General features: G+C 59.3%; 43 protein-coding genes. 21 read left to right on the top strand and 22 right to left on the bottom strand.

The features are described 5' to 3' along the window. The 6 genes from ACIP66_RS19750 to ACIP66_RS19725 form a co-directional block, all read left to right on the top strand. On the top strand, nucleotides 1-184 hold a 184-nt coding region (locus ACIP66_RS19750; RefSeq protein WP_400650177.1), incomplete at its 5' end, for an amino acid--tRNA ligase-related protein. A 105-nt stretch (nucleotides 185-289) separates the two neighbouring features. Beyond that, nucleotides 290-1,003: a TetR/AcrR family transcriptional regulator gene (locus ACIP66_RS19745; RefSeq protein ID WP_159813794.1), complete on the top strand. Its 714-nt coding sequence runs from the start codon at nucleotides 290-292 to the stop codon at nucleotides 1,001-1,003. A gap of 161 nt (nucleotides 1,004-1,164) precedes the next feature. Beyond that, the gene (locus tag ACIP66_RS19740) at nucleotides 1,165-1,719 is read left to right on the top strand and encodes a hypothetical protein (protein ID WP_400650174.1); all 555 of its coding nucleotides are present in this window, start codon (nucleotides 1,165-1,167) and stop codon (nucleotides 1,717-1,719) included. Between the two features lie 60 nt (nucleotides 1,720-1,779). Further along, nucleotides 1,780-3,030: a flavohemoglobin expression-modulating QEGLA motif protein gene (locus ACIP66_RS19735; RefSeq protein WP_177323295.1), complete on the top strand. Its 1,251-nt coding sequence runs from the start codon at nucleotides 1,780-1,782 to the stop codon at nucleotides 3,028-3,030. A gap of 162 nt (nucleotides 3,031-3,192) precedes the next feature. Beyond that, nucleotides 3,193-4,098: an alpha/beta hydrolase gene (locus ACIP66_RS19730; RefSeq protein ID WP_053117543.1), complete on the top strand. Its 906-nt coding sequence runs from the start codon at nucleotides 3,193-3,195 to the stop codon at nucleotides 4,096-4,098. Then, complete coding sequence (locus ACIP66_RS19725; protein WP_053117545.1) at nucleotides 4,095-4,424, top strand: hypothetical protein; 330 nt, start codon at nucleotides 4,095-4,097, stop codon at nucleotides 4,422-4,424. The genes ACIP66_RS19730 and ACIP66_RS19725 overlap by 4 nt, the downstream gene beginning before the upstream one ends. Nucleotides 4,425-4,562: 138 nt before the next feature. Here the strand turns inward: ACIP66_RS19725 and ACIP66_RS19720 are convergent, their stop codons facing one another. From ACIP66_RS19720 to ACIP66_RS19710, 3 genes are all read right to left on the bottom strand, one after another. Then, nucleotides 4,563-5,351: an OmpA family protein gene (locus ACIP66_RS19720; RefSeq protein WP_053117547.1), complete on the bottom strand. Its 789-nt coding sequence runs from the start codon at nucleotides 5,349-5,351 to the stop codon at nucleotides 4,563-4,565. Nucleotides 5,352-5,406: 55 nt separating this feature from the next. Further along, a complete protein-coding gene (locus ACIP66_RS19715; protein ID WP_034154861.1) occupies nucleotides 5,407-5,811 on the bottom strand; it encodes a DUF4398 domain-containing protein in 405 nt (134 codons plus the stop codon). A gap of 376 nt (nucleotides 5,812-6,187) precedes the next feature. Beyond that, on the bottom strand, nucleotides 6,188-6,532 hold the full coding sequence (locus tag ACIP66_RS19710; RefSeq protein WP_008078374.1) for a hypothetical protein: 345 nt from the start codon (nucleotides 6,530-6,532) through the stop codon (nucleotides 6,188-6,190). A 213-nt stretch (nucleotides 6,533-6,745) separates the two neighbouring features. On the opposite strand from ACIP66_RS19710, the gene ppc reads away from it, so the two are divergent. The 7 genes from ppc to ACIP66_RS19675 all read left to right on the top strand — a co-directional run bounded on the left by ppc (nucleotide 6,746) and on the right by ACIP66_RS19675 (nucleotide 14,054). Continuing rightward, a complete protein-coding gene (ppc, locus tag ACIP66_RS19705) occupies nucleotides 6,746-9,376 on the top strand; it encodes a phosphoenolpyruvate carboxylase (RefSeq protein ID WP_400650169.1) in 2,631 nt (876 codons plus the stop codon). A 300-nt stretch (nucleotides 9,377-9,676) separates the two neighbouring features. Then, nucleotides 9,677-10,327, top strand: coding sequence for an adenylate kinase (gene adk, locus ACIP66_RS19700; protein WP_400650166.1), 651 nt, complete (start codon nucleotides 9,677-9,679; stop codon nucleotides 10,325-10,327). 93 nt (nucleotides 10,328-10,420) lie between these two features. After that, on the top strand, nucleotides 10,421-11,095 hold the full coding sequence (gene tsaB / locus ACIP66_RS19695; RefSeq protein ID WP_212543967.1) for a tRNA (adenosine(37)-N6)-threonylcarbamoyltransferase complex dimerization subunit type 1 TsaB: 675 nt from the start codon (nucleotides 10,421-10,423) through the stop codon (nucleotides 11,093-11,095). Nucleotides 11,096-11,317: 222 nt separating this feature from the next. Then, the gene (locus ACIP66_RS19690; RefSeq protein WP_159813042.1) at nucleotides 11,318-11,629 is read left to right on the top strand and encodes a hypothetical protein; all 312 of its coding nucleotides are present in this window, start codon (nucleotides 11,318-11,320) and stop codon (nucleotides 11,627-11,629) included. Then, on the top strand, nucleotides 11,629-12,489 hold the full coding sequence (locus ACIP66_RS19685) for a DUF72 domain-containing protein (RefSeq protein WP_400650161.1): 861 nt from the start codon (nucleotides 11,629-11,631) through the stop codon (nucleotides 12,487-12,489). Before ACIP66_RS19690 ends, ACIP66_RS19685 begins: the two co-directional genes overlap by 1 nt. A 33-nt stretch (nucleotides 12,490-12,522) precedes the next feature. After that, a complete protein-coding gene (locus ACIP66_RS19680; RefSeq protein WP_400650158.1) occupies nucleotides 12,523-13,359 on the top strand; it encodes an isocitrate lyase/phosphoenolpyruvate mutase family protein in 837 nt (278 codons plus the stop codon). 2 nt (nucleotides 13,360-13,361) lie between these two features. Next, complete coding sequence (locus tag ACIP66_RS19675; protein WP_400650156.1) at nucleotides 13,362-14,054, top strand: extensin family protein; 693 nt, start codon at nucleotides 13,362-13,364, stop codon at nucleotides 14,052-14,054. Nucleotides 14,055-14,057: 3 nt separating this feature from the next. Here ACIP66_RS19675 and ACIP66_RS19670 read toward each other — a convergent pair whose 3' ends face one another. Next, nucleotides 14,058-14,678 carry an energy transducer TonB gene (locus ACIP66_RS19670; RefSeq protein WP_212543963.1) on the bottom strand — a complete coding sequence of 207 codons (621 nt, stop codon included), beginning with the start codon at nucleotides 14,676-14,678 and terminating at the stop codon, nucleotides 14,058-14,060. 92 nt (nucleotides 14,679-14,770) lie between these two features. Between ACIP66_RS19670 and ACIP66_RS19665 the strand changes: the two genes are divergently transcribed. Next, the gene (locus ACIP66_RS19665; protein WP_400650153.1) at nucleotides 14,771-15,553 is read left to right on the top strand and encodes a class I SAM-dependent methyltransferase; all 783 of its coding nucleotides are present in this window, start codon (nucleotides 14,771-14,773) and stop codon (nucleotides 15,551-15,553) included. Between the two features lie 105 nt (nucleotides 15,554-15,658). On the opposite strand, the gene ACIP66_RS19660 is transcribed toward ACIP66_RS19665, so the two are convergent. Beyond that, nucleotides 15,659-16,294, bottom strand: coding sequence for a TetR/AcrR family transcriptional regulator (locus tag ACIP66_RS19660; RefSeq protein WP_400650150.1), 636 nt, complete (start codon nucleotides 16,292-16,294; stop codon nucleotides 15,659-15,661). Nucleotides 16,295-16,388: 94 nt separating this feature from the next. On the opposite strand from ACIP66_RS19660, the gene ACIP66_RS19655 reads away from it, so the two are divergent. The 3 genes from ACIP66_RS19655 to ACIP66_RS19645 all read left to right on the top strand — a co-directional run bounded on the left by ACIP66_RS19655 (nucleotide 16,389) and on the right by ACIP66_RS19645 (nucleotide 22,526). Further along, complete coding sequence (locus ACIP66_RS19655; RefSeq protein ID WP_212549617.1) at nucleotides 16,389-17,489, top strand: efflux RND transporter periplasmic adaptor subunit; 1,101 nt, start codon at nucleotides 16,389-16,391, stop codon at nucleotides 17,487-17,489. A 6-nt stretch (nucleotides 17,490-17,495) separates the two neighbouring features. Beyond that, nucleotides 17,496-20,564, top strand: a complete 3,069-nt coding sequence (locus ACIP66_RS19650; RefSeq protein WP_400650147.1) for an efflux RND transporter permease subunit — start codon at nucleotides 17,496-17,498, stop codon at nucleotides 20,562-20,564. An 852-nt stretch (nucleotides 20,565-21,416) separates the two neighbouring features. Further along, nucleotides 21,417-22,526, top strand: a complete 1,110-nt coding sequence (locus ACIP66_RS19645; protein ID WP_400650144.1) for a Fic family protein — start codon at nucleotides 21,417-21,419, stop codon at nucleotides 22,524-22,526. 109 nt (nucleotides 22,527-22,635) lie between these two features. On the opposite strand, the gene ACIP66_RS19640 is transcribed toward ACIP66_RS19645, so the two are convergent. The 4 genes from ACIP66_RS19640 to plsB form a co-directional block, all read right to left on the bottom strand. Then, complete coding sequence (locus tag ACIP66_RS19640) at nucleotides 22,636-23,325, bottom strand: DUF4197 domain-containing protein (RefSeq protein ID WP_053117582.1); 690 nt, start codon at nucleotides 23,323-23,325, stop codon at nucleotides 22,636-22,638. A 40-nt stretch (nucleotides 23,326-23,365) separates the two neighbouring features. Further along, complete coding sequence (locus tag ACIP66_RS19635) at nucleotides 23,366-23,764, bottom strand: YbaY family lipoprotein (RefSeq protein WP_053117584.1); 399 nt, start codon at nucleotides 23,762-23,764, stop codon at nucleotides 23,366-23,368. 51 nt (nucleotides 23,765-23,815) lie between these two features. Beyond that, nucleotides 23,816-24,502 (bottom strand): hypothetical protein, encoded by a 687-nt coding sequence (locus ACIP66_RS19630; protein ID WP_400650140.1) that lies wholly within the window; start codon nucleotides 24,500-24,502, stop codon nucleotides 23,816-23,818. A 97-nt stretch (nucleotides 24,503-24,599) separates the two neighbouring features. Next, nucleotides 24,600-27,098, bottom strand: a complete 2,499-nt coding sequence (plsB, locus tag ACIP66_RS19625) for a glycerol-3-phosphate 1-O-acyltransferase PlsB (RefSeq protein WP_400650137.1) — start codon at nucleotides 27,096-27,098, stop codon at nucleotides 24,600-24,602. Between the two features lie 238 nt (nucleotides 27,099-27,336). Here plsB and ACIP66_RS19620 point away from each other — a divergent pair, with 238 nt between their 5' ends. Further along, entirely contained in the window at nucleotides 27,337-27,546 is a 210-nt protein-coding gene (locus ACIP66_RS19620; protein WP_053117589.1) for a cold-shock protein, read from the top strand. A gap of 91 nt (nucleotides 27,547-27,637) precedes the next feature. On the opposite strand, the gene ACIP66_RS19615 is transcribed toward ACIP66_RS19620, so the two are convergent. From ACIP66_RS19615 to ACIP66_RS19600, 4 genes are all read right to left on the bottom strand, one after another. Then, the gene (locus ACIP66_RS19615; RefSeq protein ID WP_282358434.1) at nucleotides 27,638-28,015 is read right to left on the bottom strand and encodes a hypothetical protein; all 378 of its coding nucleotides are present in this window, start codon (nucleotides 28,013-28,015) and stop codon (nucleotides 27,638-27,640) included. 75 nt (nucleotides 28,016-28,090) lie between these two features. Beyond that, nucleotides 28,091-28,900 (bottom strand): putative RNA methyltransferase, encoded by an 810-nt coding sequence (locus ACIP66_RS19610; RefSeq protein ID WP_400650134.1) that lies wholly within the window; start codon nucleotides 28,898-28,900, stop codon nucleotides 28,091-28,093. Further along, nucleotides 28,900-30,051 (bottom strand): succinyl-diaminopimelate desuccinylase, encoded by a 1,152-nt coding sequence (gene dapE / locus ACIP66_RS19605; protein WP_400650131.1) that lies wholly within the window; start codon nucleotides 30,049-30,051, stop codon nucleotides 28,900-28,902. Before dapE ends, ACIP66_RS19610 begins: the two co-directional genes overlap by 1 nt. A 238-nt stretch (nucleotides 30,052-30,289) precedes the next feature. Then, a complete protein-coding gene (locus ACIP66_RS19600; protein WP_400650128.1) occupies nucleotides 30,290-32,881 on the bottom strand; it encodes a glycosyltransferase in 2,592 nt (863 codons plus the stop codon). A gap of 226 nt (nucleotides 32,882-33,107) precedes the next feature. Between ACIP66_RS19600 and tcdA the strand changes: the two genes are divergently transcribed. Then, the gene (gene tcdA, locus ACIP66_RS19595; RefSeq protein ID WP_008078446.1) at nucleotides 33,108-33,926 is read left to right on the top strand and encodes a tRNA cyclic N6-threonylcarbamoyladenosine(37) synthase TcdA; all 819 of its coding nucleotides are present in this window, start codon (nucleotides 33,108-33,110) and stop codon (nucleotides 33,924-33,926) included. 141 nt (nucleotides 33,927-34,067) lie between these two features. Here tcdA and ACIP66_RS19590 read toward each other — a convergent pair whose 3' ends face one another. From ACIP66_RS19590 to ACIP66_RS19575, 4 genes are all read right to left on the bottom strand, one after another. Further along, complete coding sequence (locus ACIP66_RS19590; protein WP_400650125.1) at nucleotides 34,068-34,478, bottom strand: SufE family protein; 411 nt, start codon at nucleotides 34,476-34,478, stop codon at nucleotides 34,068-34,070. Next, nucleotides 34,475-35,680 (bottom strand): aminotransferase class V-fold PLP-dependent enzyme, encoded by a 1,206-nt coding sequence (locus tag ACIP66_RS19585; protein WP_400650122.1) that lies wholly within the window; start codon nucleotides 35,678-35,680, stop codon nucleotides 34,475-34,477. Before ACIP66_RS19585 ends, ACIP66_RS19590 begins: the two co-directional genes overlap by 4 nt. A gap of 133 nt (nucleotides 35,681-35,813) precedes the next feature. Then, nucleotides 35,814-36,848: a 2,3,4,5-tetrahydropyridine-2,6-dicarboxylate N-succinyltransferase gene (gene dapD / locus ACIP66_RS19580; protein WP_053117606.1), complete on the bottom strand. Its 1,035-nt coding sequence runs from the start codon at nucleotides 36,846-36,848 to the stop codon at nucleotides 35,814-35,816. 33 nt (nucleotides 36,849-36,881) lie between these two features. Then, nucleotides 36,882-37,244 carry an ArsC family reductase gene (locus ACIP66_RS19575; RefSeq protein WP_016985102.1) on the bottom strand — a complete coding sequence of 121 codons (363 nt, stop codon included), beginning with the start codon at nucleotides 37,242-37,244 and terminating at the stop codon, nucleotides 36,882-36,884. A 279-nt stretch (nucleotides 37,245-37,523) separates the two neighbouring features. On the opposite strand from ACIP66_RS19575, the gene ACIP66_RS19570 reads away from it, so the two are divergent. Beyond that, complete coding sequence (locus ACIP66_RS19570) at nucleotides 37,524-39,155, top strand: Na+/H+ antiporter (RefSeq protein ID WP_400650118.1); 1,632 nt, start codon at nucleotides 37,524-37,526, stop codon at nucleotides 39,153-39,155. Nucleotides 39,156-39,170: 15 nt separating this feature from the next. On the opposite strand, the gene ACIP66_RS19565 is transcribed toward ACIP66_RS19570, so the two are convergent. The 5 genes from ACIP66_RS19565 to map form a co-directional block, all read right to left on the bottom strand. Then, nucleotides 39,171-39,938 carry a M12 family metallopeptidase gene (locus ACIP66_RS19565; RefSeq protein WP_400650117.1) on the bottom strand — a complete coding sequence of 256 codons (768 nt, stop codon included), beginning with the start codon at nucleotides 39,936-39,938 and terminating at the stop codon, nucleotides 39,171-39,173. A gap of 120 nt (nucleotides 39,939-40,058) precedes the next feature. Beyond that, nucleotides 40,059-40,700, bottom strand: a complete 642-nt coding sequence (locus tag ACIP66_RS19560; protein WP_400650115.1) for a hypothetical protein — start codon at nucleotides 40,698-40,700, stop codon at nucleotides 40,059-40,061. 161 nt (nucleotides 40,701-40,861) lie between these two features. After that, nucleotides 40,862-42,061 (bottom strand): succinyldiaminopimelate transaminase, encoded by a 1,200-nt coding sequence (dapC, locus tag ACIP66_RS19555; protein WP_400650112.1) that lies wholly within the window; start codon nucleotides 42,059-42,061, stop codon nucleotides 40,862-40,864. 181 nt (nucleotides 42,062-42,242) lie between these two features. Further along, entirely contained in the window at nucleotides 42,243-44,945 is a 2,703-nt protein-coding gene (locus ACIP66_RS19550; RefSeq protein WP_053117617.1) for a [protein-PII] uridylyltransferase, read from the bottom strand. Nucleotides 44,946-44,986: 41 nt separating this feature from the next. Then, nucleotides 44,987-45,769 (bottom strand): type I methionyl aminopeptidase, encoded by a 783-nt coding sequence (gene map / locus ACIP66_RS19545; protein ID WP_105707334.1) that lies wholly within the window; start codon nucleotides 45,767-45,769, stop codon nucleotides 44,987-44,989. Between the two features lie 373 nt (nucleotides 45,770-46,142). Here map and rpsB point away from each other — a divergent pair. Next, the coding region (rpsB, locus tag ACIP66_RS19540; RefSeq protein WP_400650108.1) for a 30S ribosomal protein S2 at nucleotides 46,143-46,328 on the top strand (186 nt) is incomplete at its 3' end.

Genomic DNA, 46,328 nt, shown 5'->3' with positions numbered 1-46,328 from the left:
CCACAATGACCCCCGCGCCGACTACTCCTTTCAGCCACACGGCGTCGACGTTCGCGCGCTGGAGTACGGCATGCCGCCAACGGCGGGTGAAGGCATCGGCATCGACCGTCTGGTGATGTTGCTGACCAACTCACCGTCGATCCGCGATGTGATCCTGTTCCCGCACATGCGACCGCAAGCGTAAACGTTTCAGTTAAAAAGCCGCCTAAAACAGGCGGCTTTTTATTGCCTGTCTGGTACAAATGTATCAATTGGTTACTTTGGAATTAGCAGAGGAAGTCCGGTCGTGATGGGTGCAATAGCTCAAGAAGGTGCAGCGGGTATCGCCACTGCGGTCGCTGAAAGTGTTCAGTACCAGGGTCGCAAGGCCAGCCGACAGGGCAGTGAGCAGCGTCGCCAGGACATTCTCGACGCGGCGATGCGCATTGTCGTGCGTGATGGCGTGCGCGCCGTGCGTCATCGTGCGGTGGCGGCCGAGGCCGGTGTGCCGCTGTCGGCGACCACGTATTACTTCAAGGACATCGATGACCTGCTCACCGATACCTTCGCGCAATACGTCGAGCGCAGCGCGGAATACATGGCCAAGTTGTGGAACAACAACGAAGGCCTGTTGCGTGAGATGGTCGTCAGCGGTGATGGCAGCCCGGAGTCGCGTTCGCAACTGGCGGACGATATTGCGCGGTTGATGGCCGACTATGTGCACCGGCAGTTGGTCAACCGTCGCGAGCATTTGATGGCCGAGCAGGCGTTCCGACAGGAAGCGTTGCTTAACCCGGGGCTGGCGATTCTGGTGCGCTCGCATCAGCAGATTCTGTTGCAGGGCACCTGCCAGTTGTTTCAGGTGCTGGGCTCGCGCGAACCGCAACAGGATGCCAAGGTGTTGACGGCGATTATCGGACGGATGGAATATCAGGGCCTGCTCAACGAAGCCGAGCCTTTGGCCGAAGAAGACATGCTCGGCATTCTGACGCGCTACATGCACCTGGTGCTCGCGTCGGTCTGATCCTCTGGGGAAACACCGAACCCTGTGGGAGCGAGCTTGCTCGCGAAGACGGACTGACATTCAACGTTAATGTTGGCTGTGCTGACGCTTTCGCGAGCAAGCTCGCTCCCACAGTTTCGGTGGCGTATTCAAGGGCGGCGAATGTTCATAGGGAGTATTGAATGAAAGCCTGGCGTAGCGTGCTGATCGCCTTGTCGTTCCTGCTGCTCAGTGGTTGTCTGGTGACGTTCAAGGAACCGCTGGCCGCCAGTGAACCGGCGCCCAAAGGCTTGCTCGGCAAATGGTCGAGCACCAATGCCTGGGGTGAGCCGATGAACCTTGAGCTGACGCGCCTGGGCAATGACCGCTATCAGGCCGTCACGTATTTCAAAGCCAAACCCCGCGAGCGCGAAGCCTATCCGTTCACCGTCTCGCGCCACGGCAGCCGCTGGTACCTGTCGGCGAAAGTCCCGGCGCAGTATGGCGGCCACTTCACCATCGCCGGTTTCGAACTCACCGATAAACACGAATTGGTGGTTTACAACCTCGATCTCGAACAGATCAATCAGGCGATCAAGCAAAAAGCCCTCGACGGTCAGGCCTTCCAGACCGACGATGGCGACGGTGTGCAAGTCGACAGCAACCTCGACAAGGTCTTTGCTTACCTCGACGATCCGGCCAATTCCGATGTTTTCGTCGAAGCCGTGCGCTACCAGCGCCAGGCCCGCGCCCAATAATTCATTACGTCAGGTTTTCTACAGGAGTTTCGGGTGGACGATTACCAGCAGACGATACGCATGTTGTCCGACCGCATTGTGCTGGCGCAGACGCCGATCCGTGTCCTCGACGCGGTCAAGTGGGACGAGAACATCCGCAAGGGTTTTCTCAAGGCCAAAGGCAAGGAAATGCCGGCGATCGACCGCGATTACTACCTCAATCGACCACTGAGTTTCGATTCGAGCAAGGTCAAACTGGAATTCCAGAACATCGAGCGCGACATCACCCGCCAGCTCGGTCAGTTCAACCCGGTCGGGCAGATCATGCGGCGCATGTGCAAGGAGTACCGCATGGTCGTGCGCATGCTCGAAGCGCGCGGCACCGAGGATTTCGGCCTGATCTCGCAAGAGTTGTACGGCGCCGCGTCCGATGCGTTTCACGCCGGCGACCCGACCCTGGCCGACCTCGGCCTGATGATGTCCGACTACCTCAACAACATCGATGGCCGTGGCGACTTGAAGGATGAGCCGAAAACCCTCACCGCCAAAGACGCCGTGCACCTGTTGCAGACGCGTCTGAACAAGGTTTTTGGCGAGGCCGAGGAAACCATTCGCGTGTTCGAGTCCGACGGCATCGTTGCCGACGCGGCGGCGGGCGCCGACTACATCAAGATCCGCACCGACGCGATGTTCAACGATCGCGACGTGCGCGCGCTGGAAGTTCACGAAGGGCTGGTGCACGTCGGCACCACGCTCAACGGTTTGAACCAGCCGATTTGCACCTTCCTCTCCAAAGGCCCGCCGTCGTCGACGGTCACCCAGGAAGGCCTGGCGATCCTGATGGAGATCATCACCTTCGCTTCCTACCCGAGCCGCCTGCGCAAACTGACTAACCGCACCCGCGCCATTCACATGGTCGAGGAGGGCGCCGATTTCTTGCAGATTTTCGAGTTCTTCCGCGAGCAGGGCTTTGAAATGGCGGAAAGCTACGGCAACGCCAGTCGAGTGTTCCGTGGATCGACGCCGACGGGGCTGCCATTCACCAAAGACTTGTCCTATCTCAAGGGCTTTATCATGGTTTACAACTACATTCAGTTGGCCGTGCGTAAGGGCAAGCTTGAGCAGATCCCGCTGTTGTTCTGCGGCAAAACCACGCTGGAAGACATGCGTACCTTGCGCCAGTTGGTGGATGAAGGATTGGTGGTGGCACCGAAATATCTGCCGGATCAGTTCCGCGATTTGAATGCGTTGTCGGCGTGGATGTGCTTCTCCAACTTCCTCAATCACTTGAGCCTGGACCGGATCGAAGCCGACTACTCCAACATCCTTTGAGCAACTGATATTCCCTGTGGGAGCTGGCTTGCCAGCGATTGCAATCTGTCAGTCAATATTGATGCTGGCTGATCCGCCGCCATCGCTGGCAAGCCAGCTCCCACAGGGTTATTCGTTGTTCCCTGAATCGTTTTGCCAATTTCCTTTGCGAGGTTTCACCGGATGAGAATCCTCGGCATTTTCTGCCTGCTCCTGACCCTCAGCGGTTGCAGCTCGTTATTGTTCTACCCCGAACCGGGCCAGATCTTCACCCCGGAAAAAGCCAAACTCGAATACCGCACCGTCACGCTGGTCACCGCCGATGGCTTGAAGCTCAACGCCTGGTGGCTGCCGGCCAAACCCGGTGTCGAGGTCAAAGGCACCGTCCTGCACCTGCACGGCAACGGCGGCAATTTGCCGATGCATTTGGGCGGCAGTTGGTGGTTGCCGAAGAACGGCTATCAAGTGCTGCTGGTCGACTATCGCGGTTATGGCTTGTCCGAGGGCGAGCCGAGCCTGCCGGCGATCTATCAGGACATCGACGCCGCGTTCGCCTGGCTGGACAAGGCACCCGAGGTCAAAGGCAAGCCGTTGGTGCTGCTCGGCCAGAGCCTTGGCGGATCGATGGCCGTGCATTGGCTGGTGCAGCATCCGGAGCGGCAGAAGCAGCTGAAGGCGCTGGTGCTTGATGGCGTGCCCGCCAGTTACCGCAGCGTCGGCCAATACGCGCTGAGCACGTCGTGGCTGACCTGGCCATTCCAGGTACCGCTGTCGTGGCTGGTGCCGGATGGCGACAGTGCGATCAACTCGATGCCGCAGCTGAATGGCGTGCCGAAACTGATCTTTCACAGCATCGACGATCCGCTGGTACCGCTTTCCAACGGCATCCGTCTGTATCAAGCTGCGCCGCCACCGCGCGTGCTGCAACTGACTCGCGGCGGCCATGTGCAGACCTTTGGCGACCCGGTGTGGCGCCAGGTGATGCTGCGCTATCTGGAAGATCCCGAGCATTTCAACGGCCTGCGCCGCCTCGGTGAAATCCCCAATTACCCGACACCCCCGAATTCTGAAGATGAGAGTCCGCAATGACTGAAGAACGCAACGCCATCCCGCTGATCATCACCGGTATCTGCAGCATCCTCGGCACCGTCGGGGCGCTGTGGTACTACGGTTACCTGCACTTCGCCAAACCCGAAGATGCGTTGCTGCTCAACGAATTCACCATGCTCAAAACGGTGCCGGGGGAGGATTACAAAGTCTCGCTGGAGCCGGCAGCGCAAGTGGCGCAGTGCATTGATGGCGTGCTGGTGTTGTTTGATACCGAGCAGAAAGGCCTGACCGGTGTGCTGATCAATGCGCAGAAAAAAGCCGTGCGCTGCATGGGCGAAGAGACCCCGCAAAAACTCCAGCCTTAAAAGCCAAAGATCGCAGCCTTCGGCAGCTCCTACATTGGAATGCGTTCCCTGTAGGAGCTGCCGAAGGCTGCGATCTTTTGATCTGAAAAAAGCCCCGCCTGATCACTCAGGCGGGGCTTTTACGTTACAGCCTACAGCTTAGTTCGAGCTAACAGCCGAACGTGGCACAACCGGCTGGTTGTCGTTGGAAATGGTCACTTCCACACGACGGTTTTGCGCACGGCCCGAAGCGTTGCTGTTCTCGGCAACCGGATATTCCTTGCCGTAGCCCTGAGCGACGATGCGCGCTGGATCAACGCCCATTTTCACCAGTGCGGTACGCACGGAGTTGGCGCGACGCTCAGACAGGGTCTGGTTGTGGCTGGCAGTACCGGTGCTGTCGGTGTAACCCTCGACGATCACTTTGCGATCCGGGTTTTCCTGAAGGAACTGCGCCAGTTTGTTGATGTTGACCAGACCGCTGGATTTCAGGTCAGCACGATCGGTAGCGAACAGCACGTCACCGAAAGTCACCAGCGTACCGCGATCGGTCTGCTTGGCGTTCAGGCTGTCCTGCAGCTGTTTGATCTGCTGATCACGGGCATCCAGACGCGCTTGAGCACGTTGGGCGGCGGCGTTTTTCAGGTTGTTTTCAGCGGTGCGCAGGGCGATGGTCTGCTTGGCCACTTCTACGCGCTGATTGGTCAGGTAAGCCAGTTGGTCAACCTTGGCCGCGTCTTGCTTGTCCAGATAAGCCTTGTCGGCTTTGTCCAGGTAATCGCTGGCGTCTTTGGTTTCCAGCGCTGCGACTTTGCTCGCCTGCGGGTTGGCTTGCAGGCCGGCGTAGTTGGTGCGCGCGTTTTCCAGATTCGGGTTAGGCGGAGTGGAGCAGGCAGCCAGGGCAACGCTTGCGGCCAGAAGAGCTGGGATCATCAGTTGCTTACGCATAATTTGTCGTCCTTTCTATCGATAAAAGTTTCAGCTTTGCGGTCGGGATGCGCGCTTATTGCACGGTGCGCTGACTTTCCTGACGCAGTTCCTGAACACCTTTCTGGGAATCCTTCACGGCTTGTTCAGCCTTGGCTGCCTGAGCTTTGCGTTCGGCTACGCGAGCGTCCCACTCGGCTTGCTCGGACAGGGTGCGCGCCTCGTCATACTTCTTGTCGTGCATGGCGATTTCGGCTTGTTTCAGTTTGTCCTGCGCTTGCTTCATCTCGACCGCTGCGAACTCGGTACCGCCAGCGCTGACGGCGCTGTTCACGGCCGATTGCGTCACGGCGTATTGCTCGGTCGGTGGATTACCGGCGCAACCGGCCAGAACGAAGCTGGTGCCGATCGCCAGAGCAGCCAGTTTCAGACCGCGCAGGTGGGTAAACGAGGTTTGGTTTTTCATGGTCTTCAACTCCATTAGGCATCTCCTGAAAACATCTAAATCCATCCTGGTCGAGGAGCCGAAAAGCGTCGTGTGAAAGGCGTTTTTGAAACGCTCGTTCCAGGCGTGGTTACAGGTTCCGACCGGAGTGATTTTTCAAAAGTTCAGAAAAGATGGCTAATCGCCAAAATAATTTTTGACTGAATGGACAAGGCTCTAAAGCGGGAACTTTGGCGGGATAGAGCGGTACGCGCGGGGTTCTAAAAGCCAGAAAACACACGATTTTCAAATTGAAATACGATCCCTGTAGGAGTGAGCCTGCTCGCGAAAGCGGTGTGCCAGTCACCATCAATTTTGACTGATACACCGCTTTCGCGAGCAGGCTCACTCCTACAGTTTGATCTGTGTTGTGTCAGTGTTTTTGTTTGCCGGCAGCGGCCGAGAGGTCATGCAGGTGCCTTCTCGACAGCGCCAGAAAACGCGGCGTAGGTCCGACGTCCTCGTACAGCGGATCACCTTCCTCATCCGTCGCCACTACCGTCGAACCTTTCACATACGGCAGGCTCGCTTCGAACTCTTCAAGCGCGGCGCCAATCAGTTCGCCGAGCAATTCTTCTGCATGCCGTTTGGGGTACATCTCGGCAATCGCGGCCAGTCGCGCAGCCGCTTCAACGTCCAGATGAATCGTGTAGCCAGTGTCAGTCAGGCGACCTTTGGCGTTTTCTTCCCAATGCTGGGCGAGTTCACGAATTTTCATGATGACCTCATTTCGCACCTGCTCATGGCAGGTCTGGGTGAGTGTCCGCCGGGGCCGGCGGCAAGCCGTTGTACGGCTTACTGTTGAGACTAGCTTTCGGCCACAAGGTTTAAAGTCCCTTGGTCGGATGCTTGTAAGAAGCGCCGTAGAGCGGCACTCTCTAGGTCATGCACTCGTTTCTAAGCCGTCCGGATTACTGCTGGGGAATTGCTGATGACCGATATTGATGCACGCTTGCGCGAAGACGTTCACCTGCTCGGAGAGCTGTTGGGCAACACCATTCGAGACCAGTACGGCGAGGCGTTCCTCGACAAGATCGAGCAGATTCGCAAGGGCGCCAAGGCCGATCGCCGAGGCTCGATGGACGCTGAACTGAGCGCCAGCCTCAATCAATTGAGCGAGGACGAATTGCTCCCGGTGGCGCGCGCGTTCAACCAGTTTCTCAATCTGGCGAACATCGCCGAGCAGTATCAGTTGATCCATCGGCGCGAAGAGTCGCAGCCGGCGCCGTTCGAATCCCGCGTATTGCCCGAGTTGCTCGCACGTTTGCGCAACGAAGGCCACAGCGCCGAATCGCTGGCCCGCCAGCTGTCGCGACTGGAAATCGAACTGGTGCTGACCGCGCACCCGACCGAAGTGGCGCGGCGCACGCTGATCCAGAAGTACGACGCAATCGCCGCGCAACTCGCCGCGCAGGATCATCGCGACCTGACCAGCGCCGAACGCGAGCAAATTCAAAACACTCTGCAACGGCTGATCGCCGAAGCCTGGCACACCGAAGAAATCCGCCGCACGCGACCGACGCCGGTCGACGAAGCCAAGTGGGGTTTTGCGGTGATCGAACATTCGCTGTGGCAGGCGATTCCCAACCATATGCGCAAGGCTGACAAGGCCTTGTTTGAAGCGACCGGCCTGCGTTTGCCGCTGGAGGCGGCGCCGATTCGCTTCGCGTCGTGGATGGGCGGCGACCGTGACGGCAACCCCAACGTCACCGCCGCAGTGACCCGCGAAGTGTTGCTGCTGGCGCGCTGGATGGCCGCCGATTTGTACCTGCGCGATGTCGATCATCTCGCGGCCGAACTGTCGATGCAGCAGGCCAGCGATGCGCTCAAAGCCAAGGCGGGCGACAGCGCCGAACCGTACCGCGCAGTCCTTAAGCAACTGCGCGAACGCCTGCGTGCGACGCGCAACTGGGCACACGCCGCACTGACCGCGCCAACGCCTGCGCCAGCCGATGTGCTGAGCAACAATCGCGATCTGCTGGATCCGCTGGAACTGTGTTTCAACTCGCTGCACGAATGCGGCATGGGCGTAATTGCCGACGGGCCGTTACTCGATTGCCTGCGTCGCGCGGTGACGTTTGGCCTGTTCCTCGTGCGCCTCGATGTGCGTCAGGATTCGTCGCGGCACAGCTCGGCGATGACTGAAATCACCGACTACCTCGGCCTCGGTCGCTACGAAGATTGGGATGAAGAACAGCGCATCGGCTTCCTCACGCAAGAGCTGACTAATCGCCGGCCACTGCTGCCGGCGCACTTCAAACCGTCGGCCGACACTGCCGAAGTGCTCAACACCTGCAAGGAAATCGCCGCCGCACCGGGGGCTTCGCTCGGCTCCTACGTGATCTCCATGGCCGGCGCCGCTTCCGATGTGCTCGCCGTGCAACTGCTGCTCAAAGAGTCCGGCGTGTTGCGGCCGATGCGTGTGGTGCCGCTGTTCGAAACCCTCGCCGACCTCGACAACGCCGGGCCGGTGATGGAGCGACTGTTGCTGTTGCCGGGCTACCGCGCAAGGCTGCAAGGCCCGCAGGAAGTCATGATCGGTTACTCCGACTCGGCCAAGGACGCCGGCACCACCGCAGCGGCCTGGGCGCAATATCGCGCGCAGGAACGCTTGGTGGAAATCTGCCATGAGCAGCAAGTTGAATTGCTGCTGTTCCACGGTCGCGGCGGCACCGTCGGCCGTGGCGGTGGCCCGGCGCACGCGGCGATTCTGTCGCAGCCACCGGGGTCGGTGGCGGGGCGTTTCCGTACCACTGAGCAGGGGGAAATGATTCGATTCAAATTCGGCCTGCCAGACATCGCCGAGCAAAACCTCAATCTGTATCTGGCGGCGGTGCTTGAAGCGACGTTGCTGCCACCGCCGCCACCGACGCCGGAATGGCGCCATCTGATGGACGAATTGGCGGCCGATGGTGTCAGTGCTTACCGTCAGGTGGTGCGAGAGAATCCGCAGTTCGTCGAGTATTTCCGTCAGTCCACACCGGAGCAGGAGTTGGGCCGCTTGCCGCTCGGCAGTCGTCCGGCGAAACGCCGCGCGGGCGGTATCGAAAGTTTGCGGGCGATTCCGTGGATCTTCGGCTGGACGCAAACGCGGCTGATGCTGCCGGCGTGGCTCGGCTGGGAATCGGCGTTGAGCAAAGCGCTGGAGCGCGGCGAAGGCGAGTTGCTCGGGCAGATGCGCGAGCAATGGCCGTTCTTCCGCACGCGCATCGACATGCTGGAAATGGTGCTGGCCAAGGCCGACGCGGACATCGCGTTGTCCTACGACGAGCGTCTGGTCGAGGCGGATTTGCTGCCGTTGGGCGCGCAGTTACGCGACCTATTGTCGCAGGCGTGCGCGGTGGTGCTTGGTCTGACCGGTCAGTCGCAGCTGCTGGCGCATAGCCCGGACACCCTCGAATTCATCCGTCTGCGTAACACTTACCTCGACCCGCTACATATATTGCAGGCCGAGTTGCTGGCCCGTTCACGGCAGCAGAATGTCGAGCAGGGCAGCCCGGTGGAACAGGCGTTGCTGGTGTCTGTGGCGGGGATTGCCGCCGGTTTGCGCAACACCGGCTAACGATTTTGTCGTGGCATGCGGCACCGGCCAGATGCGCCGGTTGCCGCTTTGCCTGACGAGCGAAAGTGCCGCCAGGCGACAGTTAATGATGGGGTTGCGACTTGGGTCACCGCGTCGCAGGGTCGCGGCGGGCGAAGGTTTCTCCGACTTTTGGCGTCTTGTGTGGGCGCAGCCTGCTGTGTATCTTGATCAGCCTTTGGCCGTTTCTGCGGCCACGTCCCGTATTTTCAGGATTCGTCCCAAGAGGCGAATCCTTTGTTTTGTAAAAGCTTTTTATAAAAAAATTGAGGAGCACATCTAATGCGCGTCATTCTGCTGGGAGCTCCCGGGGCCGGTAAAGGTACTCAGGCAAAGTTCATCACCGAAAAATTCGGCATTCCACAAATTTCCACCGGTGACATGCTGCGTGCAGCGGTCAAGGCCGGTACTCCGCTGGGCGTGCAAGCCAAGAGCATCATGGATGCCGGCGGCCTGGTGTCCGATGACCTGATCATCGCACTGGTAAAAGATCGTATCGCTCAGGCTGACTGCGCCAACGGCTTCCTGTTCGACGGCTTCCCGCGCACCATTCCGCAGGCGGAAGCACTGGTTACCGCCGGCGTCGAGCTGGACGCTGTGGTTGAAATCGCAGTTGAAGACGAAGAAATCGTTCAACGCATCGCCGGTCGTCGTGTTCACGAAGCCAGCGGCCGCGTTTACCACATCGTCTACAACCCGCCGAAAATCGCTGGCAAAGACGACATCACCGGCGAAGAGCTGGTACAGCGCAAGGACGACACTGAAGAAACCGTGCGTCATCGCCTGTCGGTTTACCACTCGCAGACCAAGCCGCTGGTGGAGTTCTATCAGAACCTGTCCGCCAAAAATGCTGGCAAGCCGAAGTACAGCCACATTCCAGGCGTAGGTTCGGTTGATGCAATCACCGCCAAGGTGCTGGCAGCGCTGAGCTGAAAAGTCTGAATCGCAGCATCATCCACGGCCCGCTTGCGGGCCGTAGTTGTTTATACTGACGCACTTTTCCCCACCCCTGTTTTGGAAACATCGATGAGCACCTTGCTGGCCCTGGACACCGCGACTGAAGCTTGCTCCGTTGCCTTGCTGCATGACGGCAAGGTCACGAGCCATTACGAGGTGATCCCGCGCCTGCACGCGCAGAAGCTGCTGCCGATGATTCAGCAACTGCTGGCCGACGCTGGCACCACGTTGCAAGCGGTCGATGCGATTGCCTTCGGTCGCGGGCCGGGTGCGTTTACCGGGGTGCGGATTGCCATTGGTGTGGTGCAGGGCCTGGCGTTTGCGCTGGATCGCCCGGTGTTGCCGGTGTCCAACCTGGCGGTGCTGGCGCAGCGGGCTTTGCGTGAACATGGCGTGAGCCAGGTCGCGGCGGCCATCGATGCGCGCATGGATGAAGTGTATTGGGGCTGCTATCGCGAGACGGCGGGGGAGATGCGTCTGGTCGGCGCCGAAGCGGTGCTGCCGCCGGAAGTGGTCGCGCTGCCGGCGGATGCCAGTGGCGACTGGTTTGGTGCCGGCACCGGTTGGGGCTATGCCGAGCGCATCGCAGTCAATCTGACGGGCTCGGATGCGGGCATGCTTCCTCATGCAGAAGACTTGCTGACTTTGGCGCGTTTTGCCTGGGAGCGCGGCGAATCGATTCCGGCGGACGATGCGCAACCGGTTTACCTGCGCGACAAAGTCGCCACACCCAAGGCTCGTTGAGCCTTTAAAAGATCGCAGCCTTCGGCAGCTCCTACAGTTGGAATGTGATCCCTGTAGGAGCTGCCGAAGGCTGCGATCTTTTGATTTTCAAAACACCAATCGTCAGTTTCCACCCCCTCGCTTTAAACCTTTTGCGCTTTATGTGTTCTAGTTATCACTCGGCAGTTTGCTAAGTCGGCCCGGTGCCGCTAAATTGCCATCATCGATACCGAGCATGAATTTATGCGTATAGACGGCCTCTCCTCTCAGTCCTACCCCATCAAGCGCAAGCCTCGCAAAGGCAATGTGACCGTGGATGAATCCGTCGACGATATCGACGGCGAGCTGGAATTCCCGACTGAGGAGCAATTGGCCGCACGTGCTGCCGCCAAAGCCACCGCGCAACGCCTGAGCAATCTGCCCGCCCGCCAACAAGACATGATTTACCACCGCGCCATGAGCAAAAGCGTAGCGATGGCCCTCGCCAGCTACCTGAGCACCGCCGGTTTTGTCGATTGGGATGCAGACGTGCTGGGCCTCGATCTGTACATCTGATGGATTTGCCTTACTACCTCGGTTGCCCGTCCTGGAGCGAAAACGCCTGGCGCGAGTATCTCTACCCGGTAGATGCAAAAACCTCTGACTTCCTCAGTCTCTATTCTCAAGTGTTCAACGCCGTCGAAGGCAACACGACCTTCTACGCCAGCCCGTCGCCGGCCACCGTGCAGCGATGGGCCGAGGTCATGCCCGAACACTTTCGATTTACCGCTAAATTCCCCGGCGACATCAGCCACAGCGGCGACTTGCGCGAGCAACTGACCGCCGCCGAAACCTTCCTGCAATTACTCAAACCCCTCGGTCAGCGTGTTTCGCCGTTGTGGCTGCAATTATCGAAAAGCTTCACGCCACATCGGCTGCCGGAACTGGCGGCGTTCATTGATGCGCTGGATTGCCCGCTGGCGGTGGAAGTGCGCCATGAACAGTTCTTCGCCAAGGGTGAGAGCGAACGCCTGCTCAATCGCTTGTTGCTCGACCGTGGCGTCGAGCGCATCTGCCTCGATCCGCGTGCGCTGTTCAGTTGCCTGTCGACCGAATCCTCGGTGATCCACGCGCAATCAAAAAAGCCCCGCGTGCCGACGCGCCCGGCGGCGTTCACGCAATTCCCGCAGGTGCGCTTCATCGGCCATCCCGAGCTTGAGGCCAACGACACCTTCCTCGTGCCGTGGGTGGCGAAAATCGCCGAGTGGATCGAAGAGGGGCGCACGCCGTACATCTTCCTGCACACCGCCGACAACCTGTTGGCGGCGAAGCTGGCGCAACGTTTTCACGCACAATTGATGCAACGTTTGCCTGGCCTGCCATCGCTGCCTGAGCTATACAGAGAGCCCGCCGCCGAGCAACTTGGCCTGCTCTGAGGCGGATTCGTTTTCCTGCCCGGGAGCCAGCCGATGGACGCCTCAGACCTTCAAGCACAAACCCGTAAAGCCCACGCCTTCAAAGCGCTGCATGAGCGTGCGCAAGTCTTCGTCATTCCCAATCCGTGGGATGCAGGTTCGGCGAAGATGCTCGCCAGCCTCGGCTATCAGGCCTTGGCCACGACCAGTGCCGGTTATGCGTTTTCCCAGGGCAAGGCCGATGGCGCGTTGAGTCTTGATGAGACCTTGGCCAACGTCCGCGCGATTGTCGCTGCGACCGATTTACCGGTGGCGGTGGATCTGGAAAACGGCTTTTCTGATGACCCGACCGAGTCCGCGAAAAGCTTGTTGCGTGCCGCCGAAGCGGGCGCGGTCGGTGGTTCGATCGAAGATGCGACGGGCCGCCCGGATGCGCCGATCTATTGTTTCGAACATGCCGTCGCGCGCATCGAAGCCGCTGTCGCGGCCGTGCGCACGCTGCCATTTCCTTTCATCCTCACCGCGCGTGCGGAGAACTATCTGCACGGCAATCCTGACCTCGATGACACCATTCGCCGCTTGAAAGCCTTCGCCGACGCTGGCGCCGACGTGCTGTACGCGCCGGGTTTGCGCAACGCCGAAGAAGTGTTGGCGGTGGTACGTGCGGTGGCGCCGAAACCGGTCAACGTGTTGATGTCCGGCGGTTTGAAACTGACCGTGCAGGAATTGCAGGATATGGGCGTGCGCCGCATCAGCACCGGTTCGGCACTGGCGCTGGCGGCGTTCGGCGAGTTCTTCCGCGCTGCCGAAGAGATTCAGCAATCCGGCACGTTCGGCTTCACCTCGCAGTCGATGCCGTACGCCAAAGCCAATCAGTTCTTCAAAGGCTGAACATGGGGCGATGGATATTTTGCCTGGTGCTGTTGATGATCGGCGGTGCCGCGTTCAGTGTCTGGCGCGGCTGGCTGCAGGTGCCGCCGCAATGGAATCCTTGGGCGCCGCTGGACGTGAAAGCCGCGCCTAATTGGCTCACCGGTTACAAGCTGATGCGCTTGCGCAGTGATCCAGAACTTTGCGCTCAAGCGTTGAGCAGTTCAGATCTGCGCGTCACCCGGCAATCCGACAGCCCCGACGCCAAGTGCCCGCTGATCGGCGCTTTGCGCGTGCAGGGCGGCGAGGTGGCGCTGAGCAGCAGTTTCCTCGCCAGTTGTCCGTTGGCGGTCGCCTACGCGATGTTTGAACACCACACGTTGCAACCGGCAGCTCAATCAATCTATGGCCAGAAGGTCACGCGCCTCGACCACCTCGGCAGCTTCGCCTGCCGCAATGTCTACAACCGCGAGAGCGGCGCACTCAGTCGTCATGCCAGCGCCGATGCGCTGGACATCGCCGGCTTTCGTCTGGCCGACGGCCGCAGCATCAGCGTGCTCAAGGACTGGCCGAAGCAAAATCAGGACGCGCAATTTCTACGGCAGGTGCGCGACGGCGCCTGCGAAGCGTTCAGTGTGGTGTTGAGTCCGGATTACAACGCTGCCCATCGCAATCACTTTCATGTCGATGTCGGGCGCTGGAGCGTGTGTCGCTAGAGGTTACGCGGCGAGGCGCAGGTTCTGCAGAACGATCGGGCGTGCCCAGCCGTTATCGAAGTCCAGCGCCTTCTGTTGCTCGACGATTTCTTCCGGCGGGAACGGCGGATATGGTTTCTGCATCAGGTCGAGGTCGAACTCGGCAATCGGCAGGTACAGAGGCTTTTTCTGCGGCGCCGGGCCCGGTTCTGGCATTGGCTGGCCGTTGTTGATAACCACAGGGCGAACCCAGCTGCTGTCAAAATCCTGCTGCTCTTGCTGCGCTTTCAGTTCTTCTGCCGGGAACGGTGGGAACGGCTTGTCGAGCAGATCGGTTTCGAATTCGGCGATCGGCAGGAACAGCGGCTCCGGCGGACGCACTTGAGTTTCCACCACGTCGCATTCGCGCTGGCTGACGATGTGCGCGTGCAGGTCGCTGCCGACGGTCGGCTCTTCGCTGCTGCTCAGGTCAACCGGTGGAAACGTGCCGCAGGCCGGCACCACATCACTCGTCTGCTCGGCCAGCGCCTGGGCAAAGAAATCCTGCCACAGGTGACTGACGCCGCTCAGTGCTTGAGTGTTTTGACGGCTAAAGTCGCCATGGGGCGAAATGTAGCCAATCGATGTGGGAAGAATGCCTGACATTTTTTTCGGTTGACGCTCAGCTCTGGCAAAATGCGCGTTGAATGAGTTATCGGCGGTTTTTGCCGCTCCTTGAATTTTTGAGCGTGTTTTCCATGATTGAGCAACCCGCGGCCTGCCGTATCCATGTCGAACCCCTCGGCGCGACGTTTGAAGCGCAAGCTGCGCAGTGGGCCGAGCGTCTTGGTCTGCCGCGCGAGGTGGCTGACAGCGAGTTTGCCTTGCAGGTCGGCGAGCAGGGTTTACAGCTGCAACAGCTGGGCCCGGACGCACCGGGGCCGGTGCGGGTCGACTTCGTTGAGGGTGGCGCGGCGCATCGGCGTTTATACGGTGGCGGCAGCGGGCAGATGATCGCCAAAGCTGTCGGCGTCGCCCAAGGCGTGCGTCCGCGCGTGCTGGATGCGACGGCGGGGCTGGGCAAGGATGCGTTTGTGCTGGCCAGTCTGGGTTGCGAGATGAGCCTGATCGAGCGCCAGCCGCTGATCGGCGCGCTGTTGGAGGATGGGCTGGCGCGTGGTGCGGAAGATTTTGAAGTAGCGCCAATCGTGGCGCGGATGAAGTTGCTCAAGGGCAATTCCATCGAGGTCATGCAGAACTGGGAAGGTGAGGCGCCGCAGGTGATTTATCTCGACCCGATGTTTCCGCACCGCGAGAAGACCGCGCTGGTGAAGAAAGAGATGCGTCTGTTCCGGCCGCTGGTGGGCGATGATCCGGATGCGCCGGCGCTGTTGCAGGCTGCGCTGGCACTGGCGACGCACCGGGTGGTGGTCAAACGACCGCGCAAGGCGCCGTGCATTGAAGGGCCGAAACCGAGCCATGCGCTGGATGGCAAATCGAGCCGCTACGACATCTACCCGAAGAAAGCGCTCAAGCCTTGAGACCGAGTTGCGCCCTTCGCGAGCAGGCTCGCTCCCACATTTGAAATGCATTCCAATGTGGGAGCGAGCCTGCTCGCGAAGGCGTCGATCCAGGCACCGAAGAAATCAGGGTTTGTAAGCGCGCATAAACAACCCCACCACTTCCTCAATATGGCTCTCCGCAGCCTCTTCGCTCAACGGCTCCCCGCAACCAAACATCAGTCGAAAATTCCCCGCGCCTTTGATCAGGCAAAAGAAATGCTCGGCCGCATTACGCGGCATGTCGATGTTCAGCGTGCCCGTCTCATGGATGCGCGTCAGCAAGCGCTCCATCCCTTGCACCATGCGCTGTGGGCCGGCTTCGAAGAAGATCAGCGACAGCTTCGGATCCTGCACCCCCAGCGCCATGATCAGACGATGAAGGTTCACCGATTCATCGCTGTTGATCAGGTGATGAAAGCCTCGGGCAATGTTCAGCAACACATTTTCCACGGCGATGCCTTCCGGCAATTCGAAGATCAGTGTGGGTAATTGCTCCTCGCATTTGGCCATCACGGCGGCGGAGAACAGCGTCTCCTTGTCGTTGAAATGGCTGTAAACCGTCAGCTTCGACACGCCAGCCTCGCTGGCGACCGCGTCCATGCTGGTGTTGGCATAGCCATGACTCAGAAACAGAATTTTCGCCGCGTCGAGGATCGCCTGGCGTTTGGCCAGATCCTTGGGGCGGCCCGGGCCGTTTGGAGCTGAAAGATTGTTCGACATTCTTCGCTTTTAATACTGGACTGGTGAGTTTGCTATTAATAACATACCCGCCAGTATAATTATTCCAAGCACCATTAGCGAAAGGTCCGTCACCATGTTCCGCCATGCGTTGTCCTGTGCGTTGCCAGCGAGTCTGGCGTTCCTTTTGTCAGCGTGCGGTCAGGAAGAAGTGACGCAAGTCACCGTGCGACCGGCCATGGTGGTGCAGCCAGAGCCTTCGGCGCAGGCGATGGAAAGTTATCCGGGCGAGGTGCGCGCCCGCTACGAACCTGATCTGGCATTCCGCATTGGTGGCAAAGTCAGCCGACGACTGGTCGATGAAGGTCAGCGCGTGAAGGCCGATCAACCGCTCGCCGAGCTCGATCCGCAGGATGTGCGCCTGCAACTGGAAGCCACCCGTGCGCAAGTCGCCGCCGCCGAAGCCAATCTCAATCTGGTGCGCGCCGAACGCGATCGCTACAAGACCCTGATGGATCGGCAGATGGTCAGCCGCTCGGCTTACGACAATGCCGAAAACCTTTACCGCTCAGGTGAAGCCCGCCTCAAACAAATCAAAGCTGAATTCAACGTCTCGACCAATCAGGCCAGTTACGCGGTGCTGCGTGCGCCGCAGGACGGCGTGGTGGCCAAGCGTTCGGTGGAAGTCGGCCAAGTGGTTGCCGCCGGACAGACCGTGTACACCCTCGCCACCGATGGCGAGCGTGAGGTGTTGATCAGCCTGCCCGAGCAAAGCTTCGGCCGCTTCAAGGTCGGTCAGCCAGTGTCCGTCGAATTGTGGACGCAGCAGAATCAGCGCTTCGCCGGGCAGATCCGCGAACTGTCGCCCGCCGCCGATCCACGCTCGCGCACCTTTGCCGCGCGCATTTCGTTCACCGCCGGCAAAGTCCCGGCCGAGCTGGGCCAGAGCGCTCGCGTCTTTGTGCAATCGGCCGATGCCGTGTCGCTGTCGGTGCCGCTCTCGGCACTCACCGCTGAAAACGGTGCGACCTACGTCTGGGTGGTCAACGGCAACAACACGTTGAAGAAAACCCCGGTGCGCGTCGGCCCGTTCGGCGAAAAAACCGTGCCGGTGCTTGAAGGCTTGAACGCCAACGACTGGGTGGTGGCGGCCGGCGTGCATGTGCTTTTGGAAGGTCAGCAGGTGCGTCCGGTGGATCGCTCCAACCGTGTGGTCAATCTGGCGGACAAGGAGTAAGTCGCGATGCGCTTCAACCTTTCCGAATGGGCGCTGCGTAATCGCCAGATCGTACTGTTCCTGATGCTTTTGCTGGCCATCGTCGGCGCGTTGTCCTACACCAAACTCGGCCAGAGTGAAGACCCGCCGTTCACCTTCAAAGCCATGGTCATTCAGACCCGCTGGCCGGGTGCGACCGCGCAGGAGGTCTCGCGCCAAGTCACCGAACGCATTGAAAAGAAACTGATGGAAACCGGTGAGTACGAACGCATCGTCTCGTTCTCGCGTCCCGGTGAATCGCAGGTCACGTTTATCGCCCGCGACTCGATGCATTCCAAGGAAATCCCCGACCTCTGGTACCAGGTGCGCAAGAAGGTCGCCGACATCCGCCACACGTTGCCGCCGGATATTCAGGGGCCGTTTTTCAACGATGAATTCGGCACCACGTTCGGCAATATCTACGCGCTGACCGGTGATGGCTTCGATTACGCGGTGCTCAAGGATTACGCCGACCGCATCCAGATCCAGCTGCAACGGGTCAAGGATGTCGGCAAGGTCGACTTGCTCGGTTTGCAGGACAAAAAAATCTGGGTCGAGTTATCCAACGTCAAACTGGCGACCCTCGGTTTGCCGTTGGCGGCGGTGCAACAGGCGCTGCAAGAGCAGAATGCGGTTTCGACTGCGGGATTCTTCGAAACCGGCAGCGAGCGTTTGCAGCTACGGGTGTCAGGGAATTTTCAGACAGTCGACGAGATAAGAAACTTCCCGATCCGTGTTGGTGATCGCACGTTCCGCATTTCTGATGTCGCCGATGTGCGCCGGGGTTTCAACGATCCACCGGCGCCGCGCATGCGTTTTATGGGCGAGGACGCGATTGGTCTGGCCGTGGCGATGAAGGACGGCGGCGACATTCTGGTACTCGGTAAAGCACTGGAAGTGGAGTTTTCGCGGATCCAGAAAAACCTTCCGGCCGGCATGCAATTGCGCAAGGTTTCCGACCAGCCAGCGGCAGTGAAAACTGGGGTCGGCGAGTTCGTCCAGGTGTTGGTCGAAGCGCTGGCAATTGTCTTGCTGGTGAGCTTCTTCTCCCTCGGCGTGCGCACCGGCATGGTCGTGGCGCTGACCATTCCGCTGGTGTTGGCGATGACCTTCGCCTGCATGTATTACCTGAACATCGGTCTGCACAAGATTTCCCTCGGCGCGTTGGTATTGGCGCTGGGTTTGCTGGTGGACGACGCGATCATCGCCGTGGAAATGATGGCGATCAAAATGGAGCAGGGTTTCGATCGCATCCGCGCGGCGAGTTATGCCTGGACCAGCACCGCGTTTCCGATGCTCACCGGTACGTTGATCACCGCTGCCGGGTTCCTGCCGATTGCCACTGCGCAGTCGGGCACCGGCGAATACACCCGATCAATCTTTCAGGTGGTGACCATCGCGCTGCTCGCTTCGTGGGTGGCGGCGGTGATGTTCGTGCCGTATCTGGGGGAAAAACTCCTGCCGGATCTGGCGAAAATTCACGCCGCCAAACACGGCACGGGCGATGGTCAGCCGGATCCGTATGGCACGCCGTTTTATCAGCGTGTTCGGCGGCTGGTCGAGTGGTGTGTGGTGCACCGTAAAACCGTGATCGTGCTGACGGTGGGGCTGTTTATCGCTTCGGTAATGTTGTTCCGTTACGTTCCGCAGCAGTTCTTCCCGGCCTCCAATCGACTGGAATTGATGGTCGATCTAAAACTGGCCGAAGGCGCATCGTTGGCGAATACCACCGGTGAGGTCAAACGCCTGGAAGCGATGCTCAAGGATCACGCCGGCATCGATAATTATGTGGCGTATATCGGCACCGGTTCGCCGCGTTTTTATCTGCCGCTGGATCAGCAGTTGCCGGCGGCGAGCTTCGCACAGTTTGTGGTGTTGGCGAAAACCATCGAGGAACGTGAGGCGCTGCGCAGCTGGTTGATCAGCACATTGAACGAGCAATTCCCGGCGATGCGTTCGCGGGTCACGCGTCTGGAGAATGGCCCGCCGGTAGGTTACCCGGTGCAGTTCCGTGTCACCGGCGAACACATCGAAGAAGTCCGTGCGCTGGCGCGCAAAGTCGCGACCAAGGTTCGCGAGAATCCGTATGTGGTCAATGTGCATCTGGATTGGGAGGAACCGAGCAAAGTCGTGTACCTGAACATCGATCAGGATCGTGCCCGGGCGCTCGGTGTGAGCACGGCCAATCTGGCGAAGTTTCTGCAGAGTTCGCTGACCGGCGCGAGTGTCAGCCAGTACCGCGAAGACAACGAGTTGATCGAGATTCTGCTGCGCGGCACGGTGCATGAGCGCACCGAGTTGTCGTTGTTGCCGAGTCTGGCGGTGCCGACGGATAACGGCCGCAGTGTCGCGTTGTCGCAGGTCGCGACGCTGGAATATGGCTTTGAAGAAGGGATTATCTGGCACCGCAATCGGTTGCCGACGGTAACGGTGCGCGCGGACATTTATGGCAAGGAGCAGCCGGCGACGTTGATCAAGCAGATCATGCCGACGCTGGATCCGATTCGGGCGGAGTTGCCGGATGGGTATTTGCTGGATGTCGGCGGCACGGTGGAGGATTCCGAGCGTGGGCAGAAGTCGGTGAATGCCGGGGTGCCGATGTTTATCGTGGTGGTGCTGACGTTGCTGATGGTGCAGTTGCGCAGTTTTTCGCGCACGGCGATGGTGTTTTTGACGGCGCCGTTGGGGTTGATCGGGGTGGTGCTGTTTTTGATGGTGTTCCGTCAGCCGTTCGGGTTTGTGGCGATGTTGGGGACGATTGCGTTGTCGGGGATGATCATGCGCAATTCGGTGATTCTGGTGGATCAGATTGAGCAGGATATCAAGTCGGGGCTTGGGCCTTGGCAGGCGATTATTGAGGCGACGGTGCGGCGGTTTCGGCCGATTGTGTTGACGGCGCTGGCGGCGGTGTTGGCGATGATTCCGTTGTCGCGCAGTGTGTTTTTTGGGCCGATGGCGGTGGCGATTATGGGCGGGTTGATTGTGGCTACGGCTTTGACGCTGTTGTTTTTGCCGGCGTTGTATGCGGCTTGGTTCAGGGTTCGGCGGGAGGCTTGATCTTTCGGTTACTTGGCGGCCTTTGGGCCGACCATGTTCTTGGGGTTTTGGGTGAATATCCGTTTCTGCGGGGGTTGCTGACTGTGGTTTCGCCCTTACGGCGAGTCCCTTTGGCAAACGCCCCAAAGGAACCAAAGGTCTGTGCCCTGACGTCCGGCCCTCGCTAAGGCTCGGGTTCCTTCGCTCCGGGTTCATCCGGGGGCATCGCCTACGGTTTGCTTCGCTGCACCTCCTCTCGATGCTTTCCCCGTATGAATCCCTCCACTCAGCCTCCCGACGGGCTCTAAGATCAAAATCAAAAGCAGGCGAGCTGACACTCAGCCTAGTGGTGGCGCGGGTGCGCCATGATTTCATGTAGGAGCTGCCGAAGGTTGCGATTTTTTGATCCTGCTTTTGTAGGAGCAGAGCTTGCTCGCGAAGGCGGCCTGCCAGCCGACCTGTTTCTGCCCGGATGTACACGATCCAATTGTAGGAATGAGCCTGCTCGCGATGACGGCCTGCCAGCCAACCTGTTTCTGCCCGGATGTACACGATCCAATGGTAGGAGCGAGCCTGCTCGCGATGACGGCCTGCCAGCCAACCATGCTCTGTCTGATTCAACACCATCCAATTGTGGGAGCGAGCCTGCTCGCGATGACGGCCTGACAGCCGACCTGTTTCTGCCCGGATGTACACGATCCAATTGTAGGAGTGAGCCTGCTCACGAAGGCGGCCTGCCAGCCGACCAATCTCTGCCTGAGTTGCCTCTATTTCCTTCCTACATCTTTTTCAGAAACCTCCGATATTGAGCCTGTCCCCCCTCGGGTGTTGTACTCCAGCGTCTGTTTTCAACCGCCTCGAGTTCACCCTTTCATGAAAAACCCACCCGTCTTCAAAGGCCGATCCGATCCCGTGTTCAATCTTCTGCTGCGCTCGCCGCACAAGCAGCGTCTGGCGGATTATCTGGCGTTGCTCAAGCCGCTGGATGATCAGGGCCGTTATCTGCCTTTCGAGGCGTTGCGTTATCGCTGGGCGTCCGGGTTGGATGTGAAGCTGTGCTGGGCGTTGGTCAAGAAGGCGCGGGTGGCGCAGTACGTCAATCTGTTGCCGTTGGGCGAGCCGGTGCAGTGGGGCAAGTATGTGTTGACGCCGTTGGCGCAGATCACGTTGTCGTTGGTGGATCGGCAGACGACGTCGGCGGCCCTGGATTATATGACCCGGCTGATCGGCGAGCAGGCGCATTGCAGTTATTTGCTGAATGATTTGATCGAGGATGAGGCCATCGCCAGTAGTCAGTTAGAGGGCGCGGCGACGACTACGCGTGTGGCCAAGGACATGCTCAGGCATCGGCGTCAGCCGCGTACGCCGGATGAGCGGATGGTGATGGGCAACTACAGGATGATGAATTTCGCCTGGGAGAAACGCGATGAGCCCATGAGTGTGGATTTGATCGCAGCGATGCATCGGGTGGGGGTGGAGGGGATTGCTGACGAGGATTATTCTCCGGGCGTTTTCCGGGCGAATGATGAGGTGGTTGTTCAGGACGGCGCGGGCAATACGGTGCATCGTCCTCCGCCCTCCGCCGGGTTGGTCTTGCGGCTAGAAAGGTTGTCGAACTGGATCAATTTGCCTGAGGGATCACCTCAGGAGAAGGGTCATGTGCATCCGCTGATCAAGGCGATCACGCTGCATTTTGCCTTGGGTTACGAGCATCCCTTTCGCGACGGTAACGGGCGGGTTGCGCGGGCGTTGTTTTACTGGTTCATGTTCAAGCATGAGTTTGCGGCGTTTCGTTACATTGCGATCAGTTTGCTGTTGCGCAATGCGCCGGTGAAGTATGGGCGCTCTTATTTGCACAGCGAAGCGGATGAGCTGGATCTGACGTACTTCATCGAGTTTCAGTGTTCGGTGATTCAGCGAGCGGTAAGCCAATTCACCGATGTATACCGCAAGAGTGTGGTTTACACGACCGATGCAGCCTGACAGAAAACCCTGTAGGAGCTGCCGAAGGCTGCGATCTTTTGATCTTCAATGCTCGACAGCAAAGACAAGATCAAAAGATCGCAGCCTGCGGCAGCTCCTACACGTGACGTTACAGCGTGCCGAAGACTTTTTTCGCCAGACTCGTCGCCGCAGCGGCCGGGTTTTGGCGGATGGTTTCTTCTTGTTTGCCGATCATTTCAAACAAGCCATTCAGCGCTTGTTCGGTGACGTAGTTTTCGACATTCGCGCTTTTCGCATCGACCACACCGAACGCTGCAGCCTGGCCGGCGAACGAGTTGTACTTCTGCGCCACGCCGACTTTGTCGGTCGCCTGTTTGACGATCGGCAGGAACTTGGCGCGGATTTGTTCGCGGCTGGATTTGTCGAGGTATTGCGTGGCTGAATCCTGGCCGCCGCTGAGGATGCCTTTGGCGTCGGCGACGCTCATTTTTTTCACGGCGTCGACGAGGATTGGCTGGGCCTGGGTCACGGCACTTTCCGCCGCTTTGTTCATCGCGGTTTCGAGTTCTTCAACCTGGGCGCCCATGCCGAAGGCTTTCATTTTGCTCGCGGCTTTGCCGAGTTTGCCCGGCAGTTCGATTTTCACCTCGGGGTTGTTGCTGAAGCCGCCCGGGGTGCCCAGTTGTTTGACGGCGATTTGCGCGCCTTGGGTCAGGGCATCCTTGAGGCCGCCGGTGGCGTCTTGTTGCGACAGGTCGCTCAGTGACAGGGCCAGAGCGTTGGCGCTGATCATCAGGCCGGCGCACAGGCCGGCGAAGCGAAGGGTAGGGCGGAGCATGGCGGCTTCCTTGTTGCAGAAAGTGGTGGCGGAGAATGAATTAACGAATCGCGTCGACGCGGATTTTCAGCGGCTGCGGGTCGTTGCCGTCGAGTTGCACGGCGTGGTTTTCGGTGGTGATGAACATCAGCTCGCCGTTGACTTCGATACGCGCGCTGACCGAATAACGGTGGCCGGGTTTGACCTGCGCCGGATCGTAGCTCAAGTGGAACGGCAGCGGCACCTGGCCTTTGATCGGGCCTTTCTGCTCGTCGAGCACGACCGCTGGGGCGTCGGCGAGGGAAACGTCTTGCAGGCTCACGCTCAGGGTCGCGCTCGGTGGCAGGGCGATGCGTTGCAGGTAGAACACTTCGCCATCGAGGCTGGCCTTGCCGGCGGGGGTGGTCGATTGGCAGGCGCTCAACAGCGTGGCGGCGGCGAGAAGGGTGAGTTTTTTCATCGGAACCTCTAATACTTTTGCGCCGGAAGAATCCCGGCGCCGAAGAGAAATCTAGCGGATTTTGCCATCAACGTCAGTGAACAAACGTAATGGTTTCTCCAGCCACTGCGAGATCCACTGCGATAGCCGCAAACTCAACGTAGGCGAAACCGGCGCAAGTTCGACATGCCACGGCGTGACTGCAATGGATTGGTGATAGCGGTTTTCCACACCGCTTAACGCATAGCGCTTGCCGGGTATGACGCTGTCTGGATCGTATTGCAGATAAAACGAAGCGGCGCTTCGTTCATCTTGAGTGACGCGGGTAAGTTGGGTATTCGGGTCATCAGCATCGTGCAGACTGATCGTCACGGCTTCATGTTCAGCAACGACACTGGGCTCCTGAGCTTCCACATACAGAAAGCCGATCGGACTTAGATGCAGCGTCTGCCGGTGCGGGGCTGTGTTGACGATAACGAAGTAGTCCAGCGCCACCAGCAAAGGCTGTTGGTCATGGAACATCTGAACGTTGATCTGATACTTCACGCCGACATCGCTGTACTGATGCGGAAATGAGAACTTCCAGTCGACATCAAAGACTGACGAGTGCCGCCAGTCTTTAATGTTGATCGGCGAAGTGGAGTTAACCACTTTGACGCTGACCACCGTTTCATTCTCACCGCCCTCAGGAGCGCGGAAGTCTGGGGGCAGACGGAAGTCGACGGTGACGATGGGAGTTGGTTCGTGCAGCAGGCTCATCTCGATATCCTTATCGCGATTTTTAAAGTGAGCCTATTTATCCACGAATCAACTAACGGGAGAACCCGGCGGGCTCTCCGTTAGTTATCGGCAAGTTTCAGCCTTCGGCGGTTACCGCGCTTTCAGCCGCATCTTCACTGCGATGCAGCGCAACCTGGCGGATCGACAAACGAATGTCCGCTGGCAGTACGCGCTTGGCCGCACCTTCGGCCAATTCACCGAGCAGTTCGTGGTAGCTGAGCTTGCCGGCCTCGTCGCGACGCAGCACGTCGAGGTCGAGCAGGGTCTGGATGAAATGACGGAACAGGCTCTTGTCGAAAAACTCCGGGGCGTTGAGGCCGTGGAGGATCGACAGGCGCTGGGCCATGACGGTGCAGAGGTCTTCCAGTTCTTCGGCGCTGATGCTGTTCTGGCCGCTGTTGAGCAGCAAGGACACGGTCATGTAGAAACGCTGCAAGGTCTGCGCGATGCTTTTCGACAGCAATGTCAGCAGCACAAAATGCCGCGAACTTGGCGCCGGACGCAGGTAGACGTCTTTCTCGAAACGCAGCAGACCTTGCTCGACGAATGCTTCCAGCCACTGATCGACCACGGCATCCAGTTCGTCCAGCGACCAGCGAATGAACAGTTCCGACTGCAAGTACGGATACAGCGCGCGGGTGTAGCGCAGGATCTGTTCGCGGCTCATGCGCGAGGCGCTCTGGAAGAAGCTCGCGAGCAACGCCGGCAGGGCGAAGATGTGCAACACGTTGTTGCGGTAGTAGGTCATCAGGACGGCGTTCTGCTCGTCGAGATAGAGAATCTTGCCCAGCGCATCGTTCTGCTCGGACAGCAGATCCATGTCCTTCACGTGCTCGATCAAGGCACGGCCATCGCCTTCCGGCAGCGTGGTGTGTGGCGAGTACGGGACTTTGCGCAGCAGCGCCAGATACAGATCCAGCACGCGAGCCATGGCGCGATCGTCCAGCGCCAGGCGCGTGGTCGACAGCAATGCCAGCGCCACCAGATTGACCGGGTTGATCGCCGCCGCTTCGTTCAGATGCTGCGCGACTTTCTCGCCGAGACGATTGGTGGTTTCGTTGAGCCACGCCGGTTTGAACTGTGGGCCGAGTTCCTGTTGGCGCCAGTCCGGTTGCTCGGCATCGAGGAATTCCGCCAGTTTGATCGGCTCACCGAAGTTGACGGCGACCTGACCGAAGCGCTGCTTCAGCGCGCCGATAACTTTGAAAATATCGAAGATCGATTCTTTCTTCTTGCTCGCGCCGCGCAGTTCGCCGAGGTAGGTACGCCCCTCCAGCACGCGCTCGTAGCCGATGTACACCGGCACAAACACGATCGGCATGCGCGACGAACGCAGGAAGCTGCGCATCGTAATGGCGAGCATGCCGGTTTTCGGTTGCAGCATGCGTCCGGTGCGCGAGCGGCCGCCCTCGACGAAGTACTCGACCGGGAAACCTTTGGTGAACAGCGTGTGCAGGTATTCGTTGAACACCGAGGTGTACAGCGGATTGCCCTTGAACGTGCGGCGCATGAAGAACGCGCCGCCACGCCGCAGCAGGCTGCCGATCACCGGCATGTTGAGGTTGATCCCGGCGGCGATGTGCGGCGGGGTCAGGCCGTTGCGGAACAGTAAGTACGAGAGCAGCAGATAGTCGATGTGGCTGCGATGGCACGGCACGTAGATCACTTCGTGACCCTGCGCGACCTTCTGCACGCCTTCGATGTGGTTGACCTTGATGCCGTCGTAAATCTTGTTCCAGAACCAGCTCAGCACCACTTCGAGGAAACGGATCGCGGTGTAGGTGTAGTCCGAGGCGATCTCGTTGCCGTAGCGCAGGGCCTGGGCCTTGGCTTTTTCCGCGGAGATGTTTTCGCGCTCGGCTTCGTCGAGGATCGCTTGCTTGACCAGCGGCTGATTGAGCAGGCCTTTGACCAGGTTGCGACGGTGGGAAATGTCCGGGCCGATCACCGCTGCTTTCAGATTGCGGAAGTGCACGCGCAGGATCCGCTGGGCCATGCGCACGGTGCGTTCATGGCCCTTGTTGTGGTCGATCAGCTCGCGCAGGTGAATCGGTGCGGAGAATTGCACGCGAGTTTTGCGGCCGAGGACGATGATGCTCAGCAGACGACGCAGGCGTCCGGTAACGGCCCAGCTGTCGGCAAACAACAGTTTCCACGGACTGTTTTCGCTGTCCGGCGACTGGCCCCAGAACACGCTGACCGGAATGATCTGCGCGTCTTCGGCAGCGTTCTGGGTGAGGGCGCTGACGAGGCGAGTCAGGGTTGGCGGTGCACCGCGCTTGTCCTGACGACCGAGCCAGTCCGGATCCGGCGTCAGGTAGAAAAACGCCGCCGGTTCAATCAGCGACCCCACCGACACCGGCAGCACCGGACGCGGCAGGCCGGCCTTGGTGCACTCGGTATCGAGCACGGCCAGATCGGTCAGCGAAGGGTTTTGCAGGACGTAGAACACCGGACGACTGCGGTCGAGGTTGAGGGTGAACGACGACTGGTTGATCGTCTCCGAGCGAACCCAGAGATACAACAGTCGGCGCAGGGTGCCAAACACAAGACGGCGGAACGGGGAACGGGTCATACGGCTTCTGCGTGAGTGAATAAAACCGAGCGTTTGCTCGGGCGGTCGATAGTGTGCCGTATTGGACGAAAATCGGCAAAAAAGCGGCGAAGTAATCTCCTGTTGAGACTTTTCGCACCTGTCATATACTCGGCGGTCTGTCGCCGGGGCCCTTTTATGGACGTCGGATGCAGGCTGACGTTCCTCAAAGGCTTTCCTGCGAAAAGCCTGTTCAATAATAAAAAAGGAGTATGAACAGATGGCAACACGTGAAACCGGCAACGTGAAGTGGTTCAACGACGCCAAAGGCTACGGCTTTATTCAGCGCGAAGACGGGGTGGACGTATTCGTGCACTACCGCGCGATTCGCGGCGAAGGGCACCGGTCGCTGGCTGAAGGTCAGCAGGTTGAGTACGCGGTGATTACTGGCGAGAAGGGTTTGCAGGCGGAAGACGTTGTAGGCTTGTAACCTTGAAGATCAAAAGATCGCAGCCTTCGGCAGCTCCTACAGGTGTACACATGACCCTGTAGGAGCTGCCGAAGGCTGCGATCTTTTGCTGTTAAGCGGTTTTCCAGGTGATTTCTTCTTCACCGTCTGCGCTGATGCGCATCCAGCGATCAGCCGTCTCTTCACCTTCTTCCTCGACCCACGTGCCCGGCGCGCAACGCACTTCTACGTTCAGCGCGGCAAACGCGGCACGGGCGCAGGCGATGTCGTCGTCCCACGGCGTCTGGTCGCTTTCCAGGTACAGGCTATTCCACTTGCCCACGGCTTTCGGCAGCCAAGTGACCGGCACGTTGCCGGCCTTGCACTTCCAGGTCTGGCCTTTCTGAACCCAGTCGGTGCACGGGCCCAGCGCGGCGCCCAGCCAGGCGGAAATGGCCTTGTGGTCGACGTCGGCGTCTTTCAGGTAAATCTCGATGTCCGGTTGGCGCATGGATGTCCTCACTGCGGTCTGAAAAATCCACTCGCGGATTTAGCCGGCCCCGGGCACTCGCCCGAGACCAAAAGTTTATTGAAGAACGAAATAATCGTAGCGCATCGACACCGTGGTCTCGAACGGCTCGGCCTGTTCGATCACCGCCGCGCGACGCTCGGCACTGGCGCGCCAGCCGTGGGGCGTCATCGCCAACAGGTTGGCGCGATCCTCGGGCTTGTCCAGCGTCAGCTTGAATTCCAGGGTTTCGCTGTGCGCCAGCGCCATGCCTTGCGGCACCAAGGCCAGATGCTTGTCGTCGGTGTACTCGCGCACTTCGTCGTACAGACGCTCGCGCAGTTCCATCAGGTGGCCGCTGGTCGGGCCGACTTTCATCAGACCGCCGCCAACGCTGAGCAAGCGCCTGGCTTCTTCCCAATCCAGTGGACTGAAGACGCTGGCGAGAAACTGGCAGCTACCCGACGCCAATGGCACGCGGGCCATGCTGGCGATCAACCAGCTAATCGCCGGGTTACGTTTGCACGCGCGTTTGACCGCTTCACGGGAGATGTCCAGCGCGTAGCCATCGGCGTTCGGCAAGGCCTCGGCGATTTGCGCGGTGTAATAACCCTCGCCACAACCGATGTCGACCCAGCGGCCCGGCGCATAACTCGCCGCCAGCTCGGCCAGACGCTTGGCCACCGGCGCGTAATGGCCGGCGTTCAAAAAGTCGCGGCGCGCCTCGACCATGGCCTGGTTGTCGCCAGGGTCGCGGCTGTTTTTGTGCTGCACCGGCAGCAGGTTCAGATAACCCTGGCGCGCACGGTCGAAGCGGTGGCCGGCGGGGCAGACCACGCCGTTATCCACCGCATTCAGCGGCTCACTGCAGATCGGACACGCGAGCATCAGGCGAGCAACTTGATCATGGTTTGGTAGTAGATCTCGGTCAGTACGTCGAGATCCGCCGCCAATACGCGTTCGTTGACCTGGTGGATGGTCGCGTTGACCGGGCCCAGTTCAACCACTTGCGTGCCCATGGTCGCGATGAAGCGGCCATCGGACGTACCGCCGCTGGTCGACGCTTTGGTCTCGCGACCGGTGATGTCCTTGATGCTCGCCGACACCGCGTCGAGCAGTGCGCCCGGTTCGGTGAGGAACGGCAGACCGGACAGCGCCCAGTCGATGTGCCAGTCCAGATCGTGTTTGTCGAGAATATCGGCCACACGTTTCTGCAGGCCTTCGACGGTCGATTCGGTGGAGAAACGGAAGTTGAACACCGCCACCAGATCGCCCGGAATCACGTTGGTCGCGCCGGTGCCGGAGTTGACGTTGGAAATCTGGAAGCTGGTCGGCGGGAAGAAATCGTTGCCATGATCCCAATGCTCGGTGGCGAGTTCGGCCAGTGCCGGAGCGGCGAGGTGGATCGGATTTTTCGCCAGATGCGGATAGGCGACGTGACCCTGGATGCCTTTGACGGTGAGCTTGGCGCCCAGCGAGCCACGACGGCCGTTTTTCACCACGTCGCCCACCAGCGTGGTGCTCGACGGTTCGCCGACGATGCACCAGTCCAGACGTTCGTTACGCGCGGCCAAACGCTCGACCACAGCCTTGGTGCCGTGGTGCGCCGGGCCTTCTTCATCGCTGGTGATCAGGAACGCGACTTTGCCCTTGTGGTTCGGGTAGTCGGCGACGAAGCGCTCGGCGGCGACGGTCATCGACGCCAGGCTGCCTTTCATGTCTGCCGCGCCACGGCCGCAGAGCATGCCGTGTTCATCGATCAGCGCATTGAACGGGTCGATCTGCCACGCGGTGACCGGGCCGGTCGGCACCACGTCGGTGTGACCGGCGAAGCACAGCACCGGGCCGTCGTTGTTGCCGTGAGTGGCCCAGAAGTTATCCACATCTTCGATGCGCATCGGCTCGAGGGTAAAACCGGCATCGCCCAGGCGCTGCATCATCTGCTTCTGGCAATCGGCGTCGACCGGCGTCACGGATGGACGGCGGATCAGGTCGATGGCGAGTTGGAGGGTCGGCGAAAGGTCGGCGTGGGCCGTCATGGAAAACTCCGGGAGCTTGAAATTGGTCTAGGGCCAATGTGGGAGCGAGCTTGCTCGCGAAAGCGGTATAGCAGGCAACATAGAGGTTGAATGTTACAAAGCCTTCGCGAGCAAGCTCGCTCCCACAGGGATTGGGTTCGGTCAGTTACACCGGTTATCACGCCAAGCCCCGCAAAATGGCGGTTATCTTAAAGCAAAACGGCGACCATTGGCCGCCGTTTAGTGCATCGATGAGGATTTAGACGACCGGCGCCGGCTCAGCCTTGACCGCAGGTTTCGGCAGCGACGACAGGAACGCCATGATCAGCGCCGCCAGATACGGCAGCGATTGCACCAGCAGCATCACCACCCAGAAGCGCATGTCGTTGCTCGGCATGCCGTTGACCAGATAGATCCCCAGCGCCGCGCCCCACAACAGCAGCATGATGAACAGCTCTTCCCGCGCTTCGGAAATCGCCACCCAGAAACCATGGTTGTCGGCGTTTTTCGGTGTGCGGAAGAACGGAATGCTGGTGGTGAAGAAGCCGTACAGCACCGCTTTGGCGATGGTGTGCGACAACGCCAGCCCGGCCAGTGCCGCGCAGAATGCATCTTTCAGGTTCACGCCGACGGCGCGACGGTAGAGGAAGATGATCTTGCCGACCTTGAACACGAACAGCGCCAGCGGCGGAATTGCAAAGATCAGCAACGGCGGATCGACCCGCTGCGGCACGATGATCATCGCCGCCGACCACAACAGCGCGCCGACGGTGAAGAAGATGTTCATCCCGTCCGCGACCCACGGCAACCAGCCCGCGAGGAAGTGGTAACGCTGGCCGCGTGTCAGTTCGGTGTCCTTGCCGCGCAGCAGGCTGCGGGTGTGGCGCTTGATGATTTGAATCGCGCCGTAGGCCCAGCGGAAACGCTGTTTCTTGAAGTCGATAAACGTATCCGGCATCAGACCCTTGCCGTAGCTGTCGTGGTAATACGCCGCCGACAGGCCTTTTTCGAACACGCGCAGACCGAGTTCGGCGTCTTCACAGATGCACCAGTCGGCCCAGCCCAATTCTTCCAGAACCGAGCGGCGGGTCATGGTCATGGTGCCGTGCTGAATGATCGCATCACGGTCGTTACGGGTGACCATGCCGATGTGGAAGAAGCCTTTGTATTCGGCATAGCAGAGCTTCTTGAAGGTGCTTTCGTTCTGATCGCGATAATCCTGCGGCGACTGCACCACGGCGATTTTCGGGTCGGCGAAGTGCGGCACCATGTGCTTCAGCCATTTCGGGTGCACGCAGTAATCGGAGTCGATCACGGCGATGACTTCGGCGTCTTTGGCGGTGTGCGGAATCAGGTAGTTCAGCGCGCCGCCCTTGAAACCAGCCAGGGGCGAGACGTGGAAGAACTTGAAGCGCGGGCCGAGGGTTGCGCAGTAGTCGCGCACCGGCTCCCACACCGCCGGATCCTTGGTGTTGTTGTCGATGATCAGGACTTCATAGTCCGGATAATCCAGCGCGGCGAGGGCGTCGAGGGTCTGTTTGACCATCTCCGGCGGCTCGTTGTAGCAAGGCACATGAATCGAGACTTTCGGACGGTAGTTGGAGTCGCCCTCGACCGGCAGGAATTCGCGCCGGCGTTTGTGAATCCAAACCGCTTCGGCCAGTTCATGCGCCTCGGTAAGCAGCACGATAAACACCCCTAGCGCACCGAGTGCCAAGAGGAAGCCGACCGTCAAACTGAACCACGTGCTGTATTGCAGGCTGTAGTCGTAACCGATCCACACCAGCACCGAACCGCAGAGGAAGGCGATAAAGGTCAGGAAGATCCGCCCACGCTGACGCAGGGCCGAGCCGTCGATCATCAGCAAAGTCAGCGACAGCAGCGCCAGCACCACCGAGCCGATCGCCAGCACGCGCCACTGCGGGATCGCGACCACCGGGCCTTCGAAGTTGAATTTCTGCTGACGCGCGGCGTTGAACACGCCCCAGTACGCGCCCACCGAACCTTCGTCGCTGGCCTTCCACGGCTGGTCAAACGCTTCGATCACGAAGTAGTTGAAGCCTTGGCGGTTGAGCTTGTTGACCAGCGTACGCAGGTAAATCGCTTGATCCGCCGGCGATGCATCGGCGCCACCGCGCATGCGACCGTTGCTCGGCCAGCCGACCTCGGAGAGCAGCAGCGGTTTCTTCGGGAAGAGTTTTTTCAGGTCGCGGGCGCGATCGAAAACGAATTGCCCAGCCTTGTCGACCGGAATAAATTCCCAGTACGGCAGAACGTGCGCAGCGATCAGGTCAACGTGCTTGGCCAGCTCCGGGTGTTCTTCCCAGACGTGCCATTGCTCGGAGGTGGTCACCGGCACTTTCACTGCCGCGCGCACGCGATCGAGCAACACGCTCAGCTCTTGCGCAGTGATTTCCTTACGGAAGATCGCTTCGTTCCCGACCACCACGCGAACCACGCTGCGCGAAGTGTTGGCCAGTTCGATGGCGCGCTGGATTTCCCGTTCGTTGCGTTCCTGATCGGGGCTGATCCAGATCCCCAGCGTCACGCGCAGGCCGAATTCTTCAGCCAGTTTCGGAATGTCTTGCAGCGAACCGTCGACCGAGTAGATGCGGATGTTGTCCGTCAGCTTGCTCATGATCTCCAGGTCGCGGCGCATTTCTTCGTCAGACGGATACTGATCCTTCTGCGGATATTGTCCCTGCTGGAACGGCGAATAGGAGAAACCGGAGATCTGCTCCGGCCAGTTCGGCGCGGAAACCGGGCGATTGATCAGCGCCCAGAAACCGGTGAACAGGGCAGCGATTGCCAGAACCACCACCAGGTTGAGTCCAAATTTACGCGATGACATAGCTATTTCGGGTTCCAAAGGCTGTGGAACGAAGGAGTCGGTTGGCGTTGCGCCTTTCTTATTGCAAAAGGGCGCGCATCCTACACCGGCAGTCCGCCAGTCGTACATCTGACAGGGAAATGCCCGACATTGGGCAGCCGACTTTGACTTAAGTTCTTACACTTGTAGCTGGAAGCTTAAAACTTGTCGCTGTGTAGCCCTATAATGCGCGCCGGTTTTTGGGGTAATGGTCATGAGTACAGAAGATCCGCGGTTTGCAGGCATCGCCCGTTTGTATGGCATCGAAGGTCTGGCGCGTTTGCGCGCGGCCCACGTGGCGATCGTCGGCGTCGGTGGCGTCGGTTCTTGGGCGGCGGAAGCCATGGCCCGTTGTGGCGTCGGCGAGATTTCGCTGTTCGACCTCGATGACGTCTGCGTCAGCAACGCCAACCGCCAGTTGCACGCGCTGGACAGCACCGTCGGCAAACCCAAGGTCGAGGTGATGGCCGAGCGTCTGCGCGGGATCAACCCGGACTGTACCGTGCACGCGGTGGCGGATTTTGTTACGCGTGACACCATGGCTGAATACATCACGCCGAACATCGATTGCGTGATCGACTGCATCGACGCGGTCAACGCCAAAGCTGCGCTGATTGCCTGGTGCAAACGCCGCAAGATTCAGATCATCACCACCGGCGGCGCGGGCGGGCAGATTGATCCGACGCTGATTCAGGTGTGTGACCTCAACCGCACGTTCAATGACCCGTTGGCCTCGAAAGTGCGTTCGACGTTGCGTCGTGATTATGGCTTTTCGCGCACCGTGACCCGGCATTACAGCGTGCCGTGTGTGTTTTCCACCGAGCAACTGCGTTATCCGAAGCCGGATGGCAGCATTTGTTTGCAGAAAAGTTTTGTTGGCGACGGCGTGAAGCTGGACTGCGCGGGTGGGTTTGGTGCAGTGATGATGGTTACCGCGACGTTCGGGATGGTTGCGGCGACCAAGGCTGTGGACAAGATTGTGGCGGGTGTTCGGCGCCCGGCGGAGCGGGTCAAACCTCAGGTTTGATGCTGGGGCTTATGGCCTCATCGCGAGCAGGCTCACTCCTACAATTGGAATGCATTCCCCTGTAGGAGCTGTCGAGTGAAACGAGGCTGCGATCTTTTGATCCTGTTTTCAAGATCAAAAGATCGCAGCCTGCGGCAGCTCCTACAGGGTGGAGGCCAGATCATTCATCCGCTGAAGCACTGCATTGAGGCCATTGCTGCGCGAGGGCGATAGCTGACGCGAAAGGCCGAGCTGATTGAACCAGTCCGGCAGATCAATTTGCTGCAACTCCGCCGCTGACAGTCCGTTCACTCGCAACAGCAACAACGCCACCAACCCGCGAATCATCCGCGCATCGCTGCTCGCCGCGAACTGCCAATGACCGTCACGCAATTGCCCAACCAGCCACACCTGACTCTCACAGCCATGCACCCGATTGACTTCGCACTTGTCGGCGTCACTTAGCGGTGGCAACCGATCACCAAACTGCATCAACAACCGCGCGCGCTGTTCCCAACCCGCCGCGTTTTGAAACGTTTTCAGCGCCTCGGCAGCCTCGACCGGCAAGCTCATCGCAACAACTCCAGCGCCTGATCCAGCGCTTCAAAGAAGCGTTCCAGATCCTCCGAATCGTTGTACAACGCCAGCGACACGCGAATCGCCCCGGCCAGCTCGAAGCTTTTCAGCAACGGCATCGCGCAGTGATGTCCGGCGCGCACGGCAATACCTTGTTCTGTCAGCAAGTGCGCCAGATCAGCGTTATGCACACCTTCAACGACAAAACTCGCCAGCGCCAATTGCGGCTTGCCCAACAAACGAATGCCATTACGAGCAGCGAGGCCACGCAGCAGATAGTCATGCAGCGCCGCTTCGTGGGCCGACACTGCGTCCTGATCGAGCCCGGCCAGATAATCCAGCGTCGCACCTAGGCCGATCACACTGGCAATCGGCGGTGTGCCCGCTTCAAAACCCAGCGGAGCAGGGCGGAAGCGCGCGTCGTGGTAGTTGGCTTCCAGCACCATTTCGCCGCCAAACTGCCAAGGCTTCAGTTGTTCAAGCGCAGCATTGCGCCCGAACAGAACGCCCAAACCATCCGGCCCATACAGCTTGTGGCTGGAAAACACGTAGAAGTCGCAACCCAGCGCCTGCACGTCATGCCGGCCATGCACTACGCCTTGCGCGCCATCGACCACGGTCAACGCGTTTTGCGCCTTGGCCATGCCCAGCAGCGCCGGCAATGGCTGCCAGGCACCGAGCACGTTGGACAACTGACTGACCGCCAGCAAGCGTGTACGCGGGCCAATCAAATGCACGGCAGCCGCGAGGTCAATCAAACCGTCAGCATCCAGCGGCAGAATCACCAGTTTCAGATTGCGCCGTTGCGCCAGTTGCTGCCACGGCAGCAGATTGGCGTGATGCTCCAGGGCGCTGATGACTATTTCATCGCCCGGATGGAAAAGATGTTCCAGGCCATAAGCCAGGAGGTTCAGCGCACTGGTGGCGCCGTGGGTAAAGATGATCTGCCCGCTGTCTCCGGCATTCAGCCATTGCGCAACCTTGAGCCGACTGTCCTCGAACGCCTGCGTCGCGTGAGCGCCGGGCAGGTGTTGGGCACGGTGCACATTGGCCGCGCCATTGGCGTAGTAATGCGTCAGCGCGTCGAGCAGGGCCTGGGGTTTTTGCGTGGTGGCGGCGTTGTCCAGATAGGTCTGGTCTTGCCGTTGCAGCGCGGCGATGGCCGGGAAGTCGGCACGCCAGGGGGAGGCAATCATCATCTGTTCAGCCCTGTGAACTTGGGCGGATATACACCGCCCCCTGTAGGAGCCGAGCTTGCTCGCGAAGCTTTTGGCTGCCTCAAGGACGCCTTCGCGAGCAAGCTTTGCTCCTACAGAAGTCGGATGAGGCTGCTTAGTTGTGAGCGTGCAGCGCTTCGTTCAGTTCGATCGCCGATTTGTGGGTTTTGCATTCCACAGCACCGGTTTCCGAATTGCGACGGAACAGCAGGTCAGCCTGACCGGCCAGCTCGCGCGCCTTCACAACTTTAACCAGATTGTTGTTTTCGTCGAGCAGCGCAACCTTGGTGCCGGCGGTCACGTACAGGCCCGACTCCACAGTGTTGCGGTCGCCCAATGGAATACCGATACCGGCGTTGGCGCCGATCAGGCAGCCTTCGCCAACCTTGATCACGATGTTGCCGCCGCCCGACAGAGTGCCCATGGTCGAGCAACCACCGCCCAGATCGGAGCCCTTGCCGACGAATACGCCAGCGGAAACGCGGCCTTCGATCATGCCCGGGCCTTCGGTGCCGGCGTTGAAGTTGATGAAACCTTCGTGCATCACGGTGGTGCCTTCGCCGACGTAAGCGCCCAGACGCAGACGTGCCGCGTCAGCGATACGCACGCCGGCCGGAACCACGTAGTCGGTCATTTTCGGGAACTTGTCCACCGAGAACACTTCCAGCAGCTCGCCACGCAGACGGGCTTCCAGTTGCATTTCGGTCAGTTCGCTCAGGTCGATCGCGCCCTGGCTGGTCCAGGCCACGTTCGGCAGCAGCGGGAAGATGCCGGCCAGGCTCACGCCGTGCGGCTTGACCAGACGGTGCGACAGCAGGTGCAGCTTGAGGTAAGCCTCAGGGGTCGAGGTCAGCTGTGCATCTTCGGCCAGCAAAGTGGCGACCAGCGGCTTGTGGCTTTCGGCCAGACGGGTCAGCAGTTTGCCTTGCACGGCGTCGATGCCTTTCACGGCTTCAGCCAGTTGCGCCGCCTGAGCGGTGGTGAAGGTGATGGCCTGGTTGCCTTCGGTGTACCCGAGGATTGGCGCCACGGCAGCGACCAGTTCGGCCGAAGGATTGAGCAATGGCTGGGCGTAGAACACTTCCAGCCACGCGCCTTGACGGTTCTGAGTGCCGACACCAAAGGCGATGCTGAACAGGGAATTGGACATGTAAATACACCTCTACAAAGAGTGACGGGCTGCTTACTTCAGAGCGGCCGCGTAGATATCTGGCTTGAAGCCAATCAGGGTTCGGTCACCGAGATCGAGCACCGGGCGCTTGATCATCGAGGGTTGAGCGAGCATCAGTTCGATGGCTTTCGATTGGTCGAGATCGGCTTTGCGTTCGTCGTCGAGTTTGCGAAAGGTCGTGCCTGCGCGGTTCAACACCGTTTGCCAGCCGTGCTCGTCACACCATTGGGTCAGGTGCTCACGGTCGATGCCGGCGCTTTTGTAATCGTGAAAGTCGTAGCTGACAGCGTGCTCATCAAGCCAGGTGCGCGCCTTTTTCATGGTGTCGCAGGCTTTGATGCCGAAAAGGTGCAACGTTTTACTTGAAACGGTCAAGGAATTGCCCCCTTTACAGGTGCTGGAGAAAAATGGTGACGGATTATGCCATGACCCTTCGGCGAATACGCAAAACCCTGTAGGAGCTGTCGAGTGAAACGAGGCTGCGATCTTTTGATTGTGTCTTTAAAGATCAAAAGATCGCAGCGTGCCGCAGCTCCTACACATTGTTGTGCGGACATCATTTGGGGCGTGTGCGACATAGGTGCAAACGCCAGACGCATGCTAAGCGGCTAATATGGCAGTTCAACGCTGTCGATTGTCTGAGATTTCCGCTTTATGCAAACCGCTTACACCGTCCTGATCCTGCTGATGCTGGTCAGCGTCTCGCGTCTGGTCGGACGGGTCATCCCGCTGCCGCTTCCTTTAGTGCAAATCGCCGCCGGTGCCTTGCTCGCTTGGCCGACGCTGGGTTTGCACGTGGCCCTCGATCCCGAATTGTTCCTGTTTCTGTTCCTGCCGCCGCTGCTGTTTTCCGATGGCTGGCGCATGCCCAAACGCGAATTCTGGCATCTGCGCGGGCCGATTCTGACGCTGGCGGTGGGCCTCGTGCTGTTCACCGTGGTCGGCGCCGGTTACTTCATTCACTGGTTATTGCCGACGATTCCGTTGCCCGTGGCTTTCGCCTTGGCGGCCGTGTTGTCGCCGACCGACGCCGTGGCCGTCTCGGCTATTTCGCAGAACCGCTTGCCGACCCCGCTGATGCACATCCTGCAGGGCGAGGCGCTGATGAACGACGCTTCGGGCCTGGTGACCTTCAAGTTCGCCTTGGCCGCAGCCATCACTGGCGTGTTCTCGCTGACCAACGCCAGCCTGACCTTTGTCGTCGTGGCGCTCGGTGGTCTGGCCGTCGGCGTGGCGCTGAGCTGGCTGGTCGGGCGCCTGCGCTCGTGGATGATTGCGCGCGGCTGGGATGATCCAGCGACGCACGTTGTATTTATGTTGCTGCTGCCGTTCGCCGCGTATGTCTTGGCTGAACGCCTCGGCGTGTCGGGCATTCTGTCGGCAGTGGCGGCGGGGATGATGCAGAGCTGGCTCGACCTGTTGCCCCGGCAGACCAGCACCCGCTTGCTCAACCGCAGCGTCTGGTCGCTGCTGGAATTTGCTTTCAACGGCTTGATCTTCCTGCTGCTCGGCCTGCAATTGCCGGACATCATCAAAGCCGTGGTCAGCCACGAACCGACGTTGTGGCCGACATTGTTCTATCGCTGCCTCGACGTCGTGGCGATTTTCCTCGCGTTGGTATTGCTGCGGTTTATCTGGGTGCAGAGCATCTGGCGTTTGTCGGTGTTGCTAAGGCGTGTGCGCGGCAAAGGCGAGTTGACGCAAATACCGACCGCACGTTCCTGCTGGTTGCTGACCGTCGGCGGTGTGCGCGGCGCGGTGACGCTGGCGGGTGTGATGTCGGTGCCGATGCTGATGGGCGCGGAGGCATTTCCCGAGCGCGACTTGCTGATCTTCATTGCCGCCGGAGTGATTCTGCTGTCACTGGTGTCGGCGTGCATCGCGCTGCCACTGTTGCTGCGCGGCATCGAAAAGAGCCCGGACGACAAGCGTCGCCAAGAAGTACGCGATGCCTGGCGCAAAACCTCCGAAGCAGCGATTCACTCACTGGAAACCGAGGAGCTCCCACCGCAGGATGCCGCTCAAGCGGCGCTGGCGGCAGAGCTCAAGGCGCGGATCATGTCTGAATATCGCCATCAACTCGACGTGTTCAACGACTCCGCCGAAGCGCAGGCGATGGCGTTTCAGATGGATCTGCTGGAGCGGCGTTTGCGTTTGAAGGCGCTGCGAGCGCAGCGCCTGGAACTCTACAGCCTCAGCCGTCATCACCAGATTGGTGATGATGTGTTACGTGAAGTGTTGGGAGAGCTCGATTTGAGTGAAGCAAATCTTGGACTGGTCAAATAGATACCCGTTGTAAGCTCATGGATTGTCCAACAGGTCTTTCCAAGGAACACTGTCTGGATCTTTTGGGTAAAAAAAACGGGCGGCTTTTATATCTTTTTCGCTGAGTTCATTGTTCTCGCCGACTTCGAAAACGCCGTCGGTGAGTTCCGCATCGACTTCATAGTGCATGATGGAGGTCGTGTCGTAATCAGTGTCTGCAACATTGTCCGGATCGACGGTATTGAGGATGTTGTGATCAACACGCTCTTTATCCCACTCATGTTCCTCAAGATAGTAGGCGTAGACCTTCTCTTTGTTCCAGGGGATGTTCGCATCGCGATGCATGTGTTCATGCTCGAAGCCCAGTACATGTCCGATTTCGTGACGTAGAGTCGCTATAAAACCTTCCTCGCCAATCGGAATGGCGAGGTAAAGGGTTGCTTCACTCTGCTCAATGATTAACGCATCAGTGCCGATGGTTGAGCAACTATCGTCACAAACGGTTCGGATTCTGATCTCGGCATCCTCGTCCTCTGACAGTTGGAAGTCTATATTCGCATATCGCTGCCACCCCCAGAACTCCGCCATGTAAACCATCTTTCCAATGAACGAATGAGGATCTAAAAAGCGTACTCTCAATGTCCTGCCCGCTCTCCAGAATTTCTTGAAATAACCAGTTGCCCTGATACCGTGCCCCATGGCGTTTGGTGCACGAGTGTTCGCAGGGTTTTCCCGGAGCGCTGCGTGATGGGAGGCACTCTCATCGTGTGGGCGAATTATCGAACAAGGTTTGTTATGTTTCATTTAAAGTTCCTTTTTAAATAGTTTTTTCAATCTGCTTGAATCCAGCAGTTCGAGATGTGGTGCGGTTTTTTACAAAGTGTTGGTCGATATCTATTTGAGTGAAAAAAATAGACGGCAGGTTTACACCGGATAGGGATAAGCCTTCGCCATGAAGGCCTTGTCGTTGTCGCTAAGTTCCAGGTTAAGGAGATTCTGGAAGTCGCCTTTGGTCCAGGATTGGGGGATGAAGTAGTGCATGACCGACTTGCGGTCGTAGCCCGAGTAAATGCTGTCTTCGCGATCGGCGCAATCAATATACAAATCGTGCAGCCAGTCGCGCTTCGAGCCCGTCAACTCATTATCTTCATCCGGATCGTCAGTCAGTCCATGTGATTCGTAGATCGTTGACAAGTCCCAGGGGATGTCGGCCAGCGGGTGAGTCTGTTCGTGTTCGGCACCCAGCATATGACCAAACTCATGCATGACATTGGCGGCGAAAAAACGGGGGCGTTCAGCCAGGTGTGAACCGAGCTGCATCGTTGCGCCTTCGTCATGAAGCAGTGCGTCAGTGCCGACGGCGGAAAAGAAAGCGCCACCGTCGCAACGAATGCGGATATCACCTGCATGACCTTCAACGAAATCGAAGTTCAAATTGATGTGCGGCAGCCAGCTGCTCGCGGCGGCAATGATTATATCTTTGGCCTCCTGTGTACCATTGAGAAAGGCAATTGTAAGTGTGCGGCCGGGCGTCCACAGTTTGGGTGGGTTGTTTGTTGCCCACATTGTTGTTCTTCCTTGAGTTGGTTTTTATTTGTAGCCGAGTGCAGTAGCGCACGACCGAATATAAGTCGTGGGCAAGAAGGAAGAGAGTCTTTAGTTGTCTTGAAGTGTAACTTGCATGGGCAAGTTAACGTGCCAGATTGCCTGGCACGGTATTCAGTTGTTTATTTTTGACGAGTAATAAACGCGCGAATTCGTTCCGCCGCTTCAACGCATTCAGCCAACGGCGCAACCAGCGCCATACGCACACGGCCGGCACCCGGATTAACGCCATCGACATCACGGGACAGATAAGAACCCGGCACCACAGTGACATGCTCTTGTTCGAACAAATCACGGCAGAACGCCGCGTCATCACCGTTCACATTCGGCCACAGATAGAAGCTGCCATCCGGACGATGCACGTCCATCACCGGGCTGAGGATTTCCAGTACTGCGTCGAACTTCTCGCGGTACAGCGCACGGTTGGCGCGCACGTGTTCTTCGTCGTTCCACGCGGCAACGCTGGCCAGTTGCGTTTGTACCGGCATCGCGCAGCCGTGGTAGGTGCGATAGAGCAGGAAGCCTTTGAGGATGTCGGCATCGCCAGCAACGAAACCGGAACGCAGGCCCGGCAGGTTGGAACGCTTGGACAGGCTGTGGAAGACCACGCAACGTTTGAAATCCTTGCGGCCCAGTTCGACGCAAGCGGTGAGCAGGCCCGGCGGCGGGGTTTGCTCGTCGAAGTACAGTTCGCTGTAGCACTCGTCGGCGGCGATCACGAAGTCGTATTCGTCGGCCAGGGCGATGAGTTTTTTCAGCACATCGACCGGGATCAGTGCGCCGGTCGGGTTGCCCGGCGAGCACAGGAACAGGATCTGGCAACGCTTCCAGATGTCCGGCGATACCGCGTCGAAATCCGGGTTGAAGCCGTTTTCGTCGAGGCACGGCAGATAGTGCGGCTTGGCCCCGGCGAGGAACGCGGCGCCTTCGTAGATTTGATAGAACGGGTTCGGGCTGACCACCAGCGCATCGTCGCCGCGATTGACCACGGTCTGGGTGAAGGCGAACAGCGCTTCACGGGTACCGTTGACCGGCAGCACGTTGCGCGCCGGATCGATCCAGCCGCTCGGCACGCCGAAACGACGCTCGCACCAGCCGGCAATGGCTTCGCGCAGGGCCGGGATGCCCAATGTGGTCGGGTACACCGCCATCTGATCCAGACTGTTCGCCAGCGCTTCGGCGACAAAGCTTGGCGAGCGATGTTTCGGCTCGCCGATCGACAGCGCAATCGGGCGTTTGTCCGGGTTCGGGGTGACGGTGCCGAGCAGGGCGCGGAGCTTTTCGAACGGGTAGGGCTGGAGCTGGTTCAGAGCGTTGTTCATTGGGGCCTCTTTAAGTGTGAAAGGGGAGCCATTGTGGCGAGGGGATTTATCCCCGTTCGGCTGCGAAGCAGTCGTAAAACCTGTGCGCGCGGACTTTCAGTCAAATCGCAGTGAATGGTTTTAGGGCCGCTACGCAGCCCAACGGGGATAAATCCCCTCGCCACAGGGGAAATTCATTGATTCAAATACTGATACGCGAAAGCTTGATATCCGGTTCCTGATTGACGCTCAACTGCTCAACAATCGCATCCTGCAAACGGCTGCACAGCAGCGGGTCGGACAGCGGCTGGTTGTGCGCGTCGGTGATAAAGAACACGTCTTCCACCCGCTCGCCCAAGGTCGCAATCTTGGCGTTCTGCAGCGACAGGTCGAACTCAAGGAAAATCCCGCCGATCCGCGCGAGCAGTCCCGGCCGATCCGGGGCGGTCAGTTCCAGCACGGTCACCGGGCGCTGGGCGTCGTTGTGGATCGTCACCTGCGGCGCGAAGGCAAAATGCTTGAGCTGGCGCGGCACTCGACGCTGAATGATCGTCGGGTAGTCATCCGGGTTGCGCAGCGCTTCGGTCAGGCCTTCGCGGATCTGTTTGACCCGCGTCGGGTTGTCGCCGATGGACTCGCCTTCGTTGTCGAGCACGATGTAGGTGTCGAGGGTGAACTGACTGCTCGAGGTGATAACCCGCGCGTCATGAATGTTCAGGTTGAGCTGATCCATCGCCGCCACGGTCACCGCGAAGAAGTCGTGCTGATCCGGTGCATAAATGAAGATCTGCGTGCCGCCCTCGAACTCGCGCTGGGTGGTTTCCTTGATCAACACCAGCGGCCCGCCATCGACCGGTTGCTGCAGGATCGCATCGCTGTGCCAGGCCACGTCGCCGGCGGTATGGCGCAGGAAATAGTCATCGCCCAACTGCGCCCACAACTGCTCGACGTCGTCCGGATCGGTGCCGCCGCGCACCAGAATGTCCAGTGCCGCGCTTTGGGTCTGGCGGATCTGCTCTTCGCGATCCACCGGGTTTTCCAGGCCACGACGCAGCGCGCGTTTGGTCTCGGTGTAGAGCTGACGCAACAGGCTCGCTCGCCACGAATTCCACAGTGTCGGGTTGGTCGCGTTGATGTCGGCCACGGTCAGCACGTACAGGTAGTCGAGGCGGGTTTCGTCGCCGACTGCCTGCGCGAAATCGTGGATCACCTGTGGGTCGGACAAGTCCTTGCGCTGCGCGGTGGTCGACATCACCAGATGGTTCTGCACCAGCCAGACAATCAGGCGGCTGTCCCACACCGGCAACTGATGGCGCTGGCAGAACGCCTCGGCATCGACCGCGCCGATCTCCGAGTGGTCGCCATGCCGACCCTTGCCGATGTCGTGGTACAGACCGGCCATGTAGATCAGTTCGGGCTTGGGCAGTTTCGCCATGAGTTTGGCGGCCAGCGGGAATTTTTCCGACACCTGGGTGTACTGCAATTTGCGCAGGTGCTTGATCAGATTGAGCGTGTGCGCGTCGACCGTATAGATGTGGAACAGGTCGTGTTGCATCTGCCCGACGATAAAACCGAACTCCGGCAGATAACGCCCGAGAATGCCGTAGCGGTTCATCCGGCGCAGGTTGCGGTGGATGCCGATCTTGCACTTGAACAGCTCGATGAACAGGCTGGTGTTGCGAATATCGTTACGGAAATTGTCGTCGATCAGGTGACGGTGCTCACGCAGCAAGCGAATGGTATCGGCACGTACGCCTTTGATTTCCGGCTGCTGGGCCATCAGCACGAAGATTTCCAGCATGGCGAATGGCGTGCGGCGGAACACGTTGTCGTTGCGCGCTTCGATGTAGCCGTCATGCAACTGGAAACGTGCGTTGATCGGCTGCGGCGGCGCTTCGTCTTCCGGCGCGAGGATGACTTCCTCGAAGTGCTGGATGATCAGGTCGCTGAGCTGGGCGATGCTCATCACTACGCGGAAATACTGCTGCATGAAGTTTTCGACGGCCTGTTTGGCGTCGTCACCTTCAAAACCCAGCAGGCCGGCAATGGTGCGCTGGTGATCGAACAACAAGCGGTCTTCGGAACGGCCAGCGAGCATGTGCAGGGCGTAACGCACTTTCCAGAGAAATTCCTGGGAGGAGGCGAGCAGGGCGTTTTCGCTCTCAACGAGGAAACCTTCGCCAGCGAGGGCGCGCAGGTTCAGCGTGCCGTATTGGCGACGCGCAACCCACAGAATGGTCTGAATATCCCGTAGTCCGCCGGGGGAGCCTTTGACGTTGGGTTCCAGGTTGTATTCGGTGTCGTTGTATTTGTGGTGGCGCGCCTTTTGCTCGGCGCGTTTGGCCAGGAAGAATTCCTTCGCGGGCCACATGTGTGCGGTGCTGGTGACGTCAAGCATGCGCTGACGCAGACGCTCGGGGCCGCAAATGGTGCGGCTTTCCATCAGGTTGGTGACCACGGTCAGGTCGGCGCGCGCCTCTTGGGCGCATTCGTCGACAGAGCGAACGCTCTGACCGACTTCCAGGCCGATGTCCCACAGCAAAGTGAGAAAACGCTCGATGGAATCACGGAAGACTTCGTGGTCAGCGCTGTCCAGCAGGATCAGCAAATCAATGTCGGAATACGGGTGCAACTCACCACGACCGTAGCCGCCGACCGCGACCAGCGCGATGTCGGCGTCTTCGCTCCAGTTGAACTGCTCCCAGGCCTTTTGCAGGATGTTGTCGACGAACCAGGCACGGTCTTCGATCAGGCGGCGGATGTCGCGGCCATTGCGAAAACGCGTGTCGAGTACCTCGCGAGCCTGGCGGATCGCCTTCTTGAACGCCGCGATAGGACTCGCTTTGAGGGCCAGTTCAGCCTGGAACTGGCCGCGGTCGAAGAGTTCGGGATCCACCTGCGGCATTGATTGGCTTTCCTTCTATAAGGCTGGGAGCGTTTGCTGGATCAGGCCGAGATGCGCGGGATGGTGTCGTCGGCGCGCAGGGTGAAGATCTCGTAGCCGGTGTCGGTGACCAGCAGGGTGTGTTCCCACTGTGCCGAGAGCTTGCGGTCTTTGGTGATCGCGGTCCAGCCGTCGCCCAATACTTTGGTGTCGGCCTTGCCCTGATTGATCATCGGTTCGATGGTGAAGGTCATGCCGGCCTTCAGTTCCATGCCGGTGCCGGCGCGGCCGTAGTGGAGGATCTGCGGCTCTTCGTGGAAGACCTTGCCGATGCCGTGGCCGCAGAACTCGCGAACGACGGAGAAACCGTTCTTTTCCGCGTGCTTCTGGATCACTTCACCGATGTCGCCGAGGCGGCAGCCGGGTTTGACGATTTCGATCGCCTTGTACATGCATTCCTGAGTGATCTGCGACAGACGCTCGGCCCAGACCGGCACTTCGCCGACGTGGAACATGCGGCTGGTGTCGCCGTGGTAACCGTCTTTGATCACGGTCACGTCGATGTTCAGGGTGTCGCCGTTTTTCAGCGGCTTGTCGTTCGGGATGCCGTGGCACACCACGTGGTTGATCGAGGTGCAGATCGACTTCGGGTAGCCCTTGTAGTTGAGCGGGGCAGGGATGGCTTGCTGCACGTTGACGATGTAATCGTGGCAGATCTGGTTCAGCTCATCGGTGGTGATGCCCGGTTTGACATGTTCGGCAATCATTTCCAGCACATCGGCGGCCAGTTTGCCGGCGACACGCATGCCAGCGATGTCCTCGGGGGTTTTGAGGTTGACGGTCATACAGGCTCTCTCTGCGCTCGGCGGCGCTTGCTGATACGAATAGGGTGGCAGGTGTGCGTTTTGCGACCCTGAAAAACGCGATTCTAACAGACGCACGGCGCAATTCAGTGCCTGCGTGCATCGCTTCTCTCTATACAATGGTGCCCCTGAAGCCGATTCCAAGGGGGCTGCGCCCATGTCCTTGGTGCGAATACAGATTTCGTGTTCCGTTTCTGCGCACCCTGTGGTATAAAATGCGCCGCTTTCCGGGGATACCCCGAAAAGCTTAAATCCACACACGTGTCGACACGATGACCTGGGTGCTTTTGGCTTTATGCCACTGGTTGGTCATTGGGATACGTGGAGGCCAAACCCGACTTATTAAGGAACTATCATGTCCCAAGTCAATATGCGCGATATGCTGAAGGCCGGTGTGCACTTCGGTCACCAAACCCGTTACTGGAATCCGAAAATGGGTAAGTACATTTTCGGCGCGCGTAACAAGATTCACATCATCAACCTTGAAAAAACCCTGCCAATGGTCAACGAAGCTCTGCCTTTCGTAGAGCGTCTGGCCCAG

This window comes from Pseudomonas sp. NPDC088429, from assembly GCF_044753305.1.
Lineage (GTDB): Bacteria > Pseudomonadota > Gammaproteobacteria > Pseudomonadales > Pseudomonadaceae > Aquipseudomonas > Aquipseudomonas rustica.
The sequence above is the reverse complement of the archived record's forward strand: the minus strand, read 5'-3'. Positions and strand labels throughout refer to the sequence as shown.

Bases quoted from the DNA above. Each gene is read 5' to 3' on its own strand.
- ACIP66_RS19745 (WP_159813794.1), top strand. From the start codon at position 290: ATGGGTGCAATAGCTCAAGAAGGTGCAGCGGGTATCGCCACTGCGGTC.
- ACIP66_RS19740 (WP_400650174.1), top strand. From the start codon at position 1,165: ATGAAAGCCTGGCGTAGCGTGCTGATCGCCTTGTCGTTCCTGCTGCTC.
- ACIP66_RS19735 (WP_177323295.1), top strand. From the start codon at position 1,780: ATGTTGTCCGACCGCATTGTGCTGGCGCAGACGCCGATCCGTGTCCTC.
- ACIP66_RS19730 (WP_053117543.1), top strand. From the start codon at position 3,193: ATGAGAATCCTCGGCATTTTCTGCCTGCTCCTGACCCTCAGCGGTTGC.
- ACIP66_RS19725 (WP_053117545.1), top strand. From the start codon at position 4,095: ATGACTGAAGAACGCAACGCCATCCCGCTGATCATCACCGGTATCTGC.
- ACIP66_RS19720 (WP_053117547.1), bottom strand. From the start codon at position 5,351: ATGCGTAAGCAACTGATGATCCCAGCTCTTCTGGCCGCAAGCGTTGCC.
- ACIP66_RS19715 (WP_034154861.1), bottom strand. From the start codon at position 5,811: ATGGAGTTGAAGACCATGAAAAACCAAACCTCGTTTACCCACCTGCGC.
- ACIP66_RS19710 (WP_008078374.1), bottom strand. From the start codon at position 6,532: ATGAAAATTCGTGAACTCGCCCAGCATTGGGAAGAAAACGCCAAAGGT.
- ppc (WP_400650169.1), top strand. From the start codon at position 6,746: ATGACCGATATTGATGCACGCTTGCGCGAAGACGTTCACCTGCTCGGA.
- adk (WP_400650166.1), top strand. From the start codon at position 9,677: ATGCGCGTCATTCTGCTGGGAGCTCCCGGGGCCGGTAAAGGTACTCAG.
- tsaB (WP_212543967.1), top strand. From the start codon at position 10,421: ATGAGCACCTTGCTGGCCCTGGACACCGCGACTGAAGCTTGCTCCGTT.
- ACIP66_RS19690 (WP_159813042.1), top strand. From the start codon at position 11,318: ATGCGTATAGACGGCCTCTCCTCTCAGTCCTACCCCATCAAGCGCAAG.
- ACIP66_RS19685 (WP_400650161.1), top strand. From the start codon at position 11,629: ATGGATTTGCCTTACTACCTCGGTTGCCCGTCCTGGAGCGAAAACGCC.
- ACIP66_RS19680 (WP_400650158.1), top strand. From the start codon at position 12,523: ATGGACGCCTCAGACCTTCAAGCACAAACCCGTAAAGCCCACGCCTTC.
- ACIP66_RS19675 (WP_400650156.1), top strand. From the start codon at position 13,362: ATGGGGCGATGGATATTTTGCCTGGTGCTGTTGATGATCGGCGGTGCC.
- ACIP66_RS19670 (WP_212543963.1), bottom strand. From the start codon at position 14,678: ATGTCAGGCATTCTTCCCACATCGATTGGCTACATTTCGCCCCATGGC.
- ACIP66_RS19665 (WP_400650153.1), top strand. From the start codon at position 14,771: ATGATTGAGCAACCCGCGGCCTGCCGTATCCATGTCGAACCCCTCGGC.
- ACIP66_RS19660 (WP_400650150.1), bottom strand. From the start codon at position 16,294: ATGTCGAACAATCTTTCAGCTCCAAACGGCCCGGGCCGCCCCAAGGAT.
- ACIP66_RS19655 (WP_212549617.1), top strand. From the start codon at position 16,389: ATGTTCCGCCATGCGTTGTCCTGTGCGTTGCCAGCGAGTCTGGCGTTC.
- ACIP66_RS19650 (WP_400650147.1), top strand. From the start codon at position 17,496: ATGCGCTTCAACCTTTCCGAATGGGCGCTGCGTAATCGCCAGATCGTA.
- ACIP66_RS19645 (WP_400650144.1), top strand. From the start codon at position 21,417: ATGAAAAACCCACCCGTCTTCAAAGGCCGATCCGATCCCGTGTTCAAT.
- ACIP66_RS19640 (WP_053117582.1), bottom strand. From the start codon at position 23,325: ATGCTCCGCCCTACCCTTCGCTTCGCCGGCCTGTGCGCCGGCCTGATG.
- ACIP66_RS19635 (WP_053117584.1), bottom strand. From the start codon at position 23,764: ATGAAAAAACTCACCCTTCTCGCCGCCGCCACGCTGTTGAGCGCCTGC.
- ACIP66_RS19630 (WP_400650140.1), bottom strand. From the start codon at position 24,502: ATGAGCCTGCTGCACGAACCAACTCCCATCGTCACCGTCGACTTCCGT.
- plsB (WP_400650137.1), bottom strand. From the start codon at position 27,098: ATGACCCGTTCCCCGTTCCGCCGTCTTGTGTTTGGCACCCTGCGCCGA.
- ACIP66_RS19620 (WP_053117589.1), top strand. From the start codon at position 27,337: ATGGCAACACGTGAAACCGGCAACGTGAAGTGGTTCAACGACGCCAAA.
- ACIP66_RS19615 (WP_282358434.1), bottom strand. From the start codon at position 28,015: ATGCGCCAACCGGACATCGAGATTTACCTGAAAGACGCCGACGTCGAC.
- ACIP66_RS19610 (WP_400650134.1), bottom strand. From the start codon at position 28,900: ATGCTCGCGTGTCCGATCTGCAGTGAGCCGCTGAATGCGGTGGATAAC.
- dapE (WP_400650131.1), bottom strand. From the start codon at position 30,051: ATGACGGCCCACGCCGACCTTTCGCCGACCCTCCAACTCGCCATCGAC.
- ACIP66_RS19600 (WP_400650128.1), bottom strand. From the start codon at position 32,881: ATGTCATCGCGTAAATTTGGACTCAACCTGGTGGTGGTTCTGGCAATC.
- tcdA (WP_008078446.1), top strand. From the start codon at position 33,108: ATGGTCATGAGTACAGAAGATCCGCGGTTTGCAGGCATCGCCCGTTTG.
- ACIP66_RS19590 (WP_400650125.1), bottom strand. From the start codon at position 34,478: ATGAGCTTGCCGGTCGAGGCTGCCGAGGCGCTGAAAACGTTTCAAAAC.
- ACIP66_RS19585 (WP_400650122.1), bottom strand. From the start codon at position 35,680: ATGATGATTGCCTCCCCCTGGCGTGCCGACTTCCCGGCCATCGCCGCG.
- dapD (WP_053117606.1), bottom strand. From the start codon at position 36,848: ATGTCCAATTCCCTGTTCAGCATCGCCTTTGGTGTCGGCACTCAGAAC.
- ACIP66_RS19570 (WP_400650118.1), top strand. From the start codon at position 37,524: ATGCAAACCGCTTACACCGTCCTGATCCTGCTGATGCTGGTCAGCGTC.
- ACIP66_RS19565 (WP_400650117.1), bottom strand. From the start codon at position 39,938: ATGAAACATAACAAACCTTGTTCGATAATTCGCCCACACGATGAGAGT.
- ACIP66_RS19560 (WP_400650115.1), bottom strand. From the start codon at position 40,700: ATGTGGGCAACAAACAACCCACCCAAACTGTGGACGCCCGGCCGCACA.
- dapC (WP_400650112.1), bottom strand. From the start codon at position 42,061: ATGAACAACGCTCTGAACCAGCTCCAGCCCTACCCGTTCGAAAAGCTC.
- ACIP66_RS19550 (WP_053117617.1), bottom strand. From the start codon at position 44,945: ATGCCGCAGGTGGATCCCGAACTCTTCGACCGCGGCCAGTTCCAGGCT.
- map (WP_105707334.1), bottom strand. From the start codon at position 45,769: ATGACCGTCAACCTCAAAACCCCCGAGGACATCGCTGGCATGCGTGTC.